46 protein-coding genes and 1 riboswitch (1 of these 47 only partly in view) are annotated in these 57,671 nt (G+C 55.8%); of the genes, 19 read left to right on the top strand and 27 right to left on the bottom strand.

The window, feature by feature from the left end; translation table 11 throughout:
- Positions 1-110: 110 nt before the first annotated feature.
- Positions 111-1,232 (bottom strand): hypothetical protein, encoded by a 1,122-nt coding sequence (locus E1J53_RS13595; RefSeq protein ID WP_253931716.1) that lies wholly within the window; start codon positions 1,230-1,232, stop codon positions 111-113.
- A riboswitch (Fluoride riboswitch) is annotated at positions 1,215-1,290 on the bottom strand. (Overlaps the previous gene by 18 nt.)
- Between E1J53_RS13595 and E1J53_RS24290 the strand changes: the two genes are divergently transcribed.
- On the top strand, positions 1,287-1,799 hold the full coding sequence (locus E1J53_RS24290) for a hypothetical protein (protein WP_253931713.1): 513 nt from the start codon (positions 1,287-1,289) through the stop codon (positions 1,797-1,799). Its footprint overlaps the riboswitch before it by 4 nt.
- Positions 1,800-2,002: 203 nt before the next feature.
- On the opposite strand, the gene odhB is transcribed toward E1J53_RS24290, so the two are convergent.
- The 4 genes from odhB to E1J53_RS13575 form a co-directional block, all read right to left on the bottom strand.
- On the bottom strand, positions 2,003-3,274 hold the full coding sequence (odhB, locus tag E1J53_RS13590) for a 2-oxoglutarate dehydrogenase complex dihydrolipoyllysine-residue succinyltransferase (RefSeq protein ID WP_134272996.1): 1,272 nt from the start codon (positions 3,272-3,274) through the stop codon (positions 2,003-2,005).
- 1,375 nt (positions 3,275-4,649) lie between these two features.
- On the bottom strand, positions 4,650-5,027 hold the full coding sequence (locus tag E1J53_RS13585; protein WP_134272995.1) for an SET domain-containing protein-lysine N-methyltransferase: 378 nt from the start codon (positions 5,025-5,027) through the stop codon (positions 4,650-4,652).
- A gap of 61 nt (positions 5,028-5,088) precedes the next feature.
- Positions 5,089-5,733: a hypothetical protein gene (locus E1J53_RS13580; RefSeq protein WP_134272994.1), complete on the bottom strand. Its 645-nt coding sequence runs from the start codon at positions 5,731-5,733 to the stop codon at positions 5,089-5,091.
- A gap of 50 nt (positions 5,734-5,783) precedes the next feature.
- Positions 5,784-6,428 (bottom strand): hypothetical protein, encoded by a 645-nt coding sequence (locus E1J53_RS13575; protein WP_134272993.1) that lies wholly within the window; start codon positions 6,426-6,428, stop codon positions 5,784-5,786.
- 199 nt (positions 6,429-6,627) lie between these two features.
- Between E1J53_RS13575 and E1J53_RS13570 the strand changes: the two genes are divergently transcribed.
- Entirely contained in the window at positions 6,628-7,116 is a 489-nt protein-coding gene (locus E1J53_RS13570) for an asparaginase domain-containing protein (RefSeq protein ID WP_134272992.1), read from the top strand.
- Positions 7,117-7,207: 91 nt separating this feature from the next.
- Positions 7,208-7,804: a 1-acyl-sn-glycerol-3-phosphate acyltransferase gene (locus E1J53_RS13565; protein ID WP_253931707.1), complete on the top strand. Its 597-nt coding sequence runs from the start codon at positions 7,208-7,210 to the stop codon at positions 7,802-7,804.
- Between the two features lie 71 nt (positions 7,805-7,875).
- On the opposite strand, the gene E1J53_RS13560 is transcribed toward E1J53_RS13565, so the two are convergent.
- Positions 7,876-9,057, bottom strand: coding sequence for an acetyl-CoA C-acyltransferase (locus E1J53_RS13560; protein ID WP_134272991.1), 1,182 nt, complete (start codon positions 9,055-9,057; stop codon positions 7,876-7,878).
- A 217-nt stretch (positions 9,058-9,274) separates the two neighbouring features.
- On the opposite strand from E1J53_RS13560, the gene tesB reads away from it, so the two are divergent.
- Entirely contained in the window at positions 9,275-10,135 is an 861-nt protein-coding gene (gene tesB, locus E1J53_RS13555; RefSeq protein ID WP_134272990.1) for an acyl-CoA thioesterase II, read from the top strand.
- Between the two features lie 107 nt (positions 10,136-10,242).
- Here the strand turns inward: tesB and E1J53_RS13550 are convergent, their stop codons facing one another.
- A complete protein-coding gene (locus E1J53_RS13550) occupies positions 10,243-10,773 on the bottom strand; it encodes a DUF697 domain-containing protein (protein WP_134272989.1) in 531 nt (176 codons plus the stop codon).
- 65 nt (positions 10,774-10,838) lie between these two features.
- Positions 10,839-11,858: a nucleoid-associated protein gene (locus E1J53_RS13545; RefSeq protein ID WP_134272988.1), complete on the bottom strand. Its 1,020-nt coding sequence runs from the start codon at positions 11,856-11,858 to the stop codon at positions 10,839-10,841.
- Between the two features lie 196 nt (positions 11,859-12,054).
- Between E1J53_RS13545 and E1J53_RS13540 the strand changes: the two genes are divergently transcribed.
- Positions 12,055-13,770 carry an alpha/beta hydrolase-fold protein gene (locus E1J53_RS13540; protein WP_134272987.1) on the top strand — a complete coding sequence of 572 codons (1,716 nt, stop codon included), beginning with the start codon at positions 12,055-12,057 and terminating at the stop codon, positions 13,768-13,770.
- A gap of 113 nt (positions 13,771-13,883) precedes the next feature.
- On the opposite strand, the gene E1J53_RS13535 is transcribed toward E1J53_RS13540, so the two are convergent.
- Entirely contained in the window at positions 13,884-15,155 is a 1,272-nt protein-coding gene (locus E1J53_RS13535; RefSeq protein ID WP_134272986.1) for a pyridoxal phosphate-dependent aminotransferase family protein, read from the bottom strand.
- 316 nt (positions 15,156-15,471) lie between these two features.
- Here E1J53_RS13535 and E1J53_RS13530 point away from each other — a divergent pair, with 316 nt between their 5' ends.
- From E1J53_RS13530 to E1J53_RS13520, 3 genes are read left to right on the top strand one after another with little or no spacing between them, the layout of a single operon-like run.
- On the top strand, positions 15,472-17,346 hold the full coding sequence (locus E1J53_RS13530; protein WP_173021483.1) for a S8 family peptidase: 1,875 nt from the start codon (positions 15,472-15,474) through the stop codon (positions 17,344-17,346).
- A gap of 15 nt (positions 17,347-17,361) precedes the next feature.
- The gene (locus E1J53_RS13525) at positions 17,362-18,585 is read left to right on the top strand and encodes a hypothetical protein (protein WP_134272984.1); all 1,224 of its coding nucleotides are present in this window, start codon (positions 17,362-17,364) and stop codon (positions 18,583-18,585) included.
- Between the two features lie 2 nt (positions 18,586-18,587).
- A complete protein-coding gene (locus E1J53_RS13520) occupies positions 18,588-19,373 on the top strand; it encodes a sulfite exporter TauE/SafE family protein (protein WP_134272983.1) in 786 nt (261 codons plus the stop codon).
- 9 nt (positions 19,374-19,382) lie between these two features.
- Here E1J53_RS13520 and E1J53_RS13515 read toward each other — a convergent pair whose 3' ends face one another.
- The 12 genes from E1J53_RS13515 to E1J53_RS13460 form a co-directional block, all read right to left on the bottom strand.
- Positions 19,383-19,886 (bottom strand): rhodanese-like domain-containing protein, encoded by a 504-nt coding sequence (locus E1J53_RS13515; RefSeq protein ID WP_173021482.1) that lies wholly within the window; start codon positions 19,884-19,886, stop codon positions 19,383-19,385.
- A 71-nt stretch (positions 19,887-19,957) separates the two neighbouring features.
- Positions 19,958-20,563 carry a mobile mystery protein B gene (locus tag E1J53_RS13510; protein WP_134272981.1) on the bottom strand — a complete coding sequence of 202 codons (606 nt, stop codon included), beginning with the start codon at positions 20,561-20,563 and terminating at the stop codon, positions 19,958-19,960.
- Positions 20,554-20,982, bottom strand: a complete 429-nt coding sequence (locus tag E1J53_RS13505) for a mobile mystery protein A (protein ID WP_173021481.1) — start codon at positions 20,980-20,982, stop codon at positions 20,554-20,556. The genes E1J53_RS13510 and E1J53_RS13505 overlap by 10 nt, the downstream gene beginning before the upstream one ends.
- 356 nt (positions 20,983-21,338) lie before the next feature.
- Positions 21,339-22,439: a diphosphomevalonate/mevalonate 3,5-bisphosphate decarboxylase family protein gene (locus E1J53_RS13500; protein ID WP_134272979.1), complete on the bottom strand. Its 1,101-nt coding sequence runs from the start codon at positions 22,437-22,439 to the stop codon at positions 21,339-21,341.
- 146 nt (positions 22,440-22,585) lie between these two features.
- Positions 22,586-24,922: a M1 family metallopeptidase gene (locus E1J53_RS13495; protein WP_134272978.1), complete on the bottom strand. Its 2,337-nt coding sequence runs from the start codon at positions 24,920-24,922 to the stop codon at positions 22,586-22,588.
- 445 nt (positions 24,923-25,367) lie between these two features.
- A complete protein-coding gene (thrC, locus tag E1J53_RS13490; RefSeq protein WP_134272977.1) occupies positions 25,368-26,702 on the bottom strand; it encodes a threonine synthase in 1,335 nt (444 codons plus the stop codon).
- Between the two features lie 27 nt (positions 26,703-26,729).
- A complete protein-coding gene (locus E1J53_RS13485) occupies positions 26,730-27,674 on the bottom strand; it encodes a homoserine kinase (protein ID WP_134272976.1) in 945 nt (314 codons plus the stop codon).
- On the bottom strand, positions 27,674-30,133 hold the full coding sequence (thrA, locus tag E1J53_RS13480; protein WP_134272975.1) for a bifunctional aspartate kinase/homoserine dehydrogenase I: 2,460 nt from the start codon (positions 30,131-30,133) through the stop codon (positions 27,674-27,676). Before thrA ends, E1J53_RS13485 begins: the two co-directional genes overlap by 1 nt.
- Before the next feature lie 153 nt (positions 30,134-30,286).
- The gene (gene ybeY / locus E1J53_RS13475; protein ID WP_134273072.1) at positions 30,287-30,670 is read right to left on the bottom strand and encodes an rRNA maturation RNase YbeY; all 384 of its coding nucleotides are present in this window, start codon (positions 30,668-30,670) and stop codon (positions 30,287-30,289) included.
- Positions 30,671-30,745: 75 nt separating this feature from the next.
- Positions 30,746-31,132 carry an ATP-binding protein gene (locus tag E1J53_RS13470; protein WP_134272974.1) on the bottom strand — a complete coding sequence of 129 codons (387 nt, stop codon included), beginning with the start codon at positions 31,130-31,132 and terminating at the stop codon, positions 30,746-30,748.
- A gap of 243 nt (positions 31,133-31,375) precedes the next feature.
- Entirely contained in the window at positions 31,376-34,774 is a 3,399-nt protein-coding gene (locus tag E1J53_RS13465; RefSeq protein WP_134272973.1) for a DUF4175 family protein, read from the bottom strand.
- Between the two features lie 155 nt (positions 34,775-34,929).
- On the bottom strand, positions 34,930-36,168 hold the full coding sequence (locus E1J53_RS13460; RefSeq protein WP_173021480.1) for an NRAMP family divalent metal transporter: 1,239 nt from the start codon (positions 36,166-36,168) through the stop codon (positions 34,930-34,932).
- A 75-nt stretch (positions 36,169-36,243) separates the two neighbouring features.
- Here E1J53_RS13460 and E1J53_RS13455 point away from each other — a divergent pair, with 75 nt between their 5' ends.
- A complete protein-coding gene (locus E1J53_RS13455) occupies positions 36,244-36,621 on the top strand; it encodes a hypothetical protein (protein ID WP_134272971.1) in 378 nt (125 codons plus the stop codon).
- A gap of 60 nt (positions 36,622-36,681) precedes the next feature.
- On the opposite strand, the gene E1J53_RS13450 is transcribed toward E1J53_RS13455, so the two are convergent.
- Positions 36,682-37,812, bottom strand: a complete 1,131-nt coding sequence (locus E1J53_RS13450) for a COX15/CtaA family protein (RefSeq protein ID WP_134272970.1) — start codon at positions 37,810-37,812, stop codon at positions 36,682-36,684.
- A 675-nt stretch (positions 37,813-38,487) separates the two neighbouring features.
- Here E1J53_RS13450 and E1J53_RS13445 point away from each other — a divergent pair.
- The gene (locus E1J53_RS13445; RefSeq protein WP_173021479.1) at positions 38,488-40,854 is read left to right on the top strand and encodes a family 78 glycoside hydrolase catalytic domain; all 2,367 of its coding nucleotides are present in this window, start codon (positions 38,488-38,490) and stop codon (positions 40,852-40,854) included.
- A 406-nt stretch (positions 40,855-41,260) separates the two neighbouring features.
- Here E1J53_RS13445 and E1J53_RS13440 read toward each other — a convergent pair whose 3' ends face one another.
- Both E1J53_RS13440 and E1J53_RS13435 read right to left on the bottom strand, forming a co-directional pair.
- Positions 41,261-41,524, bottom strand: coding sequence for an AbrB/MazE/SpoVT family DNA-binding domain-containing protein (locus tag E1J53_RS13440; protein ID WP_134272968.1), 264 nt, complete (start codon positions 41,522-41,524; stop codon positions 41,261-41,263).
- 164 nt (positions 41,525-41,688) lie between these two features.
- Positions 41,689-44,727, bottom strand: coding sequence for a gliding motility-associated C-terminal domain-containing protein (locus E1J53_RS13435; RefSeq protein ID WP_134272967.1), 3,039 nt, complete (start codon positions 44,725-44,727; stop codon positions 41,689-41,691).
- A 312-nt stretch (positions 44,728-45,039) separates the two neighbouring features.
- Between E1J53_RS13435 and E1J53_RS13430 the strand changes: the two genes are divergently transcribed.
- The 7 genes from E1J53_RS13430 (at position 45,040) to E1J53_RS13400 (ending at position 51,596) form a co-directional block, all read left to right on the top strand.
- Positions 45,040-46,305 (top strand): serine hydrolase, encoded by a 1,266-nt coding sequence (locus E1J53_RS13430; RefSeq protein ID WP_134272966.1) that lies wholly within the window; start codon positions 45,040-45,042, stop codon positions 46,303-46,305.
- A 152-nt stretch (positions 46,306-46,457) separates the two neighbouring features.
- The gene (locus E1J53_RS13425) at positions 46,458-47,846 is read left to right on the top strand and encodes an adenosine deaminase (protein ID WP_134272965.1); all 1,389 of its coding nucleotides are present in this window, start codon (positions 46,458-46,460) and stop codon (positions 47,844-47,846) included.
- 56 nt (positions 47,847-47,902) lie between these two features.
- Entirely contained in the window at positions 47,903-48,625 is a 723-nt protein-coding gene (locus E1J53_RS13420) for a CDP-alcohol phosphatidyltransferase family protein (protein ID WP_173021478.1), read from the top strand.
- Positions 48,622-48,873 (top strand): phosphoribosylformylglycinamidine synthase subunit PurS, encoded by a 252-nt coding sequence (purS, locus tag E1J53_RS13415; protein WP_134272963.1) that lies wholly within the window; start codon positions 48,622-48,624, stop codon positions 48,871-48,873. Before E1J53_RS13420 ends, purS begins: the two co-directional genes overlap by 4 nt.
- Before the next feature lie 310 nt (positions 48,874-49,183).
- Complete coding sequence (locus E1J53_RS13410) at positions 49,184-49,591, top strand: methionine-R-sulfoxide reductase (protein ID WP_134272962.1); 408 nt, start codon at positions 49,184-49,186, stop codon at positions 49,589-49,591.
- Positions 49,592-49,606: 15 nt separating this feature from the next.
- Positions 49,607-50,122 (top strand): peptide-methionine (S)-S-oxide reductase MsrA, encoded by a 516-nt coding sequence (gene msrA / locus E1J53_RS13405; RefSeq protein ID WP_134272961.1) that lies wholly within the window; start codon positions 49,607-49,609, stop codon positions 50,120-50,122.
- A 346-nt stretch (positions 50,123-50,468) separates the two neighbouring features.
- A complete protein-coding gene (locus tag E1J53_RS13400; RefSeq protein ID WP_134272960.1) occupies positions 50,469-51,596 on the top strand; it encodes a lytic transglycosylase domain-containing protein in 1,128 nt (375 codons plus the stop codon).
- Between the two features lie 87 nt (positions 51,597-51,683).
- On the opposite strand, the gene smpB is transcribed toward E1J53_RS13400, so the two are convergent.
- Positions 51,684-52,145, bottom strand: a complete 462-nt coding sequence (gene smpB, locus E1J53_RS13395) for an SsrA-binding protein SmpB (protein WP_134272959.1) — start codon at positions 52,143-52,145, stop codon at positions 51,684-51,686.
- A 143-nt stretch (positions 52,146-52,288) separates the two neighbouring features.
- Positions 52,289-54,529, bottom strand: a complete 2,241-nt coding sequence (locus tag E1J53_RS13390) for a S9 family peptidase (RefSeq protein ID WP_134272958.1) — start codon at positions 54,527-54,529, stop codon at positions 52,289-52,291.
- A gap of 543 nt (positions 54,530-55,072) precedes the next feature.
- Here E1J53_RS13390 and E1J53_RS13385 point away from each other — a divergent pair.
- Entirely contained in the window at positions 55,073-56,377 is a 1,305-nt protein-coding gene (locus tag E1J53_RS13385) for an acetyl-CoA hydrolase/transferase family protein (RefSeq protein WP_134272957.1), read from the top strand.
- 36 nt (positions 56,378-56,413) lie between these two features.
- On the opposite strand, the gene E1J53_RS13380 is transcribed toward E1J53_RS13385, so the two are convergent.
- Positions 56,414-56,971: a GNAT family N-acetyltransferase gene (locus tag E1J53_RS13380; RefSeq protein ID WP_134272956.1), complete on the bottom strand. Its 558-nt coding sequence runs from the start codon at positions 56,969-56,971 to the stop codon at positions 56,414-56,416.
- A gap of 167 nt (positions 56,972-57,138) precedes the next feature.
- Between E1J53_RS13380 and E1J53_RS13375 the strand changes: the two genes are divergently transcribed.
- Positions 57,139-57,671, top strand: the 5' portion of a protein-coding gene (locus E1J53_RS13375; protein WP_134272955.1) for a ligase-associated DNA damage response exonuclease. The gene runs 493 nt beyond the window's last position; 533 of the gene's 1,026 nt are visible here — the first part of the coding sequence; it begins with the start codon at positions 57,139-57,141; the stop codon falls past the right edge of the window.

Here is a 57,671-nt window from a genome sequence, read left to right as displayed (position 1 = left end):
ACTCCAACGAGCATTCCGGGACCGGCAACAAAGGAAAATTTCACGATACGTAATGAACTCCGGCCATCGCAAGTAATGCGATGGCCGGAGTTCGTTGGGGCCATCCTCCCCTAGCGCTGAAGCACCATTTTGGCGTTGTAGGACCGGCCCGCAACGGATACGGACAGCACGTAAGCCCCGTTGGTCATGGCGGCAGGCAATTCAAGCGAGGGCGCATCCACGGAAAACACCCCCTCGGTCAGGGTCCTTCCCGCCAGGTCGTTGATACGATACACGCCTTCCTGGTCCGGCGCAAGGTCGTTCGGCAGCGCAAAGCGCAGCGTACCGGAACGCACTGGATTGCCGAGGATAAACAGTTCCTCTACTTCCAGGGGCACCTGACTGGGCTCCGTCGGCACGAAGCGGAACAGCGCCCGTTCTTCCGGACTTAGGGCCTCCAGGTTAAGCGTTCCGCCCGCATCGTGTACCCAAATCCAGGAATCCGCTTCCGCAAATTTTCTTTCCACCACGGCGGATTCCCCGAAGGACAGCTCGCTACCCTCCGCCAGATAGAGGTGTAAGCCACCGGCCGCCGTTCCCGGCAACTGCAACAACCGCAGTCGGTTATTGAGGGTCATCCGGGCTCCCTCCTTCAGGGTCAACGACCCGCCATCGCGGGTGGCGAACAGCCCCCGACCGTTGGCACCGTAGTCCACTTCGGCGTTGGGCCCAACCGCAAAACCCGCTCCGGTTTCCAGCATCACGCAGGCGGCGTTGCTGCCAAAGCGCAGTTGGTCGTTCCCCACCTGATGAACCGTGTTCTCGGGAATTACCCGTTCGATGAGGAAATCAAAACAGGACCCGAAATACCAGTCGTCATAGACAACTTCCAGATTGTGCCGCAGACTATCCTGCCCGCCTACCTTACCGGCAATTAGCCCCGTGAAGGGCGGGAAAGCGATATCGTCCCATTCCGTGATGTACAACTGCATGGTGACCGCCGTATCCGGGTTCGGGGAAAAGTTAACCTCGGTGTACCGAAAACGATTATTTCCCGGCACTTCCTCCACTACCTGCGGTAAGTAGTAAAAGGATGCAAAGGCTCCGTCGCGGGGGAGCGAAGACACGACTTCGGAAGGAGAAGCCCAGTAAAAGGACCCCGTGAAATTATCCGGGCCATAATTGATTTCATCCACCTCCTCCCGCAGCGAATAGTCCGGAGCTTCGGTAAGGAAGAAGCCGTAGGTAGTCATCAGCGGGTCTTCCGCGGTTTGCTCCAGGTAAAGGGTTAACCCCATTTCCACGAGATGCTGCCGTTCGAAGCGTTCGGAAAAGAAGCAATTCGTGGCACCGATCTCCGGATAGACGTCCGAAAAAGTGTACTCGAAAACACGCGGAATGGTGTCTTCGGCTACCGTTTTGAGGATTTGGCTGGAGCATCTGTCACCACAATCTTCCAGGGTTTCCAGGGTTACGTGGATATTCCACAGCGTATAATCGATGATGTGATCCACGTAGGGAGCAATGGCGGGTCGGGACCCTTCGGGATAGCGCAGGCGGTAGTGAAGCGGTCGGTCAAAATCAAAGTCCGAGAGGTCCAGATCGTAGCGCGTGGGGCGATCCTGCAGTACGAAGGTGGGGCACCAGCTGCTGTCAATTTCTCCTTCGTAGGTATCGTCTTTGGTGAGGAATACCTCGTAGTGCTGCGGAAAAATTCCGGTAACGGTAGTATCGTAGGGGCAGTTTCCTTCCACCAGGTCCGTCTGGAAATTAATCTGTCCGCAAAGCGTGCCGCTCAGAATGATGGTCAGCAGTGGTAATAGGGGTAAGCGTCTCATGGGTGGGTGAATAAGTGGTGAGTAAAGGCCGGGGATAAAAAGGTAGTCAATAATCCCGGCAATTGGTAGACGGGGATTATTCCGGTGCCCCAATGGTCGGCGGGCCGCTAATCTTTCCCGCAGCGCGACAAAAAAAGGCCACCGCAGATGACTACGGTGGCCTTTTGGCGAGTGGTTCGCGGGGTTTACAAACCGAGGAGCAACAGCGTCGGATCCTCGAGGAGTTGCTTCACTTTTACCAGGAAGGTAACGGAGCTGGAGCCATCGATGACCCGGTGATCGTAGCTCAGCGCCAGGTACATCATGGGTCGGATTTCCACCTGCCCGTTCACCGCCACCGGGCGCTGAATGATGTTGTGCATCCCGAGGATGGCGCTCTGGGGCTCGTTCAGAATCGGCGTACTCATCATACTGCCGAACACCCCACCGTTGGTGATGGTAAAGGTCCCTCCCTGCATCTCTTCGATGCTCAGCTTGTTGTCGCGTGCGCGGGCCGCGAGGTCCTTCAGTTTCTTCTCGATGTCCGCAAAATGCAGGCTTTCGATGTTCTTGATGGGGGGCACGACCAGTCCCGTGGGGGTAGAAACCGCGAAGCTGATGTCGACGTAGTCGTGGTAAATCAGGCTTTTGCCGTCTTCGCTCAGGGCGGCGTTCACGTCGGGCATTTCCATCAGTACCTGGGCGCAGGCCTTGGCGAAGATGGACATGAAGCCGAGTTTTACGCCGTACTTCTCCACAAACTTTTCCTGTACGCGTTTCCGCAGGGCCATCACTTCGCTGAGGTCAACCTCGTTGAAGGTCGTCAGCATGGCCGTCTCGTTTTTGGCCCGGACCAGTCGGGTAGCGATCGTCCGGCGCATCCGGCTCATCTTCTCCGTCCGTTCTTCCCGGCTGAAGTTAGCGGCGGGAGCGGGGCTGGGGGCCGGAGCGGCTTTTTCCGTTTTGGGCGCGGGCGCAGGTGCCGTGGCCTTATTGGCGGCAGCGCGCTGGGCATCTTCCTTGGTGATTCTTCCGTCGCGGCCGGAACCGTTGACCTGAGAAGGATCTACCTCTGCTTCACGGAGAATTTTTCCCGCCGCGGGGCTCGGCGTGCCGGTAGCGTAGGAGGTGCTGGCCGCCGGAGCGGGAGCAGCTTTTTCTTCGGCGGGGGCGGGAGTAGCGGGGGTCTCCTCCTTGGCTGGTTCGGCGGGGGCATCACCTCCTCCGGAAGGCTGGCTTACGCTGGTGTCAATCTTGGCCACCAGGGCACCGATTTCCAGGTCGTCGCCTTCGGCGGCGACGTGGATGATCTTTCCGGCAGCTTCGGCCGGAAACTCCAGCGTGGCTTTATCGGATTCAAATTCACAAATGGGCTCGTCCAGTTCCACATATTCTCCGTCGGCCTTCAGCCACTCTGAAAGGGTTACTTCGGTTACGGATTCCCCGATCACGGGAACTTTCATTTCGACGATACTCATGTCTGAAAAATTTTCGCAAAGGTGAGGCCTACCCGGCGTATTTCCTAGGGAAACTGGTGGGAATAGGCGATCTTAAAAAACGCACTCCACAACCAACACCAAAGGTCGGTGGAGGTTGAGTTTTTTTACCGATCCGGCCCATTAACGGTCAAAAAGAGTTGTCCAGACAAAAAAAGGACGATGTCCGCCGTGGCGGACATCGTCCCGATCGCTGTAGAGGCAGGAGTCGAACCTGCACGGAGCGGTTAGCCGCTGGCTGAACTTGCCCCTCGGAGAATCCGCCCGATCAATTCGGGAAGAAGCCTCCGAGGAGAAATCCGGCCGGGTTTTTACCGTGATCCCCACCCGCGAGACAAGCGGGCATGGCTGCCAGTTTCATCACTCTACAAAGTAGTGGATGCCATACATGCATCCGGTGTTGGCTGTAGGAGAAGGAGTCGAACCTTCATGAGGGGGTTAGCCAATTGATAGATAGGTGGTTTATCCCCGAACCCTCACCCGCGAGACCAGCGGGCACGGCTGCCAATTTCGTCATCCTACAAGTAAGGGGAAGAAGCGTTCTCCTTCCGTGGCTGTAGAGGCAGGAGTCGAACCTGCACGGGGCGGTTAGCCGCTGGCTGAACTTGCCCCTCGGAGAATCCGCCCGAACGATGCGGGAAGAAACCTCCGAGGAGAAATCCGGCCGGGTTTTTACCGTAGTCCCCACCCGCGAGACAAGCGGGCATGGCTGCCAGTTTCATCACTCTACAAAGTGTGGATGCCATACATGCATCCGGTGTTGGCTGTAGGAGAAGGAGTCGAACCTTCATGAGGGGGTTAGCTATCAGCTAGATCAATAGTTTATCCCCGAACCCTCACCCGCGAGACCAGCGGGCACGGCTGCCAATTTCGTCATCCTACAATTAAGGGAAAGAAGCATTCTCCTTCCGTGGCTGTAGAGGCAGGAGTCGAACCTGCACGGAGCGGTTAGCCGCTGACTGAACTTGCTCCTCGGAGAATCCGCCCGAACGATGCGGGAAGAAACCTCCGAGGAGAAATCCGGCCGGGTTTTTACCGTGATCCCCACCCGCGAGACAAGCGGGCATGGCTGCCAATTTCATCACTCTACATGGTTGTCGGCAAGTTTGATGGCGAACCGTTGTTCCGCCCTTGCAATAGCAAAGATGCAACCAATGAGCGCTAAAAAACAAATTCATTCAATAAAATAGGTAAAAATTTACATTATTGTCAATAAATAACCCCAATAAGTATTATTTTTAAAATTTCAATTACTTTCTTCCTTCATTTATTGTGATATCGGCATCCGCTTCCGTTAATGAAGCGAAAAACCTTCTGGTAAAACCCGAAACTTCGCCTTAAATGCCCCCTGATTTACCTACTCTGCCTCAAACCAGAGCCTCATGTCCTTATCGCCGACCCGGTAATTGGTCTTAATCTCCTCCCCGGCCTCAATTTTCCTGATGGAGGTAAACCTGATTTGCTTGAACTCATAATCGAGGGTAAAGTCGGCGTTCGGAGACTCATCGTGGTTATAGAGTGATCCGAGGCCAAGGGCAATCGCCGCCCGATCTCCGCCCCACTGGAAATAGTAGTCGTGGAGCCGGGTCTGGTGAATGGCTTCCCGATCTTCCGCCGACAGAATAATGACGGGTGCCAGTTCAATTATGCTTCCTTCTTCAATGGCCTGTCCCGTAAACACTCCCTTACCTCCGAGTTCACTGGGGGCTACGTACAAAAAGGGAAGGTGAAGCATGGAGGTGGCATTGGTCCACCCTTAAGGTACGGGAAAACCGCCAAACCCCGACCGACCGGAATCAGACGATCAGGTTTTCGTTGAGGAGAATTTCCTTCATTTCCCGGTTGAGGCCGGGGCTTTCCCGCAGGAACAGATCGTGGTCCGTCCGGTAAGGGTCCTGCAGGACAAAAAACCGTCGTAGCATCACGCCGTTGGAGTCGGAGCGCTGAAGTTTCTCCACGATTCCCTTTTTCTCAAAATATTTCATCTCCCGTTTGATGACGGCCAGGGGAAGCCCGGTGGCCAGGATCAACTCCTGAGCCGTTACGCGAAAATCGTGGGCGCGAAAGATCATCATCAAATCCTCCATGGTAAGAAAGGGGTCGGAGGACAGCTCGATGGGCGCCCGCTCTTCGAGCGGGTCCCGCAACCCAAAGTAGTGACGGCCCCTACTATTCGTGTTTCGGCGAAGGATGCCGTAATGCGCCATGGCGTTGAGGCGGTTGCGGGCAGCCCCCAGAGATAATCCGGAGAGGTCCCGCAGCCGGTGAGGGGAAAGCAGTCCATCTGGTTGCTGATCGATGAGTCGCAGGAGGTCCGCATCCGTTATCTCCCGTTGCGTCGAGGCGTTTTGTTTTTGTTGCCTGGCGACCAGAAAGATGACCAGAGCCACCATTAATACCACCACACCAAGGGTTACTGAAATGATTACGGCATCTTCCATAGTTGATCAATTAATTGACGTTTGTGCGCGATCGGTCGGTATTCCGCCCCTTAGACCAGCAAATCATCGTTTCGCAGAATTTCCTTCATTTCTAAATCCAGCGTTTCAGCTTCCCGAAGGAAAGCCTCGGGGTTTTGCAGGTAGGGATCTTTGAGGACGTACTGCAGGGGACTGTCTCCCGGACGGTTGATGAATACCGCGTCGATAATTTTCTTTTTCGCGAAATGCTTCATTTCGCGCTGAATCACCTTCCAGGGCAGACCCGTGGCCATGATCAGGTCCTGGGGGCTCACGCGGTAGTTATACGCCCGGAAAATTTTGTGCAAATCTTCGGTGGTCAGAAAGGGATCGGAAGACAGGCCCTCAATCTCCACTTCTTCCAGGGGGGCGGTGAGCTCATAGTACAGGCGCATGCCGCCACCGGCGTGACCGGCCCGCAGGATGTGCCCCATGGACAAAACCTGTAGTCGGGAAGAGGCTTCCGTTTTACTCAATCCCGTCAATTCCTGAACCTGAACCGGGGAAAGAATACCGTCGGGGCGGTTCTGAAAAATTTTGAGGAGCTCCTTATCGGTGATGATCCGCTGGGTATCCCGGTTTTGTTTCTGACGCCGTTGGGTGTAGAAAATTAGCCAGGCGATCATTCCCAGAAATAAAACGGCAAGGCAGATCAACACGATAACGGGGGCCTCCATGGGTGGGGTTTTATAACATCACTAATGGCAATTTTAGGGATTGGGTTGTATTCGGGAGTAATAGTGCCGACGTAAAAAGTAAAAAACCTGGCCTTCTGGCTTAGCTTTGCACCTGCGCACCGTCGGCAAATACACCACAACCGCTACGATAACGCGCCCCGATTGCCCTGCCTTTCCTACACCAAATAATCACTCCACCGTGATCCAAATTTTCGTCACCGGCGGCACCTTTGACAAGGAGTACAACTACGTTACCGGTAACCTTTTCTTCCGGGATTCCAACCTCCCCAAGATGCTCGAGGTCGGGCGCTGTACCCTGGACGTCAAGATTCGCACCCTCATGATGGTCGACAGCCTGGAGCTCACCGAAGCGGACCGCGAAATAATCGCCAATAACTGCCGCAAGGTCGACACCAATCAAATCCTGATCACCCACGGGACCGACACGATGGTGGATACCGCCGAGTATCTGGCCAACGCCGACATCCGCGACAAAACCATCGTACTCACCGGCGCCATGATTCCCTATGCCTTTGGATCTTCCTCCGACGGATTCTTCAATCTCGGTAGTGCCCTGGCCTTCGTGCAAACCTTACCCCCGGGTGTTTACGTCGTCATGAATGGCCGCTTCAACAGCTGGGATGGCGTCAAGAAAAATCGGTCTACCGGCATCTTCGAGCAGGTGTAGCGGGTAGGATTCCCCCGCATCCCAAAGTAAATCATTAGGTTAGTTCTCCGTTTTCTTTCTTCTTTATGGTTTCCACTAAAAGCAAATTATCATGATGCCCGCCTGGCTTGGTCGATTTATGCTCCGCCTGAATGGCGGCATTCGCGTAGTGGATGAGAATGACGGCAACTGGCCCAAAAAGTGCGTGGTTCCGGTTGCTCCCCACACCTCCAACCGCGACTTTCCCTACGGGCTCTACGCACGTGCCGTAGTGGGGCAGTACATTAAATTCGTGGGAAAGTCCACCCTCTTTAAGTTTCCGCTGGGCCCCATTCTCAAAGCACTGGGCGGGGTCCCGGTTGTGCGCGAAAAGCGCACCAATTTTGTGGACTCCGTGGCCAAGATCTTCCACGAGCGGGAGGAGTTCAAGCTCTGCCTGGCCATCGAGGGCACCCGATCCAAGGTGACCAAATTCAAGACGGGATTCTACTTTATCGCCAAGGCCGCCGGCGTCCCCATGGTGCTCACCAAGTTTGACTTCGAAAACCGGATCATCCATTTTTCCAAGCCCTTCTGGCCCACCGACGACATCCGGGCCGACTTTGATTTCCTTTACCGCCACTACGATGGGGTCAAGGGACTCGTCGCAGAAAACAGCTTCGAGTATGACCCCAGTGTGCTCGACGAGTTACCCGTGGTGAAAGGTTGAGGGATTGAAGGACAGAAGGATTGAATGACGGAATATTCAATCCTTCATTCCTTCCGTCCTTCAATCATTCCCTAGACCGCTTCGATGATCATCGCGCTGGCTCCCCCACCGCCGTTACAGAGCGTGGCCAGTCCGTATTTTCCTCCCTTCGTTTTGAGGACATTCAGGAGCGTAACCACGATGCGGGCACCGGAAGTACCCAGCGGGTGACCGAGGGAAACCCCACCGCCGAGAACGTTCATGTTGTCCCCGTCGATGTCGAGCTCCTTCGCAAAGGCCATGGGCACTACGGAAAAAGCTTCGTTTACTTCCAGGTAATCAATATCCTTCATCTCCAGGCCCGCCCGCTGGAGCGCCAGGGGAGCCGCCAGCGTAGGGGCAGTGGTGAACCACTGCGGTTCCTGAGCGGCGTCGGCGAAGGAAACGATTTTAGCCAGGGGCGTCAGGCCCAGTTCTTTTAGTTTTTCCTCACTGACCAGCACAACGGCCGCGGCGCCGTCATTGATCGTACTGGCGTTGGCGGCGGTTACCGTTCCTTCTTTGGAAAAGGCAGGGCGGAGGCTGGGAATTTTGTCAAACTTGACGCGCTTGTATTCTTCGTCTTCCGTGATCACGAGGTCATCGCCCCGTCGTTGGGGTACGTGCACTGGCACGATTTCGTTGGAGAAGGTACCGTCTTCGGTGGCCGCGGCGGCGCGTTGGTAGCTGTTGATGGCGTAAGCATCCTGCTCTCCGCGACTGAAGCCGTACTTCTGCGCCGTAGCGTCGGCACAAACGCCCATGGCGTTCTGGTCGTAGGCGTCGGTAAGGCCATCCTTACTCAGTCCGTCGACGAGCTTGCGGTCGCCAAACTTGGAGCCCCAGCGGGCGTCCGGCACGTAGTAGGGAATATTGCTCATACTTTCCATGCCACCGGCTACGACGATGTCGTTGTGGCCCAGCATGATGGACTGGGCGCCAAACATGATGGCCTTCATGCCACTGCTGCAGACCTTATTGATCGTCGTACAGGGAACCGTATTGGGGATATCAGCCCCCAGCGCCGCCTGGCGGGCGGGCGCCTGCCCCAGGTTAGCGGATACCACGTTCCCCATAAAAACTTCCTGCACCTGATCCGGTGATACGCCGGCGCGCTCCAACGCGCCACGAATGGCGGCTGACCCCAACTGGGGGGCAGTGAGTGAAGTAAACATTCCGCCAAAGGAGCCGATGGGGGTACGAACGGCGGAAGCGAGGTAAACGGTGGTGGGCATGATAATTTGGTTGTCTTGGCAAGAAAAACGGACAAAGCTCCGCAAAGTTCGCCTTCAAAATGGTAGGAAACGACAAAGCCGCCCGCATTTTTCATTTTACTTTCCCCGGCGGTCCACCCCCAATTCCGGGGCAATAAAAAATGACAAAGTATTGGGACAAGACAACCCTGCTCCGGGCAACGGGTTCTTCAACGTACTAACCAATCCGACACACGCCGTGAAACAGGTTTCCGAACTCCTGCACCTACTCGATCTGGAACAACTGGAAGTAAATTTATTCCGTGGACAAAGCCGCTCCGTAGGCAGCGCCCGGGTGTTCGGCGGCCAGGTACTGGCCCAGGCCCTGAGTGCGGCCATGCGGACCGTACCCAAAGACCGGTTCGTGCACAGTTTGCACGGCTACTTCGTGCTTCCCGGAAACCTTGACATTCCCATAGTCTTTGAAGTCGACCGGATTCGCGACGGAGGATCCTTCACCACCCGGGCCGTGAAGGCCATCCAGAATGGTGCCGCCATTTTCCACCTCACGGCCAGTTTCCACCTCGATCAGGAGGGCTACGACCATCAGGTAGATATGCCCGACGTTTTGGGCTACGATGAGTTGGTGAGTTACGAAAGCATGGCCCGGCAGTTCGGGGATAAGCTACCGGAAAACATCCGCAAACTGCTCAGCGTAGAGCGGCCCATCGAATTTCGGCCCGTAGAATTTCACAACCCCTTTGCCCACGAAATTTACGAGCCCTACCGTAACGTGTGGTTCAAGACTTACGGGGAGATGCCCGACGAGCGGCACGAGCACGAGCTGGTGCTGGCCTACGCCAGCGACTACAACCTCCTGACCACCGCCCTGCTTCCCCACGGCAAGGCCACCGATTACCGTAACCTCCAACTGGCCAGCCTGGACCACGCCATGTGGTTCCATCGCCCCTTCCGGGCCGATGAGTGGCTACTCTACAGCATTGACAGTCCTTCGGCCAGCGGTGCCCGGGGATTCACCCGGGGAAATATCTTCAACGTCAGGGGGGAACTGGTGGCCTCCGTTGTCCAGGAGGGGCTCATGCGCAAGGTAAAAAAATAAAGAAAGCCCAAAACGCGGAGCGAGTTGAGCTTTCACATCTGTCTCTCCACAGAGTAAGTTCATGTGAACCCGCTCCGTAAAGTCTGGATTGGTAGGTCTGTAACCGATTATTCTTTCTTGAACAGGTACTGAATGTGGCTAGCGGGGTTGGCCACCTTCATGGGGTCCCACTTACCTTCCTGTACTTGTTCCACGATGTGGTTGATGATTACCATCACGTCAATTTCTGCCGGATTTTGCCCTTCCTCCATGTGCGCCTGGTAGATGCGTCCGATTTCCATCGTAATGAACCCGGCAACCGCCGCCTGAGCGGCGCTGGACGCCAGTGTTTTGAACAGGGGAAAAGAAGTGGCCAGGCCAGCGGCGATCCCCGTGAGAATCCGACTGCCCAACGAAGTGATCCCGGAGGTAATCGCCGTACGGAGCAATTGCTCGTCGATATCGTATTCGTAGACGTCCGCCAGATCCTTGATCATCTTGGTCTGCAGAGCCGTATTGGCGGCAACGTCCAACCCGAAGACCGGAATTAGTCCGGTAGCGGTGCCCAGTAGGGCGTACCGTTTAATGATACTGTTGGCCTCTTCCCGCTGAGCATCAGAAACCATCGGAATGGGTAAATTATCGCTATTCGAACTCATGTTGCCGTTTTATTTATTGCAGCATAATGAGGGGGCAAGATGTTCACTAAGGTAAACCGGTGGGGCTATTCTCCCGCCTGGTCCAGTAACAAGGACGCCAATTCATCGCTGCGAATGGTGATTGTGCCGGTGGCTTCGTCGACTTCTACTTGCCCGGCCCGAAAATGATCTTTGGTACAGGTGATGCTGATGCCGCCGAAGCCCGCCCGCAGGAAAAAGCGCTTGCGCATGGATCGTTTATCGACCCGAAAGCCTTCGTCCAGGGAACCATCCCCCTCGGCGAGTAACTCGCGCAGCGGCGTTTCGTTGCCGTAGAAGTGTTCGTCAAATTCCTGTACCCGGATCGTCTGCTGCGGTTGCTTGGCGGCGTACTTCAGCAGGGCGCGTTCAAAGTCCCCCTCCTCCATGGCAAAGCCCGTTTCCTTGTCTTTGGGGATCGGCAATTCTTCTACCATCTCCAGGAAATTGTGGGTAAGCTCCGTGCTCGTTTCGGGGCGGTCCAGCCCCACCCAGTCGGTGAAGTACTGACTGATGCTGCTCTGGGTGCGGGCGTGGCGAATCATCTGCACGTTGCGTCCAGCTCCCGCCAGCAGGCGCACGGCCATGGCCATGTGGTCCACGTCCAGGTAGTGGGTGGTGCTGAGCTTTAGCGCCTGTTCATCCTCATCGTTAACGAAGATCATGCCCGGCGTATCGCGGATGAGAAAAATGCCCAGCATCCGCTGTTCTTCCATCGTGTAGTCCGCGTAGAGCAGGTAGCCCCCCTTGGCACCAATCACTCCGCGAAGGCTACTCTGCAGGACCTTCATGGTTTCCTCGCTGAAGGACAGGAAGGCCTGGCGGGCCCGTCCTTCTTCCAGCCAGGTTTGGTAGAAGGCGGGAAACAGGGACTCATCGGGGGCGGACAAAAAGCCCTGCAGCAGATCGTTCTTGCGTTCGAAGATCTGATCGAGGCGGCCGATGAGTTCAATGGCCTGCTCCGTAATGGGCAGGGGCTCCTTGCTCAACAGCAGTTCCGCTTCCGCCGATTCGGGCTGCTTCTTCAGTTCATGAACGACCAGGTGATGCACGATGAGTTGATCCATACGGCGAAGGTACGGCAAGGATTGATTTGGGCGACGCAGCGCGGGTGCAATGACTTTAGGTTTTAGGATCAAGGCTTTAGGATCAAGGAACAATTGATCAGCGATGAGGATTTCACGGGTCTCAATCCTGAAGCCTAAATCCTTAATCCTACTTCCTCTGCCTCAATCCCTATCTTGACTACCAAAACACACCTCCATGCGCCTGACGGTACTCTTCCTTTTATTGCCCTTTCTGCTTCCGGCTCAGGGCCGCGAATTTTCCGTGGAACTCCCCGCCGACATGGCCAATAAAAACCTGGACGGTCGCCTGATGCTCATGCTATCCACCAATCCCGACGTAGAGCCACGCTTCCAGATCAGCGACGGGCCCGGCACGCAAATTTTGGTGGGACTGAACGTGGAAGGTTGGGCACCCGGCACCAGGATGATCATCGGCAAAAAGGGACAAAGCCTGAACGTCTACCCTCACCAAAGCCTCGCGGAAATTCCCGCGGGGTCCTACTACGCTCAGGTGCTGCTCCACCAGTACGAAACTTTTACCCGGGCCGACGGGCACACCGTTAAACTCCCCATGGACCGTGGGGAAGGACAGCAGTGGAACCGCGCACCGGGGAACTTACTCAGCACGCCCGTTCGGGTGGAAGTCACCAAAGAGAAGGGCAAAACCATCGCCCTGAAGTTTGACCAAACCATTCCCGAGATCACGCCTCCCGAAGACACCGAATGGATCAAGCACATCAACATTCGCTCGAAGCTCCTGAGTGATTTTTGGGGAAGGGATATGTACCTCGGTGCCCACGTGCTTCTGCCCAAAGACTGGAACAAACACCCCGAGGTCAAGTACCCACTGGCCATCATGCACGGCCACTTTCCCTACAACTTTGGAGGCTTCCGTACCACCCCTCCCGACGAGGATATGCCCTGCGAATTCAGCACCCGCTTCGGCTTGGATTGCTACAATAAGATCCAGCAGCAGGAAGCTTACGACTTTTACCGGACCTGGAGCGGTCCCGACTTCCCCCGGGTGCTGGCCATCAAAATCCAGCACGCCAACCCCTACTACGACGACAGCTACGCCGTCAACTCCGAGAATCTCGGGCCCTACGGCGACGCCATCACCTACGAGCTCATTCCCTACATAGAAGAACAATTTCGCGGCATCGGTGAAGGTTGGGCGCGCTTTGTGTACGGCGGAAGTACCGGCGGCTGGGAAGCCCTGGCCGTACAGGTAAAATATCCCGACGAATACGGCACCTGCTACGCCGCCTGCCCCGATCCGATCGACTTCCGCGCCTTCACGGTGGTGGACCTATATAAAGACAAGAATGCCTACTACCTGGAAAGCACCTTCAAGCGCACCGAACGCCCCGGTCGGCGGGATAGCCTGGGCCACGTATCCAGCACGCTCCGGGAAATGAACCAACGGGAACTCGCCCTCGGCGACCGGAGCCGTAGCGGACAGCAGTGGGACATCTGGGAAGCCGTCTACTCCCCGGTCGGTCCCGACGGTTACCCGCAAAGAATCTGGGACAAGGAAACCGGTGAGATTAACCCCGACGTTGCCCGCCACTGGCGGGAGAACTACGATCTGGCCTACATCATGCAGCGCGACTGGGCCACCCTGGGCCCGAAGCTGGTCGGCAAGGTCAACATCTACTGCGGCGACATGGATAACTACTACCTCAACAATGCCGTGTACCTGACCGAAGAGTTTCTGGAAAGTACCACTACGCCCTACTACAATGGTGAAATTACCTACGGTGACCGGGCCGAACACTGCTGGAATGGCGACCCCAATGAGCCCAACGCCATCAGCCGCTTACGCTACCACCGCATGTTCATCCCCAAGTGGGCCAAGACGGTGGGTTTGCTCGCGCCCGAGGGCGCGGATTTGACGAGCTGGCGGTATTAGGTTGCTGGCTGGTGGCCTCGCTTCGTTACAGCTTCGCTATGGTTGGTAAAACAACGGGGGAGAAAACCAATGGCTTTCTCCCCCGCGAGATACTTTGTTAATTGACCAGTACCCTACTGGATGATGCCTTCGATGGCACCCTGGGCAATCATCTCGCCCATCTTGTGGTAAGTACCATCTTCCAGTTTTGAGCGCACAGCCTTGAAGGCGTCCAGGGTCGTTTGGATATCCTCCTTGGTGTGCTCCGCCGTGGGGATGAGGCGCAGGAGAATCGTTCCTTTGGGGATTACCGGCGGCAGGACGATGGAGCAGAAGATATTGTAGTTCTCCCGCATATCGTAGATCAGGGCACCGGCTTCGTAGGGGGTTCCGTGCATGTACACGGGGGTAACGCAGGCACCGGTATTTCCGATGTCGAAGCCAGCTTCCCGCAGACCGTTCTGCAGCATGTGGACATTGTCCCAAAGCTTTTCCCGCAGTTCGGGCATCTCGCGCAGCAGACGCAGACGGGTAAGGGCGCCCTTCACCATGGGCATACACAGTGACTTGGCGAAGACCTGGCTCCGCAGGTTGTAGCGGAAGTACTCAATGATCTCCTTGTCGGCAGACACGAAGGCACCGAAGCCGGACATGGCTTTGGCGAAGGTGGAGAAGTACACGTCAATCTGATCCTGTACTCCCTGGGCCTCGCCGGCGCCGGCGCCGGTGGCGCCAAGCGTACCGAAGCCGTGGGCGTCGTCCACCACCAGGCGGAAACCGTACTTCTCTTTGTACTCACAGATTTCTTTCAGGATACCCTGCTCTCCGCGCATACCAAAGACGCCTTCGGTCACGACCAGGATACCACTATTGCGCTTTTCGGCCTCCTTCTTGGCCTGCTCCATCCGCACGAGGAAGTGATCGATGTCGTTGTGCTTAAAGGCGTATTTCGGTCCCTGGTGCATCCGGATACCGTCCATAATGCAGGCGTGGTCGTCGCGGTCGTACACCACCACGTCGTGGCGGGAAAGACAGGCATCCACGATGGACATGATGCCCTGATAGCCAAAGTTGAGCAGGAGCGCGCCTTCTTTGTGGGTAAACTCCGCCAGCTCCTTTTCGAGCTGGATGTGGGCGTCGGTTTCCCCACTCATGATCCGGGCACCCATGGGGTAAGCCATACCGTAATCGGCCGCCGCCTCGGCGTCCGCCTTGCGGACTTCGGGGTGGTTGGTGATGCCGAGGTAGGAGTTGATGCTCCAGATGATGCACTCCTTGCCGCGGAACTTCATCCGGGGACCAAGGTCACCTTCCAGCTTGGGGAAGGAGAAATATCCGTGAGCTACTTCCTGGTACTGACCCAGGGGGCCACGAAACTCTTTGAACTTATCAAATATGTCTTGCATAAGCGATGCGCTTTTAAACGGGTGCAAAGATAAGGTTATCCCCTGACACTAAGACCATTGCCGCCGAACTAGAAAAAGCTTTTACCCGAAACCAACAATTGCTCCCGGGCTTCCGGGATGAATTTTTTCTTCTTTCTCTCCGCAACTAAGGCAGGTTACTGGCAGCGGATCTTTCTTCTCCGCCTAGAGAACCTCCTTACACTCCCCAAAAGCGCGTCCCCCGAAAAGGGGATGATATCACCTTATTCGATCCGTCTTTTTATCTTTATTGTCACCGATAGAATTCGCTCACCCTCGATATCATCCCGCAATGCACATGCCCTACTCCACTCGCCTTTTTGCTACTTTGCTCCTTACGGTAATGCTCGGCACCTGCGTCCTCGCCCAGGGAAAAGGTACCCGCGCCCTGGAAGAAGTCAAGCTCGATCAAGTCTACAGCACCTACGATCTGGACGGAACGGGCGTGCTCGTCATCATGCTCGACCGGGGCATCGATTATCACCACCCGGCCTACCTGAACGCCGACGGTACCACCCGGCTCGCCTACGTTTTTGACATGATCGCTCCCCACGACGGTAACCCCTACGGCGTGGGCACGATTCTGGACGAAGACGACATCAACGGGGACCTGATGACCGACGGCCCTCCCCTGAGCAACGACAACCACGGGCACGGAACGGCTACCACCGGCATCATCGCCGGCAGCGACGCCGGCCTGAACAACAATGACTTTGGCGGAGTGGCCCCGGGGGCCACCATCATCAGCGTCAAATTCGTCCAGGACGGTTTTCCGGCGGGCAACGGACAAGACGCCGAAGCTGCGTTTTTTGATCCTACCTACATCGCCATTGCCCTCGAATTTGCCCGTGACAAGATTGAGGAACTCGGACTTCCCTCCGTAACCTTAATGAACATCGGTAGCCTCGGCGGCCCGGCGGACGGCAGCAGCTCCGTGAGCCGGGCCATCGCCGATTTTGCCGAAGACCACCCCTTCGTCTGTGGGGTCGGTGACGATGGCGGACAGGATAACGTTACCAAAGGAACCGTCAGCCAGGGACAAACCACCAGCATCCGGATTCAGAAAATGGAAGCGGGAAACATGGACGTCGACCTTTGGTACTCCGGCGCCGATCGCTTCCGCGTTCGCCTCACTACCCCCAACGGAGTGGTGATCGCTCCGGCTACACCGGGAAATAACGCCGGTACTCGGGCTGACGGAGATGGCGTTTCGGTCTGGCACAATGGCACCGATCAGGACTTTTACGGTTCCACGGCCAACCGTCGGGAAGTCTTCATCCGAATCCCTTCCGGAACGGGTGTTTTCACCCTCGAACTGACCGGGAACAGCGTCAGCGACGGCAGCTTTATCGGGGTAATGAATCCCGGGACCTACAGTCGCGACAATAAATTTCTGGATTTCGCCACCAACGAAAGCAGCATCAATGATTACTCCGCTACGCCCGGAGTAATTTCACCCGCGGACTACGTACTGGACCCTACCTGGCGCGACATCGACAACGTTTCCCGCGGATTGACCGGCCAGGGAGCTCCCGGAGAAATCTGGATCGGCTCCAGCAAGGGCCCGACCCAGGATGGTCGCCTCGGCATCGATTTTGCCGCTCCCGGAGAAGTGCTCTTTGGCCCCTACAGCGCTAACTCCTTCTACGCCCGCAATGCCTTCCTCCAGGCCCAGGGCAGCAATGGTCTTTTCGGTGTTCAGAATGCCGTGTCCGCCGCCGCTCCCCTTTCTACCGGGGTGATTGCCCTCATGCTACAGCTGGACCCCACTCTGACGCCCGCCGATATTCTGACCATTCTGCAGGAGTCGGCACGCGAAGACGGTTTTACGGGTTCCACGCCCAACAATACTTTTGGCCACGGTAAACTGGACGCCAAGGCGGCCCTCGACGAGGTCAACCGCATTGTCTCCACCCGCGATCGCTTCAGCCGGCTTCCCGAAGTGCAGCTTTCTCCCAACCCCGTACGTGACCTGCTGACCCTGACGGCGGACGCCGAGGCCGCCATCCAGGCCTGGACCCTGACGGACCTCACCGGTCGGGTGCTACGGGAGGTAAAAACGCCGGAAGTCCCTACCCTGAACATTCCGGTCGCGGCGCTTCCGAACGGGACCTACTTTCTGCGCATTCATACGCGGCAGGGCGCAACGGTACGGCGGTTCGTCAAGCAGTAGGCTACTAACCGAGTTATGCACAAAATCTTCCGGTGGAGTTGTCGTGGGGTGCTGGCCGTGGTCATGATCCTCCTTTTTTCCTTCCTCGTTCAATTGCATTATCGGCCATACTACGTCAGCGATCAAAGTGGCACCTACCCTGCGGACGTCCTCGCTCAGGCGCGGTATTTGAGTAAAGTCATTCATTCCGGTGGTGCGCAGAGGATGCAGGAAATTTTCCCCGAAGGTTTTCTCTTCATGCACGCGCTACACGCCCTAAGCTGGGCCACCATTGCCGAAAGTGGTCGCCACGACATTTTTGTCCATCAGGATTACGTAGAAGGGGAAGCCATCAGAGCGATCACCTGGTCACTGCGAGCAATGGAATCTCCGGAAGGTAAACGGCCCTTTACCAAAGACATGTCCCCCTCCTACGGTATTTTCTATCGGGGATGGACGAATTACGTGCGGGCCAAAAAGATTCACCTTTGGTCGGAGCCCGAAGACATCATCAACTTTCAGAAAAGTTCCGACGAAATTGCCCGCGCACTCCGGGAAAGCGAGGGGCCCTTCCTCCCTTCCTACCCCCATGCCGCCTGGCCGGCGGATATGGTCGTTGCCCTGGCCTCGCTCGCCCGCTACGATCACCACTTTGGCACCCAACGGTACCAAAACTTGCTGACGGATTGGGTCACCTCGGTTCGCGGCCAACCGGATCCGGCAACCGGATTGATTCCCCATGCCGTATCCGCTCCGGGCAACCAACTACTTGAGGGCGCCCGGGGCTGTTCCCAGAGTCTCATCCACTGTTTCCTGCCCGAAATTGATGGCCCTTTCGCCGAAGAACAATTCCAACTCTACCGAAGCCAATTCTTCACGACCAGACTGGGGCTACCGGGAATCCGAGAATACCCCGTTGGCCATAGCGGTAGCGGGGACGTCGATTCCGGTCCGGTGATCTGGGAGATCGGTGGCGCAGCCTCCATCGTGGGACAAAGAGCGATGCTGCTGCACGGCGAAACCGAGGTTTACGTCGGATTACGCAACGCCATTGAGGCTTTTGGTCTGCCCCTGCGGCTCGGGAAAACCAAAAGGTACCTGGCGGGCGTACTCCCCGTTGCCGATGCATTCATCGCCTGGTCCAACGCTACCGAGCAATCAGCGCAGGAACAGCTTCCTCGCTTCAACTGGGGCAAGAGCCTGCAGTTTTTCCTGTTGATTATCCTTTTCCTTTTGGGTTGGACCTTCGTGAAATTGTGACCATGTCTTTCTTTTCGGAAATCCTCCCCACCGTTAGCCCCGCCCTTTGTTGCCTACTCTTCTTTGCGGGAGTAGCGGCCTTTCTCTTTTCGACGGTGGCCGGTGGCGGTGGTGCCCTCATTTTGGTCCCGCTCCTGAATTGGGTGCTGGGCCCCATCCATACCGCGCCGGTACTCAACCTTGGCAGTTTTCTGGGGCGGCCCAGCCGATTGATCCTATTCTGGAAGGACATCAAGTGGTCCATCGTTCTCTACTACGCGCCGGCGGCCATTTTCGGCGCCTACGTCGGGGCCTGGGTGTTCAGTGCGGTCCGCATCAGCTGGCTACAAATTTTTGTCGGCCTCTTTCTGATCAGTACCGTATGGCAGTATCGGTTCGGCAAGCGAGCCCAATCCTTTCCGGTGCGGGCGTGGCACTTCCTCCCCCTGGGACTGCTGGTTTCCGTACTGAGTACCCTCATCGGGGCCCTCGGCCCCGTGCTCAATCCCTTCTACCTCAACCTCGGCGTCAGTAAAGAAGAAATTATTGCGACCAAAACAGCCAATTCTTTCCTCATGGGCCTCTCCCAGCTCGGCAGCTACACCTTCTTTGGTTTACTCACCGCACAGTACTGGGCCTACGGTATTGCCCTCGGACTGGGGGCTACCCTGGGAAATATTCTCGGGAAACGCTACCTCAAAAAAATGAGTGACCTTACTTTTCGCCGCTGGGTCATCGCGCTGATGGTCATCAGCGGAGGGCTACTCATTGCTACTCAAGTAATTAATTCGATTAAAAATTATTATTAAATAATCAAATTAGTGCACTTTTTCACCAATACTGTCCGGTGCGAAGGTTCCCCACTTGCGGTTGTAGGTGTGTAGCCGTTCGGTAGCCTTGCCGGCGGCGTCTTCCAGTGGATATCCGGCCAGTTTCCAGGCGTACAGACTCCCATATAGGTTGTATACCCGGGAAAATCCGGCTTCCCGCAGTTTTTTTGCCGCTCTTTCGCTGCGGTAGCCCACGGTACAGTACACCACTACGGGGCGATCGCGGTCCAATTCTTCCACTACGCCCATATCCATGCGGTCAAACCCAAGGTGGAGGGCACCGGGGAGGTGGCTCACCCGATACTCCGCTGTTTCCCGTGCGTCCAGGAAAACTGGATTATCCAGCTCCCGGGCTTCGTTGGCGCTGATGGCGCGTTCGTCCGCCGTCACCAGCCGGGCAAGTTTATCGTCGAGGGGCGCATATCCCGTTTTCAGTCTCGGCGGTACGTCTTGGGCGCGGACGCAGGATGCCAGAAGCAGGGGAAAGAGCAAAGATAATTGGTACAATAGCCGCATGAAAAGAGGACGCCTGAGGGGTTATTTTTGTTGCACCGCATCCATCATCACGGTGTCGTACCCTGCGCGAAACTAATCAGGGCCTCAAATTCACCCCGGTCACCCTCCCGTAAAGCATTAATGTATGCCTTTCGCGTTGAGGTCGGGTCACTTAATTGCTTTCCCGTCCATGAGAAGGGGCGCCGCACAAAAACATTCTCCATCAAAACGTCGGCCATAATTCGGGAGTGCCGCCCGTTTCCGTTAGGGAAACAATGAATGCTGACCAGACGATGTTTGAATCGGATCGCAATTTCTGTCTCCGGAAATACTTCATGGTCAATCCAGTACTTTGTATCCTCCAGCAGTATTTTCAGTTCAAGGGCAACCTTAACCCAGCTGACCCCGATATTCTTTTCCGTACGTCGAAAGTCTCCCGCCCATTTCCATACCTCCCCGAACATCCTTCGGTGTAATCGCCGGACAAATTCTTCCGACAGCACCTCCGCTGGCGTAAATGTCTTTCCCCTCAACCATTTAATGGCCCGCTCAATGTTGGCCTGTTCAAACTGATTCAGTTCTCCCTGAGTGGAAATCATACTAATCTTCAACCCGACGCTCTCACTTTCGTCGAGCGGGGTCTGCCCGTACAGTGATCCGCCCGTTAAGTCCATAGTTGCCGATCTACGTCGTTCACCATCACCTCCGCCGATGACTCAACGGCTTTCTGCAGTGCGTCGTAGTCTACTTGCTGGCCCTCCAGGATCATTTGCCGGTGGGTGCGTTCAATAATTTCCCTGGCTACTTCCCGCGCACGTCGATTCACGTAGTCCTCCAGGGAATCATCCATCGTGATGAAACCATAGACCAGTTTCATGTCCAGCGCCTGACCGACTTTCCGCAAAGACTCAAGCGTAATGGCTTCCTCCTGCTCCCGTTGTTCAAGTCGTCGTACGGCTTCCTTCGAGACCCCGAGTCGGTTAGCCAATTGTTGTAGTGTCATGTTCAGGCTTTCACGTATTGCACGAATCCAGCCCTCATGGGGTATAACTACCTCATTTAAAGCTTTAAACACTCCTAACTTATTAGACATAAGTTGGAGTTTGAGTTGGGGAAGATTTCGCATTTATCAACCTTTAAGTTGACAAATAAACAAAATCATCAACCTAAAAGTTGCTTTACTATCCAAAATACCAACCTTTAAGTTGACAATATTACGAAAATGACAACCTTTAAGTTGACATAAAAAGCATAGCCATACTTCTTTACCGTTAGCCAGCGTGACCTACTGTGCGCAGCATTTTCTCGTATCTGTATACAAAACCAAGCCGTATACTCCGAGTATACAAGGCCAAAAAGTATCCAAGCAGTGATGCTAAGCAGCTCCCAATGGCGCGGGGAATTCGGGAAGTAGGTCTTGAATCAATTTATTCTCGAACCAGCCAGCAATTACGCCTCACTAACCTCTAAAGCTTCCGGCCCCTTCCCTACCCGGTCGGCCAGGTACATCTTGTCTTCACAGAAGTACAGCAGATGTTCCCGAATGAAGCTCTTCACGGGATCCGCGATGCTGTCGGGGTAAAGCAGGTGCAAATTGGGTCCCGCATCCAGGGTAAAGTAGAGGGGATGCCCGGTTTGCTCCCGGAAGAGTCGGACGGCCTGAATCGCCTTGAGCGTATTCGGCTCGATGAGCATATAGGAGGGGTGACTGCTCATCATGAGGGCGTGGAGTGTGAGGGCCTCGCTTTCCAGCAGCTCCCCAAAGCGCTCCAGATCGCCGTTCTTCAGTACCGTAAGCATTTCCTCGGTTCTCCTTCTGGCCTGCCCGTAGCGGGCCTCTGCGTAGGGATTACCGTCCATCAGGCCGTGCCCGGCACGACTACTAACGCTTTTCTCCGATTTGGAGATCAGCAGAATATCGTCGTGGTAATCGGCGAAAGTGGGGTGCAGTCGATCCGCTACGTCCACGGCAAATTCATCAGAACTTCCTTCCAGACCGTTGAGCTTTCCCCATACGGCAGCCCCTCCGTAAACGGAGCGGCAGGCGGATCCGGAGCCCAAGCGCGCAAGGTAGCTAGCCTTATGCAACATAGTTGCATCGTCAGGAAATGCTTCGAATAACTTGCTTTCCAAATCCACCAGGCACATGGCCAGGGCACTCATGCCCGAAGCGGAGCTGGCGATGCCCGCAGAATGCGGAAAACTATTGCTGGTCTCGATCCGGAAGCTCAGCTGCTTCAGGAACGGGTAGATGGGCAACAGACGCTGAAAGTATTTTTGGGTCCGTTCGGTAAAGGCGGGGTTCAGTGCTCCGTCCAGGTAGAGTTCGAGTGCAACCCCCTCCCCCGCTTCTTTTCTTGCGGAATACCGTAAGGTCGTGTCCGAAGCCGCTCCACTCAGGGTAAAGCTTACGGAAGGATTCTGGGGCAGTTGATCTCCGTGCTTCCCCCAATATTTCACCAGGGCAATGTTGGAGGGGCTCCGCCAGCGGACGGCCCCCGCTTGCACTTGACTACTGATTACGGTAAGGCTGGGATTGGTATAGTCCATGGATACTGATGATGTACGTAAGCAACCGAAGAAAGCAGCAAGGGTTTAGCCGCCACCGGTTTTTATGGGCCGAAAATAAGCAGGGCCGGACAACCTTTGGCTGCCCGACCCCGATAGATCAAAATTGAGTAGTCTGATCTTAGCGTTTAGCGATTGGACCCTTCCCGGGCTTTCTCCCGCATGCTGCGCTGCATGGGGTTTTCACCACCACCGCCACGACGACTCTGGAAGAGATCGAAACGATTGGTCTCGGTTCTGGAGGGGTAGTAGTTGTTGTTACGATCCGTGTCGGCCGTTTCCAGGTAGGGATCGAGTTCGATCTCCACAACTTTTTTCTCGAAGGGGAAGACCTTAGAAACTTCCTTCCAGTTACGACGCCAGATCTCGGCGGGAATCCGTTGAACCTCCGTCGTGCCGTCCTCGAAGGTGAATTCGAGAATAATGGGCATGACCAGGCCACCTTCATTTTTGAAGGTCAGCTCGTAGTAATACTTATTGGCGGCCAGTACGGCGCGTTCTTCTTCGCTCAGTCCAGCCAGGTACTTCTCGTACTCTTCCTTATCGAGCATGGTGGTCTCCAGCGGATCGTAGGAACTGTAAAAATCTCTGAGATTTGCATCCTCTTCATCGTACGTTTTCTGCTCCTGCTCCGCATAACGGATGTCGCTGATGTTTCTGGGTGCTTCTTGCTGCATTTCCCGCGTGAGGGCATTCTCTACTTCGGGGTTGCGGGTATTGATCCGGTAAGGCTTGACGCTGGCCAGGTTAATGTCTACGTGGTCGGTGGTAAAGAACCACCCACGCCAGAACCAGTCAAGGTCCACGGCGGAGGCATCCTCCATCGTCCGGAAAAGGTCGGAAGGGGCGGGGTGCTTAAACTTCCACCGATTGGCGTATTTCTTAAAGGCATAGTCGAACAACTCCCGGCCCATGACGGTCTCCCGCAGGATGTTCAGTGCCGCGGCGGGCTTACCGTAGGCATTATTACCCAACTGCCAGACGGATTCTGAATTCGTCATGATGGGGGAGATGAACTCCTTGTCGCCCTTCATATAATCCACAATCTTGTTGGCGGGGCCACGGCGGCTGGGGTAGCCGCGCTCCCACTGTTGCTCGGTCAAATACTGCAAAAAGGTGTTCAGGCCTTCGTCCATCCAGGTCCACTGACGTTCGTCGGAGTTGACGATCATCGGGAAGTAGTTGTGCCCAACTTCGTGGATGATCACACCGATCATACCGTACTTCGTCCGCTCACTGTAAGTGCCGTCTTCTTCGACCCGACCGAAATTGAAGCAAATCATCGGGTACTCCATTCCGATGTTGGCCGCGTTGATCGACCAGGCAACGGGGTAGGGGTAGTCAAAAGTGAAGTGGGTGTACCACTTGAGGGTATGCGCAACGGCCTTGGTGCTGTAGCGTTCCCATAGGGGATTACCCTCTTTGGGGTACATGGACATGGCCATGACCACGCTACCGTCGGACTGCTCAACGCCCATGGCGTCCCAGATGAATTTCCGGGAAGAGGCAAAGGCGAAGTCCCGTACATTTTCTGCTTTGAAGTGCCAGGTTTTCTCCTTGGTCGCTTTGGTCTTTTCCCGCTCGATGGCCTCCGCCTGGGTGGCAATGATCACCGGTTCAACGCGGGCGTCGCGGGCTTCTTCCAGCCGTCTCCGCTGCGTACGGGTCAGTACATCGTTGGGGTTCTGGAGGGTACCGGTGGAAGCGACGAGGTGATCTTCGGGTACGGTAATCTTTACGTCGTAGTCACCAAAGGTGAGGGTGAACTCACCGCTTCCCAGAAACTGCTTGTTCTGCCAGCCTTCATTATCGATGTACACGGCCATCCGGGGGAAGAACTGTGCGATGGTGTAGAGGAAGTTATCGTCTTCTTCGAAGTACTCGGAGCCGGAACGGCCACCGCCGTCGGTCAGGCGGTTATTGATGTTGTACCACCACTTCAGTTGCAGGTCGGTGGTTTCTCCGGGCAGGAGGGCCTTGGGTAAATCTACCCGCATCATCGTCTTCACCACGGTAGTTTGCATCGGCTTGCCGGCACCGTCCCGTACGTAATCAATCTTGAATCCACCGTCAAAACTGGGCTCCAGGCGGGACAGACCACGCAGGCTCATCCGGTCGTTCATCCGGCTCGTGGAGGTTTTGTAGCTATCGCTATCCAGTGCCCGTACGTTCTGGTCCAGCTGAATCCAGAGGTAGTCCAGAGCGTCAGGAGAGTTATTATGGTAGGTAATCTTAGAGGTGCCGTAGATGCGCTGATTGGCGTCATCCAGGCGAATTTCCATCACATAGTCAGCCTGCTGCTGCCAGTATTCGTGGCCGGGAGCACCGGCGGCATTACGGTAAACATTGGGTGTGGGCAACTCCGTATAAAGCTGGCGAAACGGATTATTGTTGATGTTCTCAGTCTGTGCCGATAGCCCACCCAGGGTGAGGCACAGCACAAACAACAAGGCAATTCTGGTCATTTATGGGGTGTATTTGATTATTCGGGTGGCTAAGATAGCCATTGCCTGTAACACCCAATGCCCCGAGGTGTTTACTAATTCATTTCCGTCCAGGTGCGGACGTATACCGAATTCCTTATCCTGGCCGAATGTGCGTCCGTGGTTGCGCAATGCTCGTCGGGATCAATGATTTTTAAGAAAATGCAGCGGCGTGTGGAGCGCAGCGGAATACTCGGCTCAGCCGGTACAGGTGCCATGACTCGGGTAGGGCAGTGCTACTGGAATAATCCCTTGCCCCTTTACTGCGTACGGAAAGCGCATTGCATCCCGGCAAAGCACGAGGATTTCACTGCACCTGCGGTGATCGCAAAAAATGTTCCACGTGGAACACATCCTCGTATCTCCATAAATAGAACCGGGATTGTCCCACGTGGAACAATCCCGGCAAGAAGCTCTATCCCCTAGTCTATCCAAAGGTTTCCAGCAGCCAATTCTTTACCGGAGTGTAGTCCGTAGACATTAATCGAGCCTTCTTCTCCCGGTCGGCCAGCTCCGCCAGACGTTCGGGGACTTCGATTTGGTGCCCCAGGATACGCTCTACGTCGGGCTTGAATTTGCTGGGGTGAGCCGTTTCCAGGATTACCCCTCGGGTATTGGGGTGCTCCTTTTGCCACTCCTTCAGGGCCAGATAACCGACTGCTCCGTGCGGATCGATGAGGTATCCGTAACGTTCTTTCACCTCCAGCAGGGCCGCTTCCGTACTGGCATCATCGTAGGCGTAGCCGCTGATGAGCGAAGCCATTCCCCGGTGGGTGGCGGGTTCCAGCGGATCAAGCCCATTCACCTGCCCGTAGAGATTAGCCATCCGGGCGAAGTTGCTGGGCGCACCAACGTCCATGGCGTTGGAGAGAGTCGCAACCGAAGGCCGCGGACGATAGACGCCCGTTTGGAGGTATTCGGGCACTACGTCATTTCGGTTGGTCGCCGCAATAAACTGCTCCACCGGTAGCCCCAAGCGGTGGGCCAGTAGTCCCGCCGTAAGGTTACCGAAGTTCCCGCTGGGCACACAAAAGGCCACCGGATCACCGTCTGCCCCAAGTTGTTTGTACGCTTCGAAATAGTAAAAGCTTTGGGGAATCAACCGGGAGATGTTGATGCTGTTGGCCGAACTTAGCCGAATGGATTCCCGTAATTCTTCGTCCAGGAAGGCCCGCTTCACGATGGCCTGGCAATCATCAAATGTGCCCTCCACCTCCAGCGCATGGATATTGTGGCCCAGGGTAGTGAGTTGCTTTTCCTGAAGCGCACTCACCTTTCCTTTGGGATAAAGAATCACTACCTCGATTCCCGGCGTCTGGTAAAAGCCCGCGGCCACCGCCCCACCGGTGTCTCCGGAAGTAGCCACCAGGATGACCAACTGACGGTCGTTACCCCGATTGAAGTGGCCCATGAGGCGAGACATAAACCGCGCACCGAAGTCCTTGAACGCCAGAGAAGGTCCGTGAAAAAGCTCCAGCACGTACCGATGGTCGTCAAGCTTGACCACCGGAGCCGGGAAGTTTACCGCCTCGTAGACCAACTTCTTTAGGTCCGCTTCGGGCACGGCATCGCCCAGCAATTGCTTACTTACCCGGAAGCCAATTTCCGCGAACGACATGTAGGGAAGGTCCGTGAAGAAAGATTCAGGCAGGGGCTCCAGCCGCTCGGGCATGTAAAGACCGTTGTCTGCGGGTAGCCCGCGAAAGATGGCTTCGGCCAGATCCGTGCGGTGATCAGGGTTGTTGGTAGAGTAAAATTTCATGGTCTAGAAGGGTGGGGGATGTGCGAATTAAAGAATCTCGACCCCCCGTTGATTGATCGGAGAAACGTAAAGCTGACTTTCGATACCGTGCTTTGCAAAGGCGTCCTGCATCACCTGCCCGACGGATTGCGCCAGATAGCCCGAATCGCAAATGGCAAAAACACTGGGGCCCGCGCCACTAATGCTGCACCCCAGCGCACCCCGCTCGAGGGCGGCATTCTTCACCTCATCAAACCCCTTGATGAGCTGCTTACGCTGCGGTTCGATGATGTAATCTTTGAGGGAGCGCCCCAGCAGGGGAAGGTCGTTGGTGTACAGCGCCGTAATGAAACTGGCAATCGCCCCCGTTTGCCGGACGGCGGTTTTCAGCGGCACCTGGTCACTGAGCACGGCCCGGGCGTCTCGGGTCAGGATTTCAATCTCCGGATGCACCACGGCTACCTGAAGGTTTTCGGGTACCGGTAATTGGTGAATGTCCAGCGAAGCATTGGAACGAATCAGGGTAATTCCGCCCACCAGGGAAGGCGCTACGTTGTCGGCGTGAAAGCTTCCGTCGGCCACCTCTTCTCCCTGTACGGCAAAATAAAGTAGTGACTCCCGGTTCAGGGGAGCGCCAAGTAGTTGATTGATCGCCACTACGGCTCCCGCCGCACTCGCGGCACTGGACCCCAGTCCACTGCCGAAGGGCATCTTCTTATGGATTTCCAGCTCAATGCCCTGGCCGGTTTCTCCCAGATGCTCCAGTAAGCGCAGGGCCGCAACCCCGGCCGTATTCTTCTCCGGCTCGTAGGGGAGCTGCTTATCTCCCGTTCCGGTAATGCTGGTAATCGTAAAAGGTTTCGTGGCGTCGGCACCGAATCGGGCGACGATCTCATCTCCGGGACGGTCAATGGCAAACCCAAGGATGTCATACCCAACCGCTACGTTAGCCACCGTGGCCGGGGCGAAAACGCGTACTTCTTGCTTACTCATCACCCCAGGTAATTTCCAATTTTAATAATCTCGGCAAAGACCCCTGCGGCCGTCACCTCCGCGCCGGCTCCGGGCCCCCGGACCACCAACGGACGCTCACTATAACGATCGGTGGTAAATACAATCATATTGTCACTGCCGCTCAGACCGTAAAACGGACTGTCGGCCCCCACGGCCTGGATGCCGACGGCCGCCTGATCCCCTTCCAGTGAGGCGATCATGCGGAGGACCTTTCCTTCCTTTGCTGCCTGAGCGTGGAGGTCGGTGAAATACTTCCCATTATCGTCAAGTACCCGGAAGAAGTCATCTACACTTTCGGCCTCCATGGCGCCCTCGGGCAGGAAGCTGCGTAGTTCAATATTTTCCGTTTCGAGGGCAACGCCGGTTTCCCGGGCCAGGATCAGGATTTTCCGTCCAACATCCTTACCCGACAGGTCGATGCGGGGATCGGGCTCGGTAAAGCCTTTCTCCCGGGCTTCCTGCACGATGTCGTGGAAGGAGCGACTGCCGTCAAAGTTATTAAAGATGAAACTCAGCGAGCCACTCAAAACTCCCTCAATCTTTCGGATTTCGTCACCACTGTCGCGGAGGTCCCGTAGGGTAGAGATGACCGGAAGCCCGGCCCCGACGTTGGTTTCGTAATGAAACTGTACTCCCCGTTTGGTGGCGATGTTTTGCAGTCGCTGGTACTGAAGGTAGCTTGAAGAGGTGGCGATCTTGTTTGGCGTTGAGATACTAATGCTCTCGTCCAGAATCCCTTCGTAGTAGGAGGCGATCTTGTCGTCGGCGGTATTGTCCACAAAAATGCTGTTGCTCAAATTGAGATCCCGCATCCGACCGACGAAGACCGGGAGATCGACCGCGATGTCCGAAGCCATTAGCTGATCCTTCCAGTTGTCCAGATCAATCCCTTCGGGATCAAAGAGCATTTTCTTCGAGTTGGCCAGGCCAACCACCTTGACCTCCATACCACGCTTGGCCCGGAGGTAGTCGTTCTGATCTTTGATCTGCTTGAGCAGGGTACCGCCAATCAGTCCGACGCCCACAATGAAGAGGTGCAGCGTTTTGTAGTCCGAAAGGAAGAAGGCTTCATGCAGGGCATTCAAGGCCTTGTTTTCGTCTTCCCGGGAGATGACGACCGAGACGTTCAGCTCACTGGATCCCTGGGCGATGGCTACGGCATTGATACCGTTTTTCCCGAGTGCCTGAAACAGCCTTCCGGAGATACCCGGTTGGTAGCGCATGTTTTCCCCGATGATGGCCACTACACTGAGGTCACGCTCGACCTTTATGGCATTCACCACTCCCCGTTCGATTTCGTAGGCGAAGGCTTCCTCTACCGCCATTCGGGCGGCATCGGCGTCGCTCGGCTTCACGGCAAAGCTAATGGCGTGTTCGCTGGATCCTTGAGTGATCAAAATGATGTTGATCTGCTCCGCCGCCAGGGCACCGAATAGCCGGGCGGAAATTCCGGGTACGCCGAAAAGCCCGCTACCCGAAATGGTTAGCAAGGCAACATTATTGATGGAACTGATGCCGCGCACGGCAACGTCGTCGAGACTACTCTCCTCACTTACCTTGGTGCCGGGAAAGTCCGGCTCGAAGGTATTCTTGATGTACAGGGGGATACGCTGGTGCAGGGCCGGCATCAGGGTAGGCGGATAAATGACCTTAGCGCCGAAGTGGGACATCTCCATCGCCTCCGCGTAGGTCAGCTTCGGTATGGTGAAGGCCTTCTTTACCCGGCGCGGATCCGCCGTCAGCACTCCGCTGACGTCCGTCCAGATCTCAATAGCATCGGCCCGAAGGCCGGCAGCCAGGAGGGAAGCCGTGTAATCGGAACCTCCCCGCCCCAAGGTGGTGGTCAAACCACCCTTGGCACTGGCAATAAAACCCGTAACCACCTGAACCTTAGGGTGTTCCGCGTAATACTCGCGAATTTTGACGTAGGATTTCTCAAAATTGACCGTGGCGCTGCCGAATTTCTTATCGGTCTTGATAATTTTTCGGGCGTCGAGGAATTCGGCGGGGATTCCGGACTGTACCAGCGTCTGGGCGATGATGTAGGCAGATGACCTTTCCCCAAAGCTCAGCACGTAATCCATGGTTCGGGTAGAGGCTTCCCTTACCAGGAAAATCCCGTAGAGCAGATTCTTCAGCACCTCGTGGCTTTTCCGCATCTGGGTGGCGGTTTCCGTACGGAGTGGACCTTCGGGCAGGAGTTCCACAATGGCCTGCTGGTGACGCTTGGCGAAGGCCGAGAACGACGCGCCGTAGCGATCGTCTCCGGCGGCGGCAAGCTGACTCATTTCGATGAGGCTGTCCGTCACGCCACCGAAAGCCGAAAAGACTACCGTAAAGTGATCACCCGAAGCGTAGTAATCTTTCAGAATGTCAATAATACCGAGAATACGTTCCGGCCGGGCCACCGAAGAGCCGCCGAATTTGAGAACTTTCATGGGAAAATTTCACGTGGCTGAATAAAGCTACAAAGATGAATAAATTGCCCCGCCTTCCACAGTTTTGGCCGAACAATGGTCCGGGGATTTACGAAGTCTCCACCCTAAATGTAGCGATTGCTTCCATCCAGTTTATCCGGCTTCCTGATTGCCCTACTCCCCCGTGTCGGACAACAAAGCAGCGGGACGGAGGTCCAGTGCCCACTGTTCCAGGGTTCTCATTTGCTCGGCTTCCTCCGGGCGCTTATCTCCCTGGCCACACAGGTGCAAAATTCCGTGGATGATGACGCGATGCAGTTCGTCGGAATACTTAGTAGAAAATTGCCGGGCATTATCGGCTACCCGCTCCGTGGAGATGAACAGGTCCCCGGAAATTTCGGGGAAGGACGCATACGGGAAAGTGATGATATCCGTAAGGGTATCATGGTCGAGATACTGCACGTTCATGTCGTGCAGGTATTCATCACCGCAGAAAATGTAGTTGATGGGGCCGACCTTACCCTGCCGGCGGGAGATCACGTCCGTGATCCAGCGCACGAGGGGGAGGTAATGCTCCTGCTCCGGGGCCTGACCACCCCGTTCCTCGTGAAATAGAATTTCTTCCAAATTTACCTAGAGCTTGAATTGCATTTCCACCGTGGAACCACCGTTGATGTAGCGCATCTTATCGCACAGCTGGTTCATGAGAAAAACACCCCGGCCACCACATTCGCAGAGGCGTTCCGGAGAGGTAGGGTCCGGTAGCTTATCGTAGTTAAAACCACAGCCCTGGTCGCTTACGCGCACCGCCAGTCCACTACGGGTTTGGGCGAGCTTGATGCTGACCGTTTTGGAACGATCCTGCTTGTTGCCGTGAATGATGGCATTATTCACGGCCTCGGTGAGGCTGATGAGCAGATTAGCGTGTTTCTCCTTATCGAGCTTATAACGGCTGGCGATTTGGTTAACGTACTGTTCAACCTTATTGATGTTACGAGGATCCGATGCGAGCGTTAGCATGAATAGGTTTGAGCTTGAAAGTTCTGACAAAAATTCGCAGAGTATAAAAACGGGAAGCTTTAATCAAACACTGCGTTTACGCAAAAAGATGCATAAGCGCTTGCTTTTCAACGGTCTTAGACGCCTCTCAGGTATTTTGGACACATTTTCATGCCCCTAATACGCTTCCACAAGTATAAGGTTCACACTTGAAAAAATCAATAGCAAAAAAAATGGAGGGGCACAAAGCCCCTCCATCTGTAGTTATTCTCCGCGCAGGCTGCGGAAATATTCGTCGACCAGATTCTGGAAGTAGGGGTTCAATTCGGGACTGATCCGTTTGAACATCTCCACTTCAGCCTTCCGTTGCTTGATATATTCTTCAATGCTGGGGGGCAGATCCCGGCGGCGCTGCAGGGCCGTTTCCGACTTTCGCTTTTCTTCCTGTTCCTGTTCGCGCTCGGCCCGTTCGTGTTCCAGGAGTTTGTTCAGGATTTCCTGCTGGCGCGTCATCATTTCGTTGGTGAGACGCTTATTGACCAGGTCTTCTTCGGCTTCGTTCATCTTGTCGATGAGTTCCTGCAATTCGGGGTCAATTCCCTGTCCACCTTCCTGGCGGGCTTTTTGTTTGGCTTCCAGCGCCCGCCGCAGGGCCGCCTGCCGGGCGGCCATTTCGGCAAACTCCTTACTCGTTCCGCCTTCGCCCTTCTGCAGGCCTTCCTTCATTCCCTCCATGGCGTCGTTCAGGTTGCGCTGACCGTCGCTACCGGGTTGCTTGCCGGGCTGCTCACCGGGCTTTCCACTGGGTTGGCCGTTTCCGGGATTCTCGCATTGCTGGCTACCGGACATCATGCCCGCCATCTGTTGCTGCATGTTTTGCATGCTTTCACTCAGCATGAGCGCCAGATCGTTCAGTCCGGTCATCGCTCTTTGCTGCACGTTGGCCGCCTGGGGCGTACGCCGTTCTTCCAGCTCCCGAACCGTTTGCTCCATATTCCCCTTGATCTCGGTTACCTTCTCGGTGATGAAGGTTTCGATCTGGAAGTTTCTTTTGGCCAGCGCCTGCAGGGAATCCCGCACGAGCTCAAAATCGTTGTTGATCTGGAACTGGTTCTGTACCAGTTCCACGTAGCGAGGGGTGTTGACCGTAGTTTGGTTGAGTTGTTCCATGGTCTCCTCCTGATCGAAACTCAGGTCAACGATGTTTTCCAACAGCTGGCGGATCGCGTCCATGTCTTCCTGCATGCCTTCCTGCTGCATGCTTTGCATTTGACCGGCCATGGACTCGGCCATCTCCTGCATTTTCTGGCTGGCCCCCTTCTGCTTTTTGGAAGCCCCCTGGTTGTCCTGTTCCTGCATTTGCTTCTGGGCGTCCTGCATGTCCTTCTTCACCTCTTCCTGGGCGCTTTCCTGCATGTCGAGCTTCATCGGCTTTTCGAGGTCCTGATTCTTCTCCTCCATTTGCTCCATTTTCTCCTGGAGCTTTTCGAATTCGTCCTGAATCTCTTCCTGCTTTTCCTGCAGTTCTTCCTGCTTCTCAGCCTGAGCCTGTTTTTCCTCTTCCGTTTGCTCCTCTCCGTTGTTCTTTTGCTCTTCGGAAAGTTGTTCGGTTTCTTCGGCGAGCTCCTCCTGTTCTTGGGCGAGCTCCTCGAGTTTATCGATGGCGTCCATCATCTCCTTCTCCAGCTCCAGCTGTTTGAAGAGTTCGAGCATCCGATCCAGTTCTGCTTCGGTCTCTTCATCGGAGAGTTCCATTTCTTCCATCTTTTGCAGGGCCTCGTCTTTCTCCAACTCCTCCATCAGTTCCTGGATTTGCTGCATGAGTTCCTGCATTTCCTGATCCAGGGATTCTTCGAACATCTCCTGCAGCTTTTCCTGCTTCTGCTGGATCTGCTCATCTTGCTGTTCCTGTTCCAGGTTTTCCTCGAAAGCCTTCTGGGCCTCGTCGATTTGCTTTTGGACTTCCTGCTGGCGCTCGGCAAGTTTTTCCAACTCCTTACGCATCTTCCAGTCCATCTCCTTTTCCTGCAGCATCCGCTCCCGCAGGTCCTTGGTGTCTTCCTTCAGCTCCCGGGTAGCTTCCAGGGCCTTCTTGAGTTCATCCTTAACCTTGTTGTCGTTGGCTTCCGCCTGCTGCTCCAACTCTTCCTCGGTGGGGGCCCGGAAGGCCATCACGCCGGTACGGGCACTCTTGGCACCATTGACGCCATCGTTGTCGAAGACCTCGAAGTAGTAGGTCAGTTCATCTCCGGGCTCCAGTGGCAGGTCATTGGCGAGGTCCCAAACGTGGTCATAGCGGGTTTGCTTACCCGCGGGCCCGGAAATGGGCACCGTTACGGGGTCAAGCTCGGCACCGTCCTTACCCCGCTTAACGCGGTAAACGAAGTTGAGCTTACTCAGTCCGTGGTCATCGGAGGCTTCCCCCACGAAGAACAGCAGCTGCTCATCGGTGCTGTCCTGGAAGGTTTCCACGCTGATTTGCGGATGTAGGTCGGGGATGACGGACAGACCGTAACTCACGGAATCCGCTACGGGCAGGCGCTCATTGCCAATGTAGAGGGTGTAGCGATCATTCCGCATGGCGCGTTTATCGAAGCTGTAGAGATCGCTACCGTCCCGGCGCAGGGTGGTTACTTCGTCCTGACTGGCAAAGCGAAGATCGATTTGGTCCGTATTCTCGGTATCAAACGACCACTTGATGCGGGTTCCCGCGGGAATGGTCAGGTCACCGATGTTGGCCAGTTCTTCGTCCTGCCTTCCGAGGTAGTTGGGGTAATCCAGTTCCACGGAAAAGGAGGCAATGTTGGGTTTGGGCAGCACTTCCAGGGTGTAGTCCTTGCTTTCCACTTCCGCGGCGGCGAGTTGGAAGGGCGTATCTTCCTGTACGTTACTGAACTGATAGGTGAAGGTATTGGCACTCTCCTTCTGCAGCCGATAGCGGTAACCATCCACCTCAATGAAGGCTTCGGCGGGCAGTACTTCTCCCTCGACTTTCACCGTAAGGGGAAAATCCCCGTACTGAATCACTTCCAGATCTGACTCCTGCTCCAAAACGAAGGAGAAGGGTGCCGGGCGCTCAAAGGACTCGTTATTGCGGATGAGGCGGTTGGTGCCGTCTTTGATCAGGCTCGGTGCAGCGAACAGCAAAATCACCAGCAGCATCAGTGGCGGCAGGGCATACTTCAGGTAGCGACGGTTCTGGCTCAGGTCAATGGCCGACCGGAAGGGAACCGGGCTGATTTCCGAGGCCTTCTGGTCGATGGACGCCAATAAAAGACTGGTATCTCCCCCCGCTGCGGCCTGTTGACGCAGCTGCAATACGTTGAGCAGCTTATCCTTTACGTTGCCGAAATGTTGTCCGATGATCTCGGCGGCCCGTTCGTGGCTGATGACGGATCCCAGCCGGAAGTAACGGGTAAGTGGCAGGATGACCCATCCCCCGAGGGCCAACAGACTCAGTCCCAGGAAACCGTACCACAGCAGCTTGCGGGTTCCGGTCGGGAAAAAGAACTGGGATTCCAGAATACTGACTACCATAAACATCACCAGCACGGCGCCCAGGGTATAGAGCGCGCCGCGAATGAGTTGGTTGACGTAAAACTTTCGGATGAACCGGTCAAGTTTAGCAATCAGTTGGTCGTAATGTTGAGAAAGTTGGGGCATAACGTATCTCCTTGAAAATGCACTTACTTGGGGGAAGAAGCAAAATAGTGAAAAGAATCCAGATCCTTTTCGGTTGAAGGGAAAACGCTGGAAGGGACGTTAAAATTTGATGCTTTGTCGGGCTTAAGCACCTTACGGGCGGGGGTGAGTCCCCATTACCGGTTTTGGCGACGGGCCCACAGCAGACCGCTGATGATTAACAGGTACAGAATGGTGAGGGCGTAAGCGGTCCATTCGGTCTCGATTCCTGCTTTCTGCAGCAGAAAATCCGCATTCTTGTACGCCAGAAAAACGGCAACGCCCAGCCCCGCAAGGTTCTGCCAGCCGGAATTGACCTTGTCGATCAGTAACGCCCGGTCGTTAGCGAATACGAGAACCAGTCCCGCCACGAAGGGCAGTAATAATCCGTTGGCGATTTGAGCGGCCACGATCACTCCGATGATGTCCAGGTCCAGTAGGGCCACCAGCAGACCGATCAGCAGTACACCTCCCCAGCTCAGACGAAAGTATCGACCACGGTTCTCCCAGTCGCTGGATTGCTCACGCCCAATGAGTTCCCGGCCCGCCATGGCCGCAGCCAGCGGCGCGGTGACCGCCGAGCTGAACCCGGCCGCAAACAATCCGAATCCCAGTACCACGGCTCCCTGGCCCGACATCCTGGCATCCAGCGTGCGCGCCAAATCTTCAAAGCCCGAAAAGGCATCCGTGACGCCCCCCACCAAAATGATGCTGAGGGTGATCACCGCCCCCACCAGAAAGGAGGCAAACAGGCCCCGGCGCATTTCCCCCAGTCCCTGGCCGTGACTCAGTCCGGCCGCCAGGAAAAAATTGTAGGGGACGATGGTGGTGCCAACCAGCGCGACGACCGTAGCCGGATTGATTTGCCGCTGCCCCGCCAGGGAATCTTCACCGGCGATCAGTCCGACCGCCACCACCATGAAGATGAGCCCCATGACGGACACGATAGCGGCCAGCCACCGCGCAATGGTGGCGGTTTTGCCTCCCCACATCAAGGTGGCAATCAGCAGGCCAAAGAGGAGGACGCACCAACGGGGTACTTCGGCCAGCAACTGCACCCCGCCCAGGGCGCCGAGCAGGTTGCCCGCCTGGTAGGCGGCGCATCCCAGCAGCACCGCCAGAAAACACAACCAGGCCAGCCAGCGGTTTCCCTGACCGAGCACTGCCCCCAGGGGGCGGCCACTCACCAGCGTGAGGCGGGCGGCCATTTCCATCAACAGCAAGCCCGCAATGGCGGCCAGGGCCACCGTGGGTATGTAAAGAAAGCCGCCCTCGGTGCCGGCCCGCGTCGCCGTGGTTACGGTGCCCGGACCAATGAAGGCCGCCGCGATCAGTGACCACACCAGCGCCCGGCCCCAGGAAGATGAATTGCCCATAGAAAAATTGTTGGGCGATAAAGCTAGCGGTTGTTCCGGAATAAACATTCCCGGCCCCACGCGACTTCCAGTAATATGCTAATACTTCTACTTCACACCCTGGTTGAGGGCATCGTCGGTCTGCTCTTTCTTTTTTACCCCAACGCCGGAGACCTCATTCCGGGCTTCGGTCAGGCGGAAGGCCCCAGTGCCGAGCTGCTCATGAATATGTACGGCCTGTCGGCCCTACTCCTTGCCGCCCTTTCGCTGATTGCCTACTTCAGCCGGGCGAACCGGGTCTTGTTACTCACCATCTCCGGCACCCTGGCCGTTTTCCATTTTGCCATGGCCATTATTCAGGCGCTCGGCAATCCGGACCATCGCGCCATGCTCACCCACTTCATTCTGGGCATCTTTATGGCCGGTCTCTACGTGCAGGAACGCCGTAAAGCATGGACCGACGTAAGCAAGTAGTTAACATGTTTTTTACACAAAAAGCCAGCCGACCCAACAAAAAAAAGTGAACAAATTTTTTCAAAGGGTTTTTTCCACCATTTTATCCACAGGGCGTAAAACGCGGCCAGGTTTCAGCAAATAATTTAAATATACCACGATCGCCACCACCCCAATGGCGACGAACTGGTGGGCTACTCCCAGCCCCACCGGTACCTGTCCTTTGCTGCTGACCACCGTAGCGATTCCAAGTATAACCTGGGTTATCAACAAGGTTATCAACAGCAGGTTGGTGGATTTCAACAGGGGGGACTTTATCCGGGTAAAAGCCGTGTAGAGGTACAGTAATACAATGATTAACAAGGTGTAAGCGGTCATCCGGTGCAAGAACTGGATTAAGGCCGGTTGGAAGAGTGTGGCCTCGTAATACACCATGTTTTCCACAGTCCACATACTGGCATCCCGCAAAACTCCGGGAACGAACTCTCCGTTCATATCGGGCCAGGTTGGGTAGGGTAAAGCGGCCTTGGCGCCGCTCATGATGCCCCCGAGGATAAGCTGAAGAATGAGGACAATATTGATGGGCCAGCGCCACTTATCCACCGCTCCTTGTGGAAAACCGGGGAGATTGGGTTGGATCACCTTCAAAGTTGTCCACAACAAGTAGGAAAACAAGGTTAACCCCAGGCTAAGGTGTATCGTCAATTTGTATGCATTGACCCAGGGCCGATCAATGAGCCCACTGGCCACCATGATCCAGCCGAAACTGGCGGCCAGGGCCGCCAGGAGCACAACAATACCCAGCCGTTGCATCAGCGGTCGGTCCAGATACCCTTTGCGCCAGAAAATCAGGAAGCCGACGATGAAGACCAGCCCCATGATCCGGGCCCACTGCCGGTGGAACCATTCCCAGAAATAGATGAACTTGAAGTCCTCCAGGCTGATGTCCGCAAAAATCTTTTCGTACTGGGGGGATGCCTGGTACTTTTCGAACTCCTCCTGCCAGTCGGCGGCGCTGGTCGGGTACACGGCCCCGCTCAGGGGCTCCCATTCGGTGATCGACAACCCGGATTCGGTCAGGCGGGTGATCCCGCCGATGACCACCTGGCCCACCACCATGATCAGACCAACGATGAGCCAAATGCGGACCGCACGGGGATATCGACCTCCACGGCGGGAGTTGGCGTAGGGAAGAGTAGTTGCAGTATTCATACGGTAGTACGTGGCGTCAGGAAGCTAATCCCTCCAGGAGCCAGAAGAAGTTTTCCCCTTCTTCCCTTTCCTCAAGAGCTTGTTTGGAATTTAGTAATCGACCTCCATTTGGCCTTTTTTGGCGCTAGCTTCGTTGGTAAAATCCTCATTTAGCGCTGCTAAACTCCGGTTTTCCCGCCTTGCAACCACCAAAAAAATCTCAAATTCGGTCAGACGACCAAAATCCGAACAAGCTCTAATAGTTATTAACTTCTTTTAATTTAAAAATCCCCTTTATCGTTATTAGGGGTGTGGAAAGGAGGATAACAAGATTTTACTTTCCTTGTCCAGCTCGTTTTGCCCATTTTTATGTCAGTTTTCCACGGGTTTTCCCAGGGGTAAGCCCCGATAGAACCTCATTTTCCAATTTCTCCACAAGGTCCCTGTTTTACTTTCCACGGAAAAAGTTTTTTCCCCGGGTCCGTGGACTATCGGGAAGAAACTGTCTAGAAGGAGTGGAAAGGAATACACCAAAACTGTGGAAATGTGGATAAATCCGAGGGTGGCGTGCCCGCAGGTGCCGTGGCTGTGGAAAAGGGGCCAGGTTTCCACGCTTATCCCCAGGACAAGGGTGGAAAAGTGAAAAATACAAAAAGCAGATTTACAATGACTTTACGTATGCTTAACTGTCTTGATGTGAAAAAGGTAATTTTTGCCCTCCTCCTGCTTGGCGGTATGTTGGGTTCCGTCGGAGCACAAGACTACGTGAACCTCCCCTGGTCCGCCAGCTGGATCGGCCACCCCGAAGCGCCGGCGACGGACTTCGCCGTCGTCCACTTCCGACATACGTTCACCCTCGAAGAACTGCCCGGTACCCTGCCGGTGCTGGTCTCGGCCGATAACCGTTATCAGCTTTTCGTCAACGGGCAACGCGTGGGCGAAGGTCCCGCCCGGGGAGATCTGCAGCACTGGCGCTACGAAACCTACGATTTGCGGCCCTACCTGGAGGAAGGGGAAAACGTCATTGCCGCCATGGTCTGGAATTACGGCATTGATCGACCCTGGTCGCAGCAATCCTACCGCACGGCCTTTCTCCTCCAACCCGAAGACCCCGACTGGGCTTCCCTCCAAACGGGAAGCGGAGCGTGGACCACCCACCATAACCTTGCCTATTCCCCCATTACCGGTAGCCGGGAGCGCCTGGGTACCTACATCGTTACCGGTCCGCAGATTCACGTAGACGGCAGCAAAATGCCCTGGGGCTGGGAAACCACCGACTTTGACGATGCCTCCTGGGTGCCGGCCCGGGGCCTGACCCGGGCAAGTCCGGCCCGGGTGGGTACGGAATTTTACTGGGGACTGGTGCCCCGGGAGATTCCACTGTTCCCGCGGACCCGCCCCAACCTGCGCCCATCCATCGTGCGGGCCGAACCGGACACGACGAGGTTGAACGTTCCCGAGCCCGTCATTCCCGCCGGTCAGCAGCAGAAAGTATTACTGGATTTCAGAAATCTGACGAATGCCTTCTTCGACTTCGGATTCTCCGGCGGGAAGGGCGCTACCGTCCGGGTGGAGTACGCCGAATCGCTGCTCGACGAAAACGGAGAGAAGGGCAACCGGAACGAGGTGGCCGGTAAGAAAATGTTGGGGGTTTACGATGAGTTCGTCCTGGATGGCGGCACTGGCCGCCGCTACACCACCCCCTGGTTCCGGACGGCCCGCTATGTGGAAGTGACCATCACCGCCCGGGAAGAGCCCGTGACCCTGGAGCAGCTGCGGGTAGAGGAATTCGCCTATCCCTTCGTCGTCAGGGGGCGCTTTGAGGCGGAAGGAAATGCCCTTCGGACCGACGAAATCTGGGAGGTCGGCTGGCGTACGGCCCGGATGTGCGCGCAGGAAACCTACGTGGACTGCCCCTACTACGAACAACTCCAGTACGTCGGCGACACCCGGATTCAGGCTCTGGTCAGCCTCTACGTCAGTGGCGATGACCGACTGATGCGCAAGGCGATTCAGGTGTTTGAGGACAGTCGGATCAGCGACGGACTGACCCAGAGCCGCTACCCGGCCAGTGTGCCCCAGGTCATTCCCCCCTACTCCCTGATGTGGGTGGAAATGGTGGGGGATTACTGGATGCACCGACCCGACACGGCCTTTGTCGGGAAGCAGTTGCGGGGAGTGCGTTCGGTCCTGGACTGGTACGATCGGCAGCTCCTGCCGAACGGACTGGTGGGCCCCACCAAATTCTGGAACTTCGTGGACTGGGCGCCGGAATGGCCCTGGGATAACGTCCTGCGGGTGGGGGGCGTGCCGGATATGGAGGGCGGCTCCAGCATCGTCAGTTTGCAGTACCTGGGGGCCCTGCGGACCGCTACCGAGCTGCACGCCTATTTCGGGCATGAGCAAGAAGCTGCCCGGTATGCGGCCCGGGCCCGCCGCCTGGCGGCGGCGATTAAAGAACATTGCTGGAACGCCGAGCGGGGACTGATGATGGATACCCCCGGGGGAAAGGCCTACAGTCAGCACGCCAACATTCTGGCGATCCTGGAGGACATTGCACCTGCGTCCTCGCAAAAAATGCTGGAACGGGTCCTCACGGACGAAAGCCTCACGCAGGTCTCGGAATATTTCCGCTTCTACCTCATTCAGGCGCTCTACCATACGGATAATGCCTACCGCTACCCCGAACAACTGGCCATCTGGCAGGCGTATCTGGACCAGGGTTTCACCACCTGGCCGGAGAAACCCGGCCGCACCCGGTCGGATTGCCACGCCTGGAGTGCCAGTCCCAACTATGACCTCCCGGCTACGCTGGCGGGCATTCGGCCGGAGACGCCCGGTTTTGGCACCGTCTCCATTCGACCCGCCAAAACCGACTTCGGCTACGACACCACCGTCCCCCACCCCGAGGGCCTGATTCGACTGGTCTGCGAAACCGACGACGGCAAGACGGTATATAAGGTCAGCCTTCCGGAAGGCGTATCCGGAACCTTCTTCTGGAAGGATCGGTCGGTACCCCTGGACCAGGCGGGCGGGAAGCAGCAGGTGATTGAGGTGGAGTGAAATGGTTGAGACGCTGCGCGTCGAATGAGCTCACCAGGGGCTATCGCGCAAGGGGCTACGTAAGACACGACGCACCGCATCGGGATAAGGAGGACTATAGGATGCCTTTGATGTAGACGATTATTTCCGATACTCGTTACGGGATACTAAAGCTTTAGTGATTTCGCTCCGTATGAATTTCGTTAAAAAATTCTTTGATGTTAAACGAGACTTTCCCTTTCGGGTAAGCTTTAATGATTGGCCAACCCCAAGCATTGACTTCAATGTCAGGGTATTTTTCATCTTCTGACCGTACAACAAGTCTCATTGTGTCAGGACAGTAGGTAAGCTCAACAATGGTACCTGCCGGTACTTCATGTTATCCCGCAATTTTTTCGGAATATATAGCCGTCCATACTTATCAATTTTAGTGACCATAGTTGCGATCTTTTTTGATTGCAGCACCGAAGTCATAATGCATCACTTCGTCAATCCCAAAATCAAAAGAGGGTATACCGAATTCATCTAGCGTTGAAACTGGGTTAGAAAGACTTATCATCGGAGTTAATACAAGCTCTCCACTTTTATCATTCCAACGGAACTCAAATTTAGTTCCGGCTACTAACCCTCTAGCTTCGCGTAACTTCTTGGGAATGAGCAGGCGCCCGTACTTGTCGATCTTTGTGATCATGACCAATCTTTGATATACCAACGTGTTCTGGGGGTGGTTAAGTTGCTGTGCTCAGGGTAGGCAGATAAACTAACCAGACAAACTGGTTGAGACGCTGTGCGTCGAACGAAAACTTCCTCCCAATTCCCGATCATCCACGACGCACAGCGTCGTGTACCGGGGGGTTACCGCATCAACGTCACGTCTCCCGCATACTCCACCGTCGTCCCGTTAATGAACCGCACCGAGGCGGAGTAGACGAATACCGCCGGATTGAGCGGCCGGCCGTCGGGGCCCGTACCGTCCCAGCCCAGGCTGGGTTCGTTGGGGAGGAAGTTTTCGTTTTCGAAGACGAGTCCGCCCCAGCGATGGTAGATGCGGAGGTATTCCACCGCTTCCACGGCGGGTCCCCCGAAGAGCGTGAAGAGGTCGTTACTACCGTCTCCGTTCGGACTAAAGACGTTGGGGATGTAAATGGGGCGATCCGCAACGACGGCTACTTCCACTTGCGCGGAGTCGAGGCAGCCAACGGCGTTGGTGCCGATGACCGTATATAAGGTAGTGTTTACCGGACCCACCCGGATGCGGCTGCAGTCCGGATCAAGGCAATCTTCGGCTGCGGCCGGATTCCATACGTAGGTCACCGGATCGTAGCTGCTCACCGCCCGCAATAAGGTGTCAAAACCCAGGGTAATGCGGAGGTCGGGGCCGGGGTCAACGATGAACTCCAGGGGTTGCGTCAGCGTGCCGTTAAGGGAGTCCAGACAGCCGTTGGCGTCCATGACGTAGAGGGTGTAGTTGCCCGAAAGCAAGCCCCCCAGGAGGGGATCGATCTGGAAGTTTTCGCCGTCGCTGCTGTAGGTGTAGTCGGGCGTTCCTCCGGTAGCCGACAGCAGGAAGGAGCCCGTGGGCTCCTCGAAGCAGAGCAGGTCATTGGTTTCTTCCAGGACGGGGAAGATTTCGTTGGGTTCCGTCAGGGTGATGGCGTCGCTGCGGATACACCCGTTCTGGTCCGTGACGCTGATGGTGTAGGTGCCGGGGACGAGATCGGTGCGGATGGTATCGGCCACGCTGCCGTCGGCCCACTGGTAGGTGTAGCCGGGGCGGCCACCGCCGGTGAGCACCACCAGGTCACCGTCGTCGGTGCCGAAGCAGGTGCTGCCGTTGCCGTCTACGGCTACCGTGAGCACGGGCGGGTCGGGGATGGTGATGTCAAATACGCCCCGGCAACCGTCGGCGTCCTGGGCGTCTACGCGGTAGGTGCCGGCGGGTAATCCGCCGCGGGTATTGCTGGCCTGGGGACCGTCGCCGAGGTTGAAGTCGTAGGTATAGCTGGGCTGGCCGTTGGCCAGCTCGATGATCAACTGACCGTTAGGATCGCCGGCACATACCGGTTCGACGAAGGTGGTGGCGCCTTCCACCAGCCCCAGTTCAAGTTCATTGACGAAGATGTCCTGATCAACCAGGCAACCGTTGGCGTCGCGGGCGCGGACGTTGACCGTACGGACGCCTAAATTGGTAATGACGTTGTTGCTCCCGAAGGCACCGCCGTCAAAGCTGTATTCGTATCCTCCGGCACCGCCGCTGAGGACGGTGAACTCCAGGGCGCCGTTGGTGCCGCCGGCACAGTCGGGCATGGTGATCAGGGTATCGAAAACGAAATCTTCCGGGCCGTCTACCGTAAAGGAAAAGGTTTCCGTACAGGTGGATTCGTCGGACACCGTCACGGTATAGTCTCCCCGGCCGAGGCCGGTCAGGTCTTCGGTGGTTTCGCCGTTGCTCCAGTTGAAGGTCAGGGTGCCGGGAGAGAATGAACTGCTGCCCGTAAAGTCGATGGTGCCCGTCATTTCGTTGGGACAGACGACCGGACTGGCGGTGCCGTTGCCGGTAAATTGACCGTCGCAGCAGATGACGTTGACCTCTTGTTGGGAGAGTACTTCCCGGCAGTCGCGGTTGGTGGTGATGATCAGTTCCACTTCCGGGGTGCCGGGCTGGGAGAAGACCACGCTGTGGGGGCCGGGTCCGGAGGCCGTGCGGGGAATGGCGGTGGGCCCGAAGTCCCACTCCTGGCTGGCGATACCGTCCAGGGAGGAGGAGTTGTCCGTGAAGGTAAGGGCGTCGCCCACGCAGACTTCGTTGCTGCTGAAACTGAAGGCCGGCGTGGGACCGAGGAAGGTTCCCGTACCACCAAATTCGATGGAAAAACCATCGCCAGAGCCGGAGAAATTCATTACTACCAGTGCGTAGCTCCGGCCGGAAACCATGTCGATGGAGTTGACAAAATTGTTATCTCCGGGATCGCAGCCACAGTTTTCCTGCTGGTCGGGGTCCGCGTCACTCAGGCCGGTTTCGCCCAGGCAGGGGAGGTTAAGATCGGGAGGATTGCCCTGGGTTTCCCCGGAGAACATCTGTCGCAGAACGCGACGGTTGCTACAGCCGTCGATGTCGTCCATTTCGTAGATCACGAAATCAATGTCTTCGTTCGGCGCTGCCCCCAGGGGAGTGAGCACGAAGGAAAGGCTACCGGGTTGATCGCAGGTCCAGCGGTACCAGGCCGAGTTGAATTCGGTGGGTTCACTGGCACAGTTGATGTTCGGAGAAAGGAGGTCGTCCCGCACACTCCCCGTTCCCTGCAGAAAGTCAACGGCAAAGGGTGATTTATCGCAGAGGACTACGCCGGTCTGGCAGTCGCTGCTGGGATCGGGAACGGCGTCGAACTGGTCAATGCACAGCTCAAAGGTTCCCTGGTTTCCCTCGCGGGCACCCACCATAATGAAGTAGGTCTCCCCCACGGTGAGCTCGTTGTAGATGATGTTGCCCCCGTTTTGAAACAGTCCCGTTTGGGGGTTCTGGAAGGGGGAGCGACACCCGACGTCGTCGAGGGTGGCGCAATCTCCCCGATAGAGGGCAAATTGTGGTGCCCGCAGCGTACCGCCGGAGTTCCCACTGACCGCTCCACGGACCTGAATGTTGGCCGAGTTGCGCAGGGCCACGAAACTGAACCAGACGTCGCGGATCTGATCCCGCTCATCAATACAGATGGGGTAATCATTGGGGGTAAACGACGGCGTAGCGTCGATATTGGAGAAGGCGCTGCCGCCGGAGCAGAAGCTTAACTCCTCGGGAAGAAGGATGGCGTTGCCACATTCATCATTGGCGGGTTGGGCAACCAACAGGACCAGGGGCGAGAGGACGAAAATCAATAAGGCGTATATGTGCTTCATGGCGGGGCAAAGTAAACAATAGGGACGGGGCAGCCGAGCCCAAACATTGAACAGTAAACGCCGGAATAGACGTATGTTTTGATCGACTTAGTTGGAAAATGGCCGACTTTTCGAGAAAATTTAGCGCTTTGCTAACGTTTCGGGTACCCGAGCCGGGAAGCTGGATCAATTACGGAGGTTGCGGCAGTCCTTAAAAATACCGCGGCGTCCTACTTTTAGGGAAGCTTGAGGAGCAAGTGGGCCCGAAAATCCTGATTCAATCGGGACCAGTCTCTCCTACGGAATCACTCATCCGCTTCAACCCAAAGAATTATGCAAAGGCTGTTTACCCTTTTTCTCCTGCTGACCTTCCCGCTGCAATTTCAGATAATCGCTCAGGGTATGCCCACCGTGGTACCCGAAGCGGTGGATATGTCCTCCGACCGTTTGGAATACCTGAGTGAGACCCTACGGGCCTACGTGAAGGACAATCAACTTCCCGGTTCCGTGGCGCTGGTGGCGAGGCGGGGAAAAGTGGCCTACTGGGAGGCCTTCGGTTATCGAGACGTAGAGAACAGTATTCCTCTTCAGAAGAAGTCAATTTTTCGGATCGCTTCCCAGACGAAGGCCATCGTCAGTGTGGGGATCATGATGTTGCAGGAGGAAGGAAAACTGCTGATTACCGATCCGGTGGGGAAGTACATTCCGGAATTTCAGCAAACGACCGTAGCGGTGAAAAAAGAGGGCGGCGGCTATGAAGTGGTGCCGGCCAAACGGAAAATTGATATTCGCGACCTGCTCACGCACACTTCGGGGATCGGATATGGCTACGGCGTGGCCAGCGACGAGTGGGAAAAAGCCGGTATTCAGGGATGGTATTTTGCCAATCGGGAAGAACCCATTCTGGAAACCGTGAAGCGGATGGCCGCCCTTCCCTTTGATGCCCATCCCGGAGAAAAGTACGTCTACGGTTACAGCACCGATATTCTTGGGGCCATCGTGGAAGTCGCCTCGGGAATGACGCTGGAAGAATTTTTGCAGCAACGCATCCTGACGCCCCTGGGCATGAAGGACACGCATTTTTACCTGCCCCAGGAAAAGGCCGACCGACTGGCGGTGGTGTATTCGGCCACCGAGCGGGGACTGAAGCGGGCGGCGAGTGACAACCCGATGCAGAACCAGGGGGCCTACGTGACGGGCCCCAAAAGAAGTTTCTCCGGGGGAGCGGGGCTGCTGAGCACCGCCGAAGACTACGTGAAATTTTTGCAGATGATGCTCGATGGGGGGACCTACAATGGGCGGCGCATCCTTTCCCGCAAGTCGGTGGAACTAATGACCAGGGATCACCTCGGTGAAGTGATTTTCCCCTGGACGCCCGGCACGGGATTTGGTCTGGGCTTCTCCGTGGTGACGGATCTGGGCGTAAGGGGATTCCTCGGGTCGGAGGGGGAATACGGCTGGGGAGGCGCCTACCATTCCACCTACTGGGTGGACCCCAAGGAAGAGCTGGTGGTGGTCTACTTCACCCAGATTATTCCTGCGGGGACGGTGGACGACCACCAGAAGCTGAGGGCCCTGATTTACCAGGCTTTGGATTAAACTGGGCGCGGAGCCCCGGCTGAGCACGAGGGGCCAAACCAATTGGCGCGGCCGCAGGTGCAAACTTGGCACCTGCGCTCCGCGCCACGTACATCAGCATTAGCCCGATTAATTTTACACCTTGAAATGGATTAATCGAAACCATCCCTCCCATGACCAACGCCGAAAAAATCGAAGCCCTTTTCGAAAGCATGAACCGGGAGCGGGCCTTCCTCTACTCCTTTTTCAACATGATGCCCAAAGGTGGTGACCTGCACCACCACTTCGAGGGTTCCATTTATGCGGAAACCTACGCGGACTATGCGGTGGAGCATGACTTTTACTACCACGTGGATTCCTTCAGCGTCCGGGCTGATCTGGCCCGGGTAAAGGACGTTGCGAAGTGGAAGAAGGTCAGTAGCCATCCGGACGTGATGGCGCTGAAGCAGGAATTCGTCCGCAAGTGGTCGGTGAAGGATTTTGTGCACGAGAAGGGCGGAGATTCCTCGGCGGATCACTTCTTCGCCACCTTTCCCCGTTTTTCGATTGCCTCCCAGGAAAGCCTGGAACACGGACTCCAGGAACTCAAAAACCGGGCCATCCACCAGAAGGTGTACTACCTCGAAACGATCTTCTCCCTGATGGAGACCCAGGAGGTGAAGGCGGACGACGACCGTTACGATGCGGCCTTCCTCGAGGCTCAGGCCCAGCAAGACGTTACCACTCTGGATCAATACCTGGATCAGCTACACGACAGCATTTTGCGGGAGGTCCGGGAGATTGCCGCCCGGCACAACGATTGCCTGGAGCAACTGCACCGTCGGGCCGTACCGGACTCGGAAGCACTCATTGTCCGGTACCAGAATTTCGCCATTCGGTTCCGGGCCCCCACCCGATTTTTCGTCGAATTGTTGGCCTGTTTTGAGTCCGCCAGCACCTCCGACCTGGTGGTGGGCGTCAACATCGTTTTTCCCGAGCAGTGGGAGATATCCCTGCGGGACTACTGGCTCCACATGCAGTTTTACCGCTACCTGGGCGAAAGATATCCTGGGGTCCAGTATGCCCTCCACGCCGGGGAGCTGACCGTTGGGGTGGTCCGCCCGGAGCAGTTGGGCAAGCACGTCAGAATGGCCCTCGACATCGCCCGCCCGAAGCGCATCGGGCACGCGGTCGACATCATTTACGACAACGACTTCTTCCGCACCATTGAGAAACTGAAGAGCCGGGACGTCGCCATCGAAATCAACCTGACCAGTAACGAGTTCATCCTCGGCGTTTCCCATGATCTCCATCCGGTCAATCTCTACCGGCGGCTGGGGGTACCAATGGTTATTTGTACGGACGATGAGGGAGTACTGCGATCCGGCATCACGGAGCAGTACGTACTGCTGGTGCACCGCTACGGCTTTAGTTACCCCTACGTAAAATCGCTGGTGTACAACTCCATTCGCTATTCCAGCATCAAGGATGCGGAGCTGAAACAATCCCTACTGGAAAAACTGGACCGGGAGTTTGATGAATTTGAGGAGGCGGTGGTGCATTTTTATGCGGACTTTCTTTGAGGAAGCAGAGCGGACCTCCTTCCGATTATGCAAACCCATTTCCGTACCTTGCTTCCGTGAAAAAGTGGATACCCAACGCCATCACCCTGCTCAACCTGTTTTGTGGTTGTGCGGCCGTGATTTTGATTCTCGACCAGCAGTTTATCCCGGCCTTTTGGTTCCTTTTTGCTGCCGGATGGTTCGACTTTGCCGATGGTCTGGCCGCCCGTCTGCTGCGCGTGAGCAGCGAGCACGGCAAGGAACTGGACAGCCTGGCGGATATGGTTTCCTTCGGGATGGTACCCGGCATCATCTATTACGCACTGCTCTTTAACGGACAAAACGTGGGACCTGCGTCCGCGCCCCCCATCACCTTCTCCTGGCTGGCGGCTCCCGCGCTACTGGTCACGCTCTTTTCGGCCCTCCGACTGGCCAAGTTTAACCTGGACACCCGGCAGACGGAAAACTTCGTCGGCGTGGCCACGCCGACCAGCACCGTTTTCGCCACGGGCCTGATGCTGATCTACGCGCAGGACAGCTTCGGGTGGGCCGAGCTGGTGAGCAGCCCACTGGTTATTTATCCTTCGGTCCTGCTCTTCAGCTACCTGCTCGTGTCCGAACACCCCATGTTTAGTTTCAAGCTCAAGGGCCTGGGCTGGCAAGGGAACGAGACGCGAATTATCTTTGCGGTTCTTGCTGTCGTCCTGCTGATAATCTTGCGGGCCGCAGCGTTTCCGTTCATCGTTGGCGTCTACCTGTTGATCAATTTACTGGCGCCCCCGAAATCTACCCCTTCATGAAGTTTCTAGCTCACATCAACATCATGCCCAAGGCCGAATTGCTCGACCCCCAGGGAAAGGTTGTCGTTAAGAACCTCCCCAACATTGGCATTGAGGGAGTGGACGACGTCCGGATCGGTAAGCACGTCACCATCAGCCTGGAGGCAGCGAACGAAGATGAGGCGCACGACAAAGTAGAAATCGCCTGCAAAAAACTGCTGGCCAACGTGATTATGGAGAGCTACGACTTTGTGGTGGAGGAGGTGTAAAGTGTACTATGAACAGTACATTTTATGATAGAAGTGTACATTTTTTGGTGCAATTTGGATTTCTCTGCCCTTCATGAACGCGCTAACCTATTCAATGGATAATGTCTTTTCCGCAAGGATTGAGGGGTAATAATGTACGCAAAGCCTCCAGGTTTTTAGACCGGCAGGGTCGAATGAACTTGTGCGACTAGCACTCGGGCAACGGTGTGCGGGTGCCGGGTAAATGCCGGGTGCCGACATACCCCGCTACTCACCACGTACACCATGGATAAATCCGCAACCCCTACCCCGTCCCGGGTGTTTCCCTGGTATGAAAGATCCGAAAAACTGGAACACCCTTACCCCCGAAGAAGAGCGCATCATCGTCCGTAAAGGAACCGAGATGCCCTTCACCGGAGAGTACAACAACTTCAAGGTGGACGGTGTATTTGTCTGTCGCCGCTGCGAGACCCCCCTCTACGACAGCCAGGACAAGTTCAGCAGCGGCTGTGGCTGGCCCAGCTTCGACGACGAAGTGCCCGGCGCGGTGCGCCGGGAAACGGACGCCGATGGTCGCCGGACCGAAATTTTGTGCAACAATTGCGGCGGTCACCTCGGGCACGTCTTCGAGGGCGAGCGATTTACGGAGAAAAACACCCGCCACTGCGTAAACAGCCTTTCCATCAAGTTCATCCCCCGCGAGAAGTACAACGCCCGTTTGGAGGAGCAACCGGAATGAAGGTCAACGCTCTACCTGGCCAGCGGCTGCTTCTGGGGAAGAGAATATCACCTGCGAAACCTGCCCGGAGTGGAATACACCCGGGTGGGATTTGCCGGTGGACACACCCCGAATCCGACCTACCAGGAAGTTTGTGAACAGTCAACCGGTCATGCGGAAACGGTAGAGGTTGTTTATGATACGCGCATAATTAGCCATGAAGCGGTATTGCGTGAGTTTTTTCTCTTACACGATTTTTCTCAAAATAGAACCCAATCTGATGGCCAATACCGCTCCGCAATTTTCGTTCTGGAGGGCGAAAAGGAGGGGCTGAATCAGTGGAAAGTTGCCCGGGAAATGATGGATTTTCTCGGGGAAAATGGGCAGAAAGTGGCCACGGAACTGACCAAAATTTCGGCCTTTTTTGCCGCCGGAAGTCGCCATCAGCAGTACTGTTCTGCGCGTGGAATCACTCCGAAAAGGAGAGATTTTAAGAAAATTAGTGAAATTTTAACACTTTTTTCTCCTCAGATTAATCGGGGGATCGATTGACCTTCAGGAGGAAGAATATTCCGTTAAGGGGGGGGAAACCGATGATAATAGGGAGAAAATTCCGTTTCACGGGCTTTCACTTTGACGTTTTCCACATATCCAAATCCGGAAAAAGCACTTTTGCCCCGGCTTAGGCGTTGAAAAACAAAGCCTTAGGGCGAAAAACCTTGTCTGGAGTGATTATTGCCCCCATCTTTGCGGCCACAATCACCGAGGGTAAGATTTCTTGCGCTTAGGTGATTATCCCATGAACGCTTCGGCGACTCAATAGAAATGCTTTTCGGGGAGCCCGCCCCAGTTTTAGGGTTTTGATCCGAGAAGTGATTGTGTAACGAAATCCCCATGAATGAGCAAGCTAATGAAGTGCTTGTTGCTGCCCGTAGTATTACTGCTGGCGGTCACGACCACCACGAAGGCTAACTCTATTACCGAAACCCCAAAATCTAGTATTACTCAGGATCCCGAAACTGAAATTAGCCGGCGCCTGGCGGGCCTTCAACTCCCCTTATCTACTTCCGCCAACGACGCCCATTTGCAAAGAAAGCTGACCGATTACCTCGGTAATGGTAGTCACAGCACCGAGCGAATGCTCGGACGTGCAAATCAGTACTTCCCGGTTTTCGAGTATTATCTAGAGAAGCATGGTATGCCCTCCAGCCTGAAGTATCTGGCGGTTGCAGAGTCCATGCTCGTCCCCGGAGCCGTATCCTCCGCACGCGCTGCCGGTCTCTGGCAGCTCATGCCCGCTACTGCGCGGGAAATGGGACTGCGCGTAGACGCCGTAGTGGACGAACGTATGGACCTTTACCGGTCTACCGAAGCCGCCGTGGTAATGCTCAAAGGTCTGTACCAGCAGTTTGGTGACTGGCACCTTGCCCTGGCCGCCTACAACTGTGGACCAGGACGCGTACGTCGTGCCATCCGCGCTGCCGGAGGTCATACCTACTACCCCAAAGTGAAACGATTCCTTCCTCAGGAATCGCAGCAATACGTAGCTGCTTACGTGGCTGCGGCCTACACCATTAACTACGCTGGCGACTACGGCCTGACGGCCGAAGAACTGTTGCTGGAAGACAGCATCGCTACCGTTCGGGTACACCGCGCACTCAACCTGCGCCAGCTTTCCCGGGCTTGCGACCTTTCTTACCGTAACGTACGCCAGCTGAACCCCAGCTTCGTCCGGGGATACATTCCCGCAAGCAGCAAAGGTTACTGGCTGCGGGTGCCCGTCCAAAAGGGAGATGAAGTTCGTACCTACATTTGGGGGCGTCCTAACCTGGTCATGCTTCCGGCTGACGACGACCTCGAACTGGCCAGACAATATGCGGGAACGCTGAATTTTGACGTCCGCAGCTGGTTACTTGGTTGTTCGTCTGATGCCCTGCACTACCAGCCCAGTATCGTTCAGCTTGAATACGAAAATCAGCTGTTGCTGAACATGTACGAAGCCTATGAGGCAGTCGCGATGAACTAGCGGTCAGTTGACGAGATAAATTCTAATTGAAGCGGCCCGGTCAGATTTTCTGACCGGGCCGCTTTAATTTTTGATGTGCTGAGGACTTTACATATAGTCCTTACGGACCCGGGCCATGGCCCGCTTGTTTTCCCGTTGTTTGATGGATTCCCGCTTATCGTAGTTTTTCTTACCCTGTACGAGGACCACTTCGAGTTTGGCCAGTCCGCGCTCGTTGAGGTATAAGCGGTAGGGAACGATCGTGAAGCCTTTTTCCTTCACTTTCTTTTGCCATTTGGTGAGTTCCTGGCGCTTCATCAGCAACTTTCGCGGGCGCCTTTCTTCGTGATTGTGGACGTTGCCCTGCTTGTATTCTCCAATGTACAGCGAACGGCACCAGAGTTCGTCACCCTGAAATACGCAATAGGCATCCCGGAGGTTAACCGTGCCACCGCGGATGCTCTTGATTTCCGTACCCGTAAGTTTAATGCCCGCTTCTACGGATTCGAGGAATTCGTACTCAAACTTTGCCTTACGGTTGATGAATTCTATGTTCTTTTGCTTAGCCATACCAGAGAATACAATGCTTAAAGGGGGCCGAAAGTTACGGCGAGAGAGGAGCTAATTATCAAATAAGCATTGATGGGAAACGAGCAAGGCTTCACCAAACGGCGAAGCCTTGCTCAATTTTTAAGACGAGAAGCAATCCGCCATTAGTTGTCGGAAGGAACAATTCTGATGGAACGACCAGCGGCCCGTTTCTGGGGCGTTCCGATCTCGTCCATCAGGAACTGGGTCATCTTGCGGTAGAGGTGCAGACGGGTGGGACCGCCGTAGATACCGTGGTTGCGGTTGGGGTAGAATTCGCTGTCGAAGTCCTTATTGGCCATGATGAGGGCGTTGGCCATTTCGGCGGTGTGTTGGAAGTGGACGTTATCGTCTCCCATACCGTGGACCAGTAGGAAGGCCCCCTTCAACTTGTCGGCGTAGTTGACCGGGCTATTCTGCTCGTAGCCCTCCTTGTTTTCCGCCAGGGTACGCATGTAGCGCTCGGTGTAGACCGTATCGTACCACTTCCAGTTGGTTACCGGAGCAACCGCGATGGCGGCCGCGAAAACATCCGCGCCCTGGGTGATGCAATGGGAAGCCATGAAGCCGCCGTAACTCCAGCCGAAAATTCCAATGCGGTCCGCGTCAATGAATTTCTTGGCCCCGAGGTATTTGGCGGCGGAAATCTGGTCTTCGGTTTCGTATTTACCCAGTTGCAGGTAGGTCATCTTCTTGAACTCCTCGCCGCGGGCACCGGTTCCACGGTTGTCTACGCAGGCTACGACGAAGCCCCGTTGCACCAGCATCTGGAACCAGGCCATATTCTGCCCCCGCCAGTTGTCCATTACCTGTTGGCTTCCCGGACCGCCGTAAACGAACATCAACAGCGGGTGCTGGGTATTTTCGTCCATGTTGGCGGGCTTGATCATGTAGCCATTCAGGGTGGTTCCACCTTCGGTAGTGAAATCAAAAAACTCCGCAGGCTGATAACCATAATTTCCGATCCGTTCGGCGACCACCATATTATCGATGATCTGGCGTACGGACTTACCCTCCCGGTCCATCACCGTCACCTTTGGGGGCTGGTTGATGGTGGAATTGGTCAGCACGAAGTAGTCGTAGGTATCCGAAAACTGGGCGGTGTTGACACCACGGAGGTCCACTACGGGAATTGCCTTTGCCTTATTGTTGGTGCTTTGTACGTAGATCTCCCGCTGCATGGGATTGCGCATGGCGCCCTGGAAGTAAATCTGGTCATTTTCTTCGTCGAGACCGTAAAAATTGGTCACTTCCCAGTCGCCGCTGGTCAGCTGCTGCTCCGCCCCGGTTTTCATATTGTGGAGGTAAACGTGGTTCCAGCCATCCTTTTCGCTCGTCCAGATAAACTCTTCCCCATTATTGAGAAAAGTGAGGTTGTCGTGGACGTCGATGTAGTACTTGTTCTCTTCCGATAGGATGACCTTTTCCCGACCACTTTGCAGGTCAAATACCAGCATTTCCAGTTTGTTCTGGTGGCGGTTCATCCGCTGGGCGGTCAGCAAATCCTGGTCCTGGGTCCATTGCACCCGGGGCAGGTAATGCCATTCGTCATCACTGCTTTGGTTGACGCTCAGGAGTTCCTGGTTGCGGCTCCCGTTCACGGTGTACACGTGGAGGCTTACCTTACTGTTTTCCTCCCCCACCTTGGGGTACTTGAAGGTGTTGTATTCGGGGTAGAGGTCGTTGTGGAAATCGGTGTACGTGAAGCGGGGTACCCGCGCTTCGTCAAACTTCAGGTAGGCAAGGTGCTTTCCTTCCGGACTCCAGTGGATGGCCCGGCTGAAGGAGAATTCTTCCTCGTATACCCAGTCGGCGGCACCGTTGATGATCTTGTTGAATTCGCCGTCGTTGGTCACCTGCCGCAGGTTACCGTTGGCCAGTTCACGGATCCAGACGTTATTGTCCACCACAAACGCCACGCGCTGACCGGTGGGATCGAGGGTCGCGAGGCGGTGCTTCTTGTCGGCGTAGACGGGGGTGAGCGTTTCCGAAGCGAGGTCATACACGAAGAAAAAGGCCTGGGAACTGCGGCGGAAGAGTTGTTCCGTTTCACTGCTCAACAACAACTTACTTTCGTCGGAGCTGAAGGAGTAGCTGTCAATCCGGCCATTGAATCCCCGGGATTTATCCAGCTTGTTGCCATCCACGAGCACCCCCGTCCGGTTACCGGTGGTCAGGTCGTACTTGACGACCTGATTGTTTTCCAGACGGGTGAAGGATCGGCCGTCCTGCAAAAAGTTGAAACCGCTAACGCCATTTGGGGAAAAGATGTAGTTCTGCCAGATATCTTCCAGGGAGATGGCCCGGGTCTGGGCGACGGAGAGGGTGCTGACGAACAGCAGCCCAAGAAGTGCGAGGTAACGCATCTAGTTTGGTTTTATGAGTAGTTGCGCTAAGGTAACGAGCCTCCCCGTCCGCTTTATTGGTGGGCCGTCAAAATTGTCGGCCCGGATGCATCACCTCGGTAGGCATGAATGTCCGAGAATTGCTGGCTTTCTTCGTGGTAAAGGGCGAAGGGGTGACCGCTCCGGGAGCAGTAGATGATTTGCAGTGTTCCGTCATTTCGTTCGTAGAGGGATGCTGCCCAACGCATTGGAAGCCAAGAGATATTGGAGTGGCCACGGCGTGCGGGTGCAGTGTGAATGGGCAAAGTGCCGTGAAGCGTGGCTCTGGCGAAATCTGCATGGCACCTGCACGTCTGTGCCCACGTAAAACGGTCCGCCGCATAAATTTATCCGGCTGACGAGCCAGACGGCTGCGCTGCGTCTCAATACCTCTGGATTTTGGTGGAGAACGAGTTTTTTAGCGGTAAAGGAAGGTGTTGCTTTTCCCCTTTGGCGATGATAAAATTCATTGTCTCCGGGAGATAAAGGGGGCAATTTTGTACGCGTAACAACCCCCTCCCTAGGATGAATGATTTGGGTAACCGCAGGATTGAATATCTATCCGCTGGAGATGCTGTGGCGGTCGTCAAACCGGGCGATCGCGTATTTTTTCAGGGGGCCGCCATGACGCCGACTTTGCTGATTGATGCCCTGTGTGATCGCTACGAAAGCCTCGAGAACATTGAAATATTTCAGATTCATACGGACGGGGAGGCGCGTTACACCCAAGCACCCTACAGCGAGGCTTTTCACCTCTCCAGTTTGTTCGTCGGGAGTAACGTTCGCCAGGCGGTCAACGGGCTGAGCGGCGACTACATCCCCATTTTTCTCGGTGAAATTCACCGGTTGTTCAAGGGCGATGATTTTCAACTGGACGTGGCCTTCATTCAGGTTTCTCCCCCGGATATTCACGGCTACTGCTCCCTGGGAGTATCGGTAGACATTACGCTTCCCGCCATCGAGAAGGCCAAACACGTGATTGCGCTGGTCAACCCTCAGGTACCCCGCACCCACGGGGACGGGATGATTCACCGCAGCAAAATTGACGTAGCCGTTGAGGTTGATCAACCGATTTTTACCTACCCGATGGGGCAGCCCTCCGCCTCCGAAATCGCCATTGGCAAGCACGTAGCCGGACTGGTGGAGGACGGTGCCACCCTGCAGATGGGCATCGGGAATATCCCCAACGTAGTGCTGAGTAACCTGATGGGGCACCGCCGATTGGGAGTACACACGGAGATGTTTTCGGACGGTATCTTACCCCTGGTGAGGGCCGGAATCATCACCGGCGAAGAGAAAAGGATCAAACCGAACAAGATCGTAACCGCCTTTGCGGCCGGCTCCCAGGCGCTCTACGATTTTGTCCACGAGAACCCGTCCGTCGATTTCAAGGCGGCATCCTTCACCAACGATCCCTCCCTGATCCGGCTCAACCCGAAGGTGACCTCCATCAACAGTGCGATTGAGATTGACCTGACGGGGCAGATTTGCGCTGACTCCATCGGGACCTACCAGTTTTCCGGCGTTGGCGGGCAGATTGACTTTATGCGGGGGGCGGTTTTATCTCCCGGGGGTAAACCCATAATTGCGATCACCTCCACAACGCGTAAGGGGCTTTCCAAGATTGTGCCCACCCTCAGGCCGGGGGCGGGGGTCACCACTACCCGGGCTCACGTTCACTACGTGGTGACGGAATTCGGGGTCGTTAACCTGTTTGGCAAAAGTCTTAAGGAGCGGGCCCGCGCGCTCATCCAGCTGGCCCACCCCGATCATCGGGAGGCACTGGATCGGGAAGCTCACGAGCGGTTCAATGGGGGCTGGCGGTCTTAGGACGTCCTGGCGGATTCCGATTAAAAATGGACTGGTTCAGTCCTTACGCCATTCGCTCCGGGATATGGATACCACATTTTCGGGTACCCACGCTCCGTGTTTGAAGAGGCCTTCTTCCACGCGCTGCACAAAGTGAAAGCCAGCCCGACGTAACACCTTTTCGCTGGCGGTATTCCAGGTTGCGTAGGCCGCTTCGATCCGGGTAGCCCGAAGTTGCGTAAACCCAAAGTCGAGCACGGCCGTCAGGGCTTCTGACATGATGCCCTGCCCCTGCACCTCCGGGTGGGTCCAGAAGCCGACGTTCCACACTTCTTTTTCTTCGGTGGGGCGAATGGAAATTCTGCCCAGTAGTTCATCGGTTGTTTTCCCGGCAACCGTGAATCCATATGCCTCTCCGTTTTTCCAGGCCAGGACGCCCCGTTCATGGGGAGCGCGTAGTTCTTCGATGGCCGTAGGTGGCTCCCACTGCATCCCGTCGTTGAAGCCTGCGTGCCGGGTGGCCGAGAAAACCCGGGGGATGTCTTTGGCGTGCGGGATACGGAGCCGGAGGCGAGGGGTGGTGAGGTAGAAAGAGGTGGGTAGTGGCGTGGGCATGGTGGAGGAATCGTTGGTGGGGAAAGGTGGTATGGGTGGTGGAAAGTTTCCGGTGACGGGGAATTTTTTTGTTTTGGGAGGCCAAATTGCGTCTACTAAGTCTACATGTAGACTTAGTAGAAAAAATTCGGCAAAACACGATTGCCGTTTTCGGAGTTACTCCCACAATGGCACTGCTGGAATTTACGGATCGGGGCATTTATTGTAGTCGGGCAGACGTCTACATTGACCCCTGGCGCCCGGTAAAACGGGCGCTGATCACTCACGGGCACGCCGACCACTCCCGCTGGGGCAACGAGGCTTATTTGTGTACCACCTCCGCCGCTCCGGTCATCCGCCACCGCCTCGGGGAGGTGAATATTCAAACGGTAAACTACGGAAGTACGACCACGATCAACGGTGTGAAATTCAGCTTTCATCCCGCGGGCCACATCATTGGATCGGCCCAAATCCGGGTTGAATACGGCGGGGAAATCTGGGTAGCCAGCGGGGACTACAAAACCGAAGACGACGGCATCAGTGAAGCGTTTGCCCCCGTTCGCTGCCATCACTTTATCACCGAATCCACCTTCGGCCTACCGGTGTACCGGTGGCGGCCCCAGGAAGAAATCATGGGGGAAATCAACGACTGGTGGCGGGAGAACCAGTCGGCGGGAAAAACCAGCATCCTGACCACCTACGCCCTGGGCAAAGCCCAACG

Source organism: Lewinella sp. W8 (assembly GCF_004375085.3).
Classification (GTDB): Bacteria; Bacteroidota; Bacteroidia; order Chitinophagales; family Saprospiraceae; genus Neolewinella.
The sequence above is the reverse complement of the archived record's forward strand: the minus strand, read 5'-3'. Positions and strand labels throughout refer to the sequence as shown.

Excerpts from the sequence above, each read along its gene's own strand:
- E1J53_RS13485 (WP_134272976.1), bottom strand. The coding sequence starts at position 27,674 with ATGAGTAAGCAAGAAGTACGCGTTTTCGCCCCGGCCACGGTGGCTAAC.
- E1J53_RS13520 (WP_134272983.1), top strand. The coding sequence starts at position 18,588 with ATGTCTTTCTTTTCGGAAATCCTCCCCACCGTTAGCCCCGCCCTTTGT.
- E1J53_RS13550 (WP_134272989.1), bottom strand. The coding sequence starts at position 10,773 with ATGAGTTCGAATAGCGATAATTTACCCATTCCGATGGTTTCTGATGCT.
- E1J53_RS13435 (WP_134272967.1), bottom strand. The coding sequence starts at position 44,727 with ATGAAGCACATATACGCCTTATTGATTTTCGTCCTCTCGCCCCTGGTC.
- E1J53_RS13595 (WP_253931716.1), bottom strand. The coding sequence starts at position 1,232 with ATGACTACCTACGGCTTCTTCCTTACCGAAGCTCCGGACTATTCGCTG.
- E1J53_RS13580 (WP_134272994.1), bottom strand. The coding sequence starts at position 5,733 with ATGGAAGATGCCGTAATCATTTCAGTAACCCTTGGTGTGGTGGTATTA.
- odhB (WP_134272996.1), bottom strand. The coding sequence starts at position 3,274 with ATGAGTATCGTCGAAATGAAAGTTCCCGTGATCGGGGAATCCGTAACC.
- E1J53_RS13455 (WP_134272971.1), top strand. The coding sequence starts at position 36,244 with ATGCTAATACTTCTACTTCACACCCTGGTTGAGGGCATCGTCGGTCTG.
- E1J53_RS13425 (WP_134272965.1), top strand. The coding sequence starts at position 46,458 with ATGACCAACGCCGAAAAAATCGAAGCCCTTTTCGAAAGCATGAACCGG.
- E1J53_RS13500 (WP_134272979.1), bottom strand. The coding sequence starts at position 22,439 with ATGGACTATACCAATCCCAGCCTTACCGTAATCAGTAGTCAAGTGCAA.
- thrC (WP_134272977.1), bottom strand. The coding sequence starts at position 26,702 with ATGAAATTTTACTCTACCAACAACCCTGATCACCGCACGGATCTGGCC.
- E1J53_RS13505 (WP_173021481.1), bottom strand. The coding sequence starts at position 20,982 with ATGTCTAATAAGTTAGGAGTGTTTAAAGCTTTAAATGAGGTAGTTATA.
- E1J53_RS13430 (WP_134272966.1), top strand. The coding sequence starts at position 45,040 with ATGCAAAGGCTGTTTACCCTTTTTCTCCTGCTGACCTTCCCGCTGCAA.
- E1J53_RS13545 (WP_134272988.1), bottom strand. The coding sequence starts at position 11,858 with ATGGATCAACTCATCGTGCATCACCTGGTCGTTCATGAACTGAAGAAG.
- E1J53_RS13495 (WP_134272978.1), bottom strand. The coding sequence starts at position 24,922 with ATGACCAGAATTGCCTTGTTGTTTGTGCTGTGCCTCACCCTGGGTGGG.
- E1J53_RS13585 (WP_134272995.1), bottom strand. The coding sequence starts at position 5,027 with ATGCTTCACCTTCCCTTTTTGTACGTAGCCCCCAGTGAACTCGGAGGT.
- purS (WP_134272963.1), top strand. The coding sequence starts at position 48,622 with ATGAAGTTTCTAGCTCACATCAACATCATGCCCAAGGCCGAATTGCTC.
- E1J53_RS13450 (WP_134272970.1), bottom strand. The coding sequence starts at position 37,812 with ATGAATACTGCAACTACTCTTCCCTACGCCAACTCCCGCCGTGGAGGT.
- E1J53_RS13535 (WP_134272986.1), bottom strand. The coding sequence starts at position 15,155 with ATGCAAGACATATTTGATAAGTTCAAAGAGTTTCGTGGCCCCCTGGGT.
- E1J53_RS13465 (WP_134272973.1), bottom strand. The coding sequence starts at position 34,774 with ATGCCCCAACTTTCTCAACATTACGACCAACTGATTGCTAAACTTGAC.
- E1J53_RS13410 (WP_134272962.1), top strand. The coding sequence starts at position 49,184 with ATGAAAGATCCGAAAAACTGGAACACCCTTACCCCCGAAGAAGAGCGC.
- E1J53_RS13530 (WP_173021483.1), top strand. The coding sequence starts at position 15,472 with ATGCCCTACTCCACTCGCCTTTTTGCTACTTTGCTCCTTACGGTAATG.
- thrA (WP_134272975.1), bottom strand. The coding sequence starts at position 30,133 with ATGAAAGTTCTCAAATTCGGCGGCTCTTCGGTGGCCCGGCCGGAACGT.
- E1J53_RS13575 (WP_134272993.1), bottom strand. The coding sequence starts at position 6,428 with ATGGAGGCCCCCGTTATCGTGTTGATCTGCCTTGCCGTTTTATTTCTG.
- E1J53_RS13460 (WP_173021480.1), bottom strand. The coding sequence starts at position 36,168 with ATGGGCAATTCATCTTCCTGGGGCCGGGCGCTGGTGTGGTCACTGATC.
- E1J53_RS13540 (WP_134272987.1), top strand. The coding sequence starts at position 12,055 with ATGCGCCTGACGGTACTCTTCCTTTTATTGCCCTTTCTGCTTCCGGCT.
- E1J53_RS13565 (WP_253931707.1), top strand. The coding sequence starts at position 7,208 with ATGATGCCCGCCTGGCTTGGTCGATTTATGCTCCGCCTGAATGGCGGC.
- E1J53_RS13390 (WP_134272958.1), bottom strand. The coding sequence starts at position 54,529 with ATGCGTTACCTCGCACTTCTTGGGCTGCTGTTCGTCAGCACCCTCTCC.
- E1J53_RS13380 (WP_134272956.1), bottom strand. The coding sequence starts at position 56,971 with ATGCCCACGCCACTACCCACCTCTTTCTACCTCACCACCCCTCGCCTC.
- E1J53_RS13525 (WP_134272984.1), top strand. The coding sequence starts at position 17,362 with ATGCACAAAATCTTCCGGTGGAGTTGTCGTGGGGTGCTGGCCGTGGTC.
- E1J53_RS13510 (WP_134272981.1), bottom strand. The coding sequence starts at position 20,563 with ATGGACTTAACGGGCGGATCACTGTACGGGCAGACCCCGCTCGACGAA.
- E1J53_RS13385 (WP_134272957.1), top strand. The coding sequence starts at position 55,073 with ATGAATGATTTGGGTAACCGCAGGATTGAATATCTATCCGCTGGAGAT.
- E1J53_RS13560 (WP_134272991.1), bottom strand. The coding sequence starts at position 9,057 with ATGCCCACCACCGTTTACCTCGCTTCCGCCGTTCGTACCCCCATCGGC.
- E1J53_RS13440 (WP_134272968.1), bottom strand. The coding sequence starts at position 41,524 with ATGATCACAAAGATCGACAAGTACGGGCGCCTGCTCATTCCCAAGAAG.
- E1J53_RS13470 (WP_134272974.1), bottom strand. The coding sequence starts at position 31,132 with ATGCTAACGCTCGCATCGGATCCTCGTAACATCAATAAGGTTGAACAG.
- smpB (WP_134272959.1), bottom strand. The coding sequence starts at position 52,145 with ATGGCTAAGCAAAAGAACATAGAATTCATCAACCGTAAGGCAAAGTTT.
- E1J53_RS13400 (WP_134272960.1), top strand. The coding sequence starts at position 50,469 with ATGAGCAAGCTAATGAAGTGCTTGTTGCTGCCCGTAGTATTACTGCTG.
- E1J53_RS24290 (WP_253931713.1), top strand. The coding sequence starts at position 1,287 with ATGCTGCCGTTCGAAGCGTTCGGAAAAGAAGCAATTCGTGGCACCGAT.